The following is a 57,671-nucleotide window of genomic DNA, read 5'->3' on the forward strand; positions in this document are numbered from 1 at the left end:
GTATCATCCCTACGCCGAGCTGCGCAGCCAGGTGATTCGTCCCTACACCGACATGCTGTTGCATGACATGGGAGCGGGGTTGGCGGACAACCTCCCGGAGGAAGGGGCCACGGGAGCGGAGTGGCGCACGCCGCCTCTCTGGGGCATTGGCTTGACGGCTGGCATCAGCGGCGGGGAGGCCTATCTGCATGACGGCCGCGCGCGCAGCCTCTCCGAGGCCATCCTGTGGCACGGTGGGGAGGCCGAGTCCGCCAAGGAGGCCTTCCGCGCGCTGAGCGGCTCCCAGCGGACGGCCTTGCTCGAGTTCTTGAAGTCTCTCTGAGGCGATGAGCTCGGTCGTCCGGCCCGGTCCCGCCCTACACACCCCGCGGGCTCCATCGCAGGGTGTGCAACGCGCCAGTTCCGAGTCGCGCTGCTACGCTCCCTTCACGCCCATGAAGCACAAGCTCCTCGACTACTTCTCCAGGCTGTCCCCGCTTTCGGAAGAGGAGGCCCGGGCGATTCTGGACAGCATGGTGGTGAGGACCTTCAAGAAGGGCGCCGTCCTCCTGGAGCAGGGGCAGGTCTGCACCGAATGCTATTTCGTCCTGGAAGGCTGCGTCCGGCAGTACTCCCTGGTGGACGGTGTAGAGCGCAGCAACGGCTTCTTCTCGGAAGAGCAGTGGGTGCTCTCCCTGCGCAGCTTCATGAACAAGACTCCCGCCGAGCACTTCCTCGCCTGTGCCGAGGACACCACGCTGGTCGTGGGCACCGCGCAGAGGGAGAGCGACCTGTACGCGCGCTTCCCGCGCTTCGAGTCCATCTCCCGGCGCGCCATGGAGCAGGTGCTCGCCGAGCAGCAGGACCGCCTGACTTCGTACGTCAATGACACACCTGAGCAGCACTACCTGCGGCTGCTCGAGACGCGGCCCGACCTCCTCCAGCGCATCCCGCAGTACCAACTGGCCAGCTACGTCGGCGTGAAGCCCGAGTCCTTGAGCCGCATCCGCAAGCGCCTCGCGTCCAGGGGCGGACGTCCTACTCCGCGGCGGAACGGGTGATGGGCCGGAACCCCTTCGCCATAAGCCAGCCGCCCAGGCCAAGCTCGAACAGTCCACCCGGCAGCGAGAGGAAGGTGCCTACGGGGAGCCCGAGGAACTCCAGGACACACCCCAGCGCCAGCAGGGCGTAGCCTGCCACTCCGAGCAGGGCCAGGGAGGGTGGCGCCAGACCGGAGCGGAACAGCAGCACACAGAACGCCACGCTGCCCGCCCCCAGCACGAACATGGCGAGTTGGTAGGCCCAGAAGTTTCCTCTCGCGAGGAGCGTCGTCAGGGTCAGCAGCTCCTGCGCCCTGGAGTCCCCGAGGCCCGGTGCGCCTTCCCAAAGGTGGAGGATGGAAAGCAGGAAGAGGACTCCCACGGTCAGCAGCAGGGCCTCCATCACCCTCGTGCAGATATAGGCCAGGGCGATACCTGGGTGGTGCCTCCTGCCGATGGGGAAGAAGAGGACACCGATGCCCACCACCGTCGCGGAGTTGAGCAGCAGGAGCAGTGCACCGGCGACATACCGGGGGCGGTGCTCGATGACCTGGGACAGCGGGTCTGTGCCCTCCAGCAATGAGCCGATGACGGCGGAGCCGATTCCGTAGGCGAAGAACGGGAGGATGAAGAGGAGACCCAGGACCCTGCCGGGTTTGTGATTGGCGGTGTTCATATCGAGGCGCGGTGCCGTGATGCACCGTTGTGGCCACGAGAGTAGAAGGGGGCCTCAGCCTGGTTCATTGACTCAGGTCAAGAAACGAAGGCCCCGCCGTGGCGGCCGCTACCAGGTCGGGCGGACTTCCGTCACGTGGAGAGGCCCTCATCGGAGGAGGAAGGCTGGACGTGGTTAGACAAAAAGGCACGTTGCTGTTCCTCCCGCTGGACGAGACTCTGCGGCTTGGTGCTTTCGCGGTCGTGGGCATGGAGGTGGACCCTGTGTGCTGAGCGTCTGCAGAGAAGTGGCGTGGGACTGGGTCAAGTCCCGAATCTTGTGTAGTTGGTTCGGAGGGGGTTCGGGGGAGGAATGCTCCTTGGAGGCATCAAGCAGCGGTGGTGTCTGGGGTTGATTTGAGCAGGGACATATCGAGGTAGCGGCGGTCGTCCCAGACTCCGGTGACTTCGAGGGCGACAGCGGTGATGAGGCGCAGCGCGATGGCGCGGTCCGGGAAGGCGCCCACGGAGCGGATGCGGCGCTTGACCTCGCCGTGGAGACGCTCCAGGCCGTTGGTGCTGCGCAGGCGCTTCCAGTGGGCCTTGGGGAAGGAGAAGAAGCAGGTGGCGGCGGCGAAGCCCTGGCGCAGACACTCCATGGCCTCGGGCACCTGGCGCCCCAGGCCCTCCTGGAGGGCCTCCAGTCGCTTCCTGGCGTCCTGGAGGGTGGGGGCCTCGAAGATGGCCGACGTCTCTTTCCCTAACCGCCCGCGCAGGCGCCAGGGCGCCTTGGCGAGCACGTTTCTGGCTACACCGTCGCACTGCTGACGCGCAGCCAGCGCCTCGTAGAGCCGATGTCGCGTCGTGATGCCCGGCGCGACGTCTTCGATCTGGCACTGGCGAAGCAGCCCGCCGATCTCGGTCCCCGTGAGACCGCCGCCCGTGTCACCAAGCACACCGCAGAGGGATTCGAGGGTGGCGCTGTCGAGTCGCTCGATCGCAATCACGTTCCTTTCACGGTGAAGCGGTGGCGAGGGGCACGACGCGCGGGGTCGAAGTCGCGCTGAACGGCATCGCGGTCGTCGCGTCCGAGGCGTGTCCACGTCGTCCGAGCGTTGGGCGCCTTCGTCGTGCCGAACCCGTACGGCATGCTGATGCCGATGAGGTCGGTGATCAGGTAGCGGTCGTGGATGTCATCCCAGAGGAAGACTTCCACCGACATCCCCGCGGTCTTGGCCGCCGTGGTGATGGCTGGCGTCAGCGCCGCGACCACGTCGCTCACCTGAGGGCGCTTGTCGTTACCGGCGCCGTACCGGGCCGCTCGATGGATCTCGACGAGCGGCTTTACCGAACGCGTACGTAGCCCCGCGAGGAGTTTCATCAGGTCGCCATACTGGTGGTGGTCCGTAGGATCGATGAACGGGTCGACGAATATGAGCGAGTTGGCATGCCGCAACACCGGTGCGAGGGCGGCCTCGTAGTCCACGAGCGTCCGCCCGAGGCGCAGCGACGGGCTCCGCGCGGCCCACCAAGGCGCGCTCGACAACTTGCTCATGGAGCTGACGATCGCGTTGCGAGTGTGCGGGATTGCAGTGGCATCGGTCGCGATCACGCCCGCGAGGGGCCGTGCCGAGTGGCTCGCGAGCGCCTCGATGCACCAGTCGGCGTCGGTCTGCGGGTTGGCAGCGCCGGCCGGATCGGCGAAGACGATCCGCTGCTGCGTCCGCAGCTTCTTCAGTAGCTCCTTGCCGCGCTGGTGCCACGGGCGCGACGAGTCGTCGAAAGTCTTGGCCCACTCGCCCGCGCGTAGGTTGCGGACGAGCCCTTCGTGGAGGAGCACGTCCTTGAGGGCTTGCAGATGGAGACCGCAGACCTCCTCGCTGGTGTAGGCCGTCACGTCGAAGACGTCGGGCGTGAGCGCATACTCGGCGAGCAACGCCATCACAGCACCTCTCCAAGGCCTTCTTCGAAGAACCCTCCGGGCCAGGCCTTGACCAGCTCTCCGCGCTCGTTCAGCGGCATCTTGCGGCTGATGCTACGCGAACCGTCCCTCTCGACGAGCACCACGGAGACATCCGCTGGCCGTACGGTACGACCACCTTCCGGCACGGTGCCCTCGTGGGTCTCGCGCATGCGCCGCATGACCCGCAGGAGCAGGTGCTCGCTGTGGGTCTCAACGAAGATGATTCGGCGCTGCCCCTCGCGGCTCGCTGCATCGAGGAGGAGATCGCCAAGCCCCACCTGCACGGCCGGGTGGACATGGATCTCCGGCTGTTCGACCAGCGAGAGACCACCGCGCCCCTCGATGGCGGCAACGACCACGGGAATGAGCTGAGAGATGCCGGAACCCACCTCCGATGGCAGCACGAACGAGCCCGCGCCGGTATCGAGCAAGAGGCGCCGCACCGTCTTGTCGACGTGACCTGCCGCGACGTCCTCAGCGTCGACGTTGCCTTCGAAGAGCTGCTGCACGACCACCCTGCAGCCGACGTTGAGCTTGCGCAGCCACTCGTTCGTCCGCTCGACGAGCGTGAGGCGGTCCGCGAGGAGCAGATCCCACGCGGCGAGGCCGTCGGCCCAGCTCGTGATGCGGCCGGCGCGCTCGTAGAGAAACCCGCGCGGCGGGATCATGCGCAGCGGCCCGATGTACTGGGCGTCACGCAGGAAGCCCGCGAGCTGAGAGGTCGTGCCGAGCACGACCATCTCCAAGAACGTACGGACCTCCCGCGCAGCGCGCTCTCGGAGGGCAATTGACGCATCGAGCGCCTCGATTTGTCGCTTCACCTCATCGGACGCGGGCTTGAGTCGCAGCGAGACGAGCTCCTCTTTGTCGCCCTCGATGTCGCCTGCCGCCACGACCCGTAGGGGCTCGCCCTGCGCAGGCAGGGCTGACGCCCGAGTCCGCGCGAGCGCGAACACCGGCAGCGAGCGGCCGTCGCCGAAGCCGCTGCCGTCGCCGAGCCCGGCGCCTGCGCCGCTTCCCCCACCGGAACCGCCTCCCTCGGCTTCCAACTCCCGGTGCAGTTCCTCCTCAGGGATGGCGATCTGCTCCCACGCTTCGGTGACGTCCGCCGGGGCGTGCTTCGCGGTGAAGGGGCGCCGAGTGCCATCGGCCTCGATGGCGTAGCCACCAGGCAGCTCCCGCGTCTCGGTCGCGAGGAGCGGGTGACCGAGGTTCACCCGCGCGTGGAGCGGCTCCCCCTCACGCATCGTCGCGCCGACCTCGAGCCACATGAGGGGCTCGGAGTCGCCATTCACTCCGATACGCACCCCGCTGACGATCGGCCCTCGGAAGGCGGTCGTGGTGCGGTGCTCGACGGTCAGCTCGAGCCACGCGCTCTCCACATCGTCGTCGAGGTCGGGGAACGGAAAGTCGGTCAGGTCGCGCCCGAAGCGCTCGAGGCCGCCGGGCGTGGCGAACTCGGCGCGCAGCACGATGCCGCGCGCGGTGTCGTGCTGGTGGACAAGCCGCGCGAAGCCGCCGAGCTCGAGCACATGGCCGCCCAGTTCGGTGCGATCGACGTCAGCCGAGCCGCGCTCGATCAGCTCGTGCAGGTAGACGAGCGCCTGCAGGATGCTGCTCTTGCCCGCGCTGTTCGCGCCGAACAGCAGGGTCAGCGGCGCGAAGTCGATACGCTGGCGAGCCCCGATGCCCTTGAAGTTCTCGATCTCAAGCGAGGTCAGCATGCGGTCTCCGCCATGGGCAACCGATGCCCGCCAATTGGTGCAAGCGCCCCTTGCACGACTCCGGTCATCGGCCGCCTCACTTCGGGCCTCCCAGCTTGCCCGGGGCGATTCGGTTGCGAGCGCTCTCGATGGCCTTGTGCAGGCGCTCCTCGAGGAGCTTCCGAGGTGGCAACTCGGTCAGGTATTCCGCCACGTGAATGCCGCGCGCGTCGAGGTCGAGGATCTCGACCGTCTCTCGCTTTTTGCCCGCACACAGGATGATGCCGAGCGGCGGCTGCTCGCTGGGCTGGCGTTCGTGCTTGTCCAGCCAGCGCAGGTACAGCTCCATCTGACCGGAGTCCTGGGCCTTGAAGTCGCCAAGTTTGAGCTCGATCGCTACGAGGCGGCGCAGGCGGCGGTGGAAGAAGAGGAGGTCGAGGTAGTGATCGTCGCCGTCGAGCGTCATGCGCTTCTGGCGCTCGACGAAAGTGAAGCCTACGCCCAGCTCCAGGAGGAAGCGCTCGATCTCGCGGAGAATGGCCGCTTCGAGGTCATTCTCGCTGTAGGTGTCGGCGAGCCCGAGGAAGGGCAGCATGTACGGGTCGCGCATCACCAGGTCGGGGGTCAGCTCGCCGGTCTCACGCAGCGCGGCCAGTTCCTTCTTGATGAGCTCCTTGGGCTTCTTCGAGAGCGCCGTGCGCTCGAAGAGCATGCTCTGGATGCGTTCACCGAGCTCGCGCACCGACCACCGTTCGATGCGGCACATCGCGAAGTAGAAGTCGCGGGCGAGCGGGTCCTTCAGGTAGGTGAGCACCTTGAAGTGGCTCCAGGTCAATTGTCTCCACGCCGTGGAGACAATCTCGCGGTCGGGGAAGGCGGTCGCGAACTGGACCATGTGCCGCAGCGACTTGTCGTTGAAGCCGCGCCCGAAGCGCTCTGCCAATTGTCTCGACACCGTGGAGACAATCTGCCCGCCGTACTCCGCGCGGCGGCCCTCGAGAACATGCGTGCGAACGTGGTGGCCGATCTGCCAGTGGAGCGCGGTGAGCGCCACGTTCGCGACGGTGGCGACCTGCTTCTGGGCCGCCTCGATCATCTCCGAGAGGTCGCGCACCAACTCCGAGGCGAACGCCGCGTCGGACTTTGCGAGCGCGCTCGAGGGTCGCCGCACGGTGGCGACCTTCTTCGAGGCCGACTTCTTGCCGCGCAAGGTGGTCACTACGACGACTCCCTGGTGTCGCGCTCGGTGTCTTGGGCGCCCCAGCGCGGCGCGAGGCGCAGGAGCGCCGCCGTCATCGCGATGGCGAGGTCTGCGTCCTCGCGGCTGAACTCCTCGTCGGGCACGCCATCGTGATGCACGGGCGACAAGAAGAGCTGCATCGCGACCTGCAATGCCGAGAACCGCTCGGCCTGCGAGAGGTTGCGCGCGTTCTTCTGGAGGAACTGCGCGACCTCGTCGGGTGCCCGACCTCCGAAGCGAGCGGTCTTGAGCGCGTCGAGCGCGATGCGGCACTCCTGCACCGTGTTTCGGTAGCGCCCGTCGTTGCGCGCGTTGACCGCGTTCACGACCCTCTGTCGCCCTACGCTGGTGGACTCGGGCCCACTCGTCGGAAGCCGCGCCTCAGTGAGGATCGAGTCGCAGTACCCGACGCTCTTGAGCACCGCGAGCCACTGCTCCTTCGGTACTTCGAACGCCCGTTGTTCGACCGTCGGCACGACCTCGATGCCGGGTGCATACCCTTCGTGTTGCGCAAGCCGTACCGGATGCGCAACCAGCGTCATGAAGAACGCGATCGAGCCTCCATCGCGCGCAGTCTCCAGCGCAACGAGTGCCTGCGTCGACAGCGCCAACGTGAAGTGAACCGAAGCCGTCGAGGAGTGGCTTGGGGGCGAGACCAGACTCGTTGGGTTCGGCAATGCGAAGCCGAGGTTCAGCTCCCCGCGAGCGAAGCGCGCCGCGACCTCGCTTGGCTGAGGCACAAGGGAGATCAGGCCGTTCTCCTTCCAGGGCCACTCGACCAGCCGAAACGCGACGTCGATGTGAAGCTGCGTGCCGCCAGCGATTCTGCTTCCGCGCACGGTGGCCCCCGTCGCATCCGCGACAATGCGCTGTCCGACTTGCCAGCTCACGACGCGAGTTCCCCGGAGAACGCACGCTGGACCGTGGTGTCGAACAGGGTCTGCGCCTCGCTCTGAGCTGCCTCCTGCCGGCGACTGAGACGCAACACGCGGTCGAAGGCCTCACCGAACTGGGCCTGCGCCTTCGGTGGAGGCGCAGGGACCAGCACGTCCTCGAGCTTCCCCTTGCTGACCATGCCCTTCATGCTGTTCGTGGACGCGGCCTGTACGAGTCGCTTTCCGACGAGGAGAAGGACGTAGAGGAATCGATAGTCGACACCATCATGAGGCGTCACGGCGTTGATCTGCTGATTGAAGGCCACCTCTCGGTCCGCGAGGGCGACGTTGCCGATACAGTCCGGGCTGCCGGCGATGCAGGTCATCAGGGTGCTGCCCGCAGGCACGGTTCTTCCGACGGCGCGTCCCTGCGCCGAGAGCCCCTCGGTCGCTCGGGTAAGGTAGTGGCTGGGCGTGTTGATGTTGTCGGACTTGATCCACTCGATGTCGTCGCCGAAGTAGGCGGGAACGCCACGCGATGGTGTGTTGCCGGTGGTCACGCGTCCGAGTTCTGCGAGCGGCTTCGCCGGCCAGCGCTTCGCGTTCGTCACCGGGTCACCGAACATCTCCAGAAATGCTGCGCGCAGCATCTCCTCGGTGAGGGCGATCACCTCCTTGCGCTTGCGGCGGATGGCGTCGGCCCTGTCGAGGATGTCGGCGACTCGGCGCTGCTCAGCAATCGGCGGTACGGGCACGGGTAGGTTCTCAAAGACCTGGCCGGGCAGTCGCTTCGTTCCATGAGACGACTCCTCGGTGCTCGAGAGAACCCTCGGTTGAAGCCAGCGGAGGCACCGCGTTAAGTAGCGCGAGTCGAGATCCGGCGCAGGGATCAGCGCTTTCACGTCCTGATTGAACGTGGCCTCGACGAGCGTGCGGCTGACGCGGAACTCGTTCGCGAGGCTCATGCCTCTCACCACAAAAAGGACGGTGCCGGGCGGCACGAGGTTGCTTCCATTCGCCGCTCCCTCCGCTGACACATGAAGCTCGCTGTCACTCAGCTCGAACGCCTTCAGCTCCTTCGAGCTGTACCAGGGAATGTGACCTTCCCAGTATGCCGCATTCGCTTTGCTGGGCGTGCCCCCGGAAAGCAGCCGACCGCACTCGGTGAGCGGACGTACGGGCCAAGGCGAGGTCGTCACAGCATCGCCTCCAGCTCACTCAGGTCTTTCGCGATCTCGGCTTCGAGCTTGCGCAGCCTGCCGATGATCCTGTTCGGCGGGTCGTACGTGACGACTTCGTGTTTCGCCTCCTTGTAGCGGTTGATAGAGAGGTCGAAGTCCTTGGCCTCGATGTCGGCCACCGGCACCATGAAGTGCGTCGCTGTCCTGTCGGCGTCCCTGTTCGCGCTCCTCTTGCGCCAGTGCTCAAGTGCGTCGGGCAGATCGTTGTCGTTCACCACGTCGCGCTTGTCGTCGAGCGAGAAGCCGTCGGCCCCGACGTCGTAGAAGAAGACGTGGTCCGTCTTGCCGCCCTTGGTGAACACGAGGATGGCCGTCGACACCCCAGCGTAGGGCTTGAACACGCCGCTCGGCAGCGAGATGACCGCTTCGAGTTGGTTGTCCTTTACCAGTATGGTGCGCAGCGCGGTGTGCGCCTTGCTCGACCCGAACAACACACCGTCCGGCACGATGGTCGCGCTCCGTCCGCCCTTCTTGAGCATGCGCAGGATGAGCGCCACGAAGAGCAGCTCGGTCTTCTTGGTCTTCACCGCCTGCGTCAGCGACGGGTGGACGTCACCCTCGTCGAGGCTGCCCTTGAACGGGGGGTTGGCGAGGATGACGTCGAAGCCGCCCGTCGCCTGCTTGGCGAACTTCTCGGGGAAGCTGTTCGACAGCGTGTCCTGGTAGTGGATGTCGGGGTTGTCGACGCCGTGGAGCATCAGGTTCATCGACGCGATGCGGAGCATGGTCGCGTCGAAGTCGAAGCCGTGGAACATGCCGCTCTGGATGTGCGCGCGGTACGGCTCCAGCTTGTCGCCGGTGTAGATGACCTCGCCGTTCTCGCCCTTGAGGCGGCCCTGCGGCGAGGTGTGCTCCTTGAGCAGGTACTGCATCGTCTCGACGAGGAAGCCCGCCGTGCCGCAGGCCGGGTCGCCGATGGTCTCGGTGGGCTTGGGCTCCAAGAGTTCCACCATGAAGCGGATGATGTGGCGGGGCGTGCGGAACTGGCCGTTGATGCCCGCCGTCGTGAGCTTCGAGAGCAGGTACTCGTAGAGATCGCCCTTCGCGTCGCCGTCGGTGATGGGCAGCTTGTCGATCATGTTCACCGCCGAGACCAAGAGGCTCGGCTTCTGGATCATGAGCTGCGCGTCCTGCATGTACTCGGCGAACGTCGTCCCGCCGTTCAGCTTGCGGAAGTGCGAAAACACCTCGTCACGCACCACGCGCAACATCTCGGCGGCGTCCTTCTGCTTGAAGTTCTTCCAGCGGCGCGGGTCGGTCGCACCCTTGAAGCGACCGTGGAACTCCCTCTTGGTGCGCTCGGCCTTGCGCTCGCCGGTGGTCTCCATCACGTCGAGCAGCCGCGCGAACATGAGGAACGAGATCTGTTCGATGACGGTGAGCGGGTTGGTGATGCCGCCGGTCCAGAACTCGGTCCAGAGCTTGTCGATGTCGCTCTTCTGCTGCGTGGTCAGGGTACTCATGCAATCACTCGTTTCGGCTCGAAGACGCTCAAGATGGCCAGCAGCTCATCGACGTCTTCCTTGTCGTTGAAGATGCCGTCCACGCTCTCGGCGTGGAGGGTGGTGAACGGCGGCTCGTAGAGGCGCTCGAGCTCGATGCCGCCGTTCTGGGCGATGTAGTTCCGCAGCACCTGCAGGAAGCGGAGCTGCTGCGACGACAGACGCGGGTGCTTGTGGACGAACTCGGTGAAGGCCTTCTCGACAGCCTCGGCTTCGAGGCCCACGAGCCCACGGAACACCGCGAGCAGCGAGCGCCGCATCGAAGGGTCGTGCCCGGCGAGGTGCGTGACGTTGGCTTTGTCGTCGACCGAAAGGACGAGGCGCGCCAGCTCTTCGAGCTCGGCTTCCTGCACCGTCTGCCCGGCGCGGATGCGCAGCAAGACGGGGTTGTTGGCGAAGTGCGCCTTGAGCACCCTCTCCACGCGCGTGCGGTACTCGACGAGGTCAAGCCCTTCGAGCTTCGGGATGTACGACTGCGCGACATGGCCATCGTCGGTCACGTCGAAGACCTGCGGCGCCACGCGCGTCGTCGTGGGGAGCTGCTGGTACTTCATCACCGAGCGCAGCTCGCTCCGCAGTCCTTCGAGGCGCTGGACCTCGACGGCGCTCCAGAAGCCTTTGTCGCGCACCTGCTTGATGGAGTCGGCCTTGGCCTTCACCGGCTGGAGGTTCTTGCCGAGCAGCTCCACAGCCTCTTCGACGCGGCCCTTCAGATCCTGCACCTTGGGCGCGCTCGGGCCGCCCTTGAGCAGCTCGATCTGCAAGCGGGTCATGAGCAGGTCGAAACGGTACGCGTCTTCGTCGCCTCGGATACTCCGGAGATGCTGCAGAGGGGCGACGATCGACAGCAGATCGGCCTTGGTGGCGGCAGCAAAGTGGTGGACGCGATCGCCGTCCGCAAGCTGTGTCAGCTCCTTCCACTTGTCGCGGGCGTCGATGGCGTTCGTGTCTCGCACCGCACGGATGTCGCCCAGGATCTGCTGCTCTGCGATCCCGATCGCGGCCTCGTCCATCTTGTCGATGGCGACCGAGAGCAGCTCCACGCGTGCCTCGAACAGGTGCTGAAGCAGCGACTTCTGCGGCGCCGGCTGCACCTCTTTGTACTTCTCGTCGAAGAACCAGAAGTTCTGCCAGTGGTCGAAGATGAGGAACTCGGTCTTGTCCTTGCCGGGTCCGAAGAGATCTTTGCGCAGGCGCGTGCCGCGACCGATCATCTGCCAGAACTTCACGTACGACTTCACCGGCCTGGCGAAGACCAGGTTCACCACCTCGGGCACGTCGATGCCGGTGTCGAGCATGTCGACCGAGATGGCGATGGTCAGCTCATTCTCGGGGTTCTTGAAGTCGTCGATGAGTTGGTCCGCCTTCGCTTCCTGATTGTCGATGACGCGACAGAAGGCCGAGCCGTACTGCGGGTAGAGCTGGCTGAAGACCTCGGCGAGATGCACCGCGTGCAGGTGGTTCCGCGCGAAGACGATGGTCTTGCCGACATGCTGCCCCGTCGCCTCGCGGATGCCGCCCTCCATCAGCGAGCGCCAGATGGCGCGTGTGGTGTCCTTGTTGAAGAAGTACTTGTCGAGGTCTTCGCTGTCGTAGTCGACGGCCTGCGCTTGTGGGTCCTGGTCTTCGAGCTGGTCGCGCTGCTCCGCGCTCATCTGCGAATAGCGGAAGCCGTCGCGTGAGAACCTGGTGCTGACCTGCATCACGCGGAACGGCACGAGGTAGGCCGGCTTGGACTCGATGGCCTGCTGGAAGTCGAAGGCCGACGTGGGATCGCCGTTCTCGCAGGCGAACAGCTCGTAGGTGTTGCGCTCGATGAACTTCACCGGCGTCGCGGTGAGGCCGACTTCCAATGCGTCGAAGTACTGGAAGAGCGAGCGGAACTTCTTGAAGATGCTGCGGTGCGACTCGTCGGCAATGATGAGGTCGAAGAAGCCGACGTCGAAGTCCTCGTACGCCTTCATCATCGCCGGGTAGGTGGCGAGGTAGATGCGCTTGTCACGGTCGTTGGCCGTCGAGGCGTCGACGATCACCCGCGGCTCACCGGGCATGAACTCCTTGAAGACGCGGTCGGCCTGGCGGCGCAGCTCCTTGCGGTCGCAGAGGAAGAGAATGCGCTTCACCCAACCCGCGCGCATCAGCACGTCACACAGCGAGATGGCGACGCGCGTCTTGCCGGTGCCGGTGGCTTGCACGACAAGCGCCTTGCGGAAGTTGCCCGTGAAGCGTTCGCACACGCGCTTGACCGCTTCGAGCTGGTACATGCGGTTGGCGATGGCGAGGTTCGGCTCGACGTGGGCAAGTGCCTTCTTTCCGGTGCGCTGGTGGACCAGGTACTCGAGGCTGTCCTTCGAGTAGAAGCCGTAGACCTTGCGGTACGGGTAGCCCTGCGCTTCGTCCCACAAGAAGACGTCGATGCCGTTGGTGAAGAACACGACGGGGCGCACGCCGGTCGCCTTCTCGAGCGCGTCGGCGTACTGGCGCGCCTGCTCGCCTCCTGCGCGCGCATCCTTCGCGGTCTTCTTCGCCTCGATGACCGCCAGCGGCTTGCCGTCGTCGCCGTAGAGCACGTAGTCGGCGAAGCCATCGCCGCTCGGCGTGGGGAGGCCCGCGAGCGTCAGCTCCTGCTTCACCTGTTCGGTGCTCTTGCCATCGACGCCGACGTTCCATCCGGCGGCGAGCAGGGACTGGTCGATGAGGCGACGGCGTGTGGTGGCCTCGTTGAACTCGAGGGCCGAGGCGACCTTCTGGCCCGCATCACGGAGCTTGGTCAGCTCGCTCGCGTTCTCCTCGGCGGTGCGCGTGGCCTCCGTCGCGGCGCGTTCGGCCTCGAGCCGCTTCTTGGTCTCCTCGTCGAGACGTTTGAGGACGGACTCGTACTTGGCTTCAGCGAGGCGCAGCTTCTCGAGGGCGTCCTTCGTCTTCGCAGCGCTCGCCGGCTCGGGCGGTGGCGGCGTGTACTTCGGCGTCGCGTCGAGCTTCCCTCCATCGAGCTGCACGAAGAACCAGCGCGCGATGTCGAAGAGCTGCGCCAAGCACTCGAGCGAGAGCTGGCTCGTAATGGGCCGTCGCGGGTGCGCGGCATGGTTGCCCGCCTTGCGCACGGAATGGAGTTTGTTCTGGACGACCTCGGGCACCGCCTGCCGGAAGGCGGTCTCGTTCATCAGATCGTTCAGGTTGTCGGAGTACGGCGGACGGAGGCGGTAGCTCTCGTAGATGGCCGCGACGGCGTGCTCCACGAAACTGCGCTGCTTGATGAGCGAACTCGCGGGGTCTTCGTGGGCGTAGCGCTCGGCGAAGCCCGCGAGATCGGCCAGCACGGCGCGGCGCGCGCGGAGGAACTCGAAGTTCACTGACTTCATGAACGGGACATCCTCTCCTCGCGCGGCGTTGCTGACCATGCCGGGCCCCTTTTCAATGAACGTGCCATCAGCCCTGCACCTCGTAGGTCTTCAGCCAGTTCGTCAACGTCTGGTAGCTCGGCAGGCCCACCAGCTCCGTTGCCTTCGTCTTGTTTCCCTGCGCCTCGTCCATCGCGCGCTCGAGGTAGTGGCGCGCGACTTCTTTCAACAAGTCTCGCAGGTTGAAGCCGCCGCCGAGGGGCCGCCCGAGCACATCCGGTCGCGCGCTCTTGGCCACGGGAAGCAGCGCTTCGCGCACGTCCTCCGACGAGATGGCGGCACCATCGCTCCAGATGGCGGCGCGGCGCAGGGTGTTGCCCAGCTCGCGCACGTTGCCTGGCCAGGGGTGCGAGAGAAGAAGGTTCCTTGCGCCTGCGGAAATCTTCTTCTCTTTGAAGCCGGGCTCGCTCTGGGCCTCGCGGTTCACCTGGACGAGCAGGTGGTCGATAAGCATGCCCACGTCGCCCTGGCGCTCGCGGAGCGGCGGGAGCTTCAAGACGGCCACGGCGAGCCGGTAGAAGAGGTCTTCGCGGAACCGACCCGAGGCGATCTCCTCGGTCAGCGTGCGGTTGGTGGCGGCGACGATGCGCACGTCGACCTTCACGGGCTTGCTCTCGCCGAGGGGCACGATCTCGCCCTCTTGAATGGCTCGGAGCAGCTTCACCTGCGCGGGCCCAGGCAGTTCGCCCAGCTCGTCGAGGAACAGGGTGCCACCGTCAGCCTCCTTGAAGTGGCCCTTCCGGTCCGAGCTCGCGCCCGTGAAGGAGCCTTTCTTGTGGCCGAACAGCTCCGACTCGACCAGTTCGGGGGGAATGGCGCCGCAGTTGACGGCGATGAAGGTCCTGTCGCGACGGGGGCTGGCCCGGTGGATGGCTCGGGCGAGCAGCTCCTTGCCGGTGCCCGACTCGCCCTCGATGAGCACCGGCACGCTGCGGACGGCGACGCGGCGGGCGCGCTCGATGAGCCGACTCATCACGCGGCTCTTGTGGATGATGTCGGCGAACTCGGGCGCCTCGGGCGGCGCGCCGGTGGCGATGTGCTTCAGGCGCTCGTCCTGCTCTCGGAGGAGATCGGGCAGGAACTCGGCCGAGAGGTCGAAGGGCACCGAGGCAGTGCGGACGCCATGTTCTCGCGACGACTCGATGAGCTCGGCGGGGAAGCGGGTCTTGCCGAGGATGATCCACACCGCCGCCATCGCGGGCGTGCCGGGCGAAAGGTGAAAAGAGAGCTGCGCGTCCTTGGCGTTGCCGAGGGCGTGCTCCACACCGCGCACCGCGGCCTCGTAGATCTCACCGAAGTTGGTAGGGCCCGAGAGCTTGTGCGGCAGGACCTCGACGCGCGTTCTCGTGCGGCCCTTGAGCCACTTGAGGTAGGGCTGGACGAGGTTGTCGTCGTAGTCGGAGAGGAGGAAGGCCTCATCGTAGTCGCGGTTGGCGAGCCCCTGCGCGATCGGCCCCTGGCCCACCGACTCACTCTCGGTGGGCGCTCGGAGGTCGGTCTTGCCAATCCAGGCGACGAGGACGTTTCGCACCTGCGGAGGATATAAGAACGCTTACTGTACAACAAGAGGTCTTGTCCGGCGCAAGAGACGTAAACCATCGAAAAGACGCGACCACGAGGGGCCGGGACGGGGTCCAGCCGCTTGGCGCGGCGGCTGCATTGCGGCCCGGCATCATGACGAACAATCATCGCATCGAGCCCCTCTCTGTCTCCGTTCTCTTCGCCTCCGAGGAGGTGGCCCTCGACCTGCGCGATCGCCGCCCCGACAGCATCGCGCTGTTCGGCGCTCTCGACGAGCCCGCGCGCGACCAGCTCGCACAAGACGCGTGGGCCATCGGCCTGCGCGCCCTCTCCAACGCTCACCAGGCGGCCCAGGAGTCGAAGCTGAAGGACGTCGGGACGGCGCTCCTCGGCGACATCGACAAGCAGCTCAAGGTCTACGTCGAGCAGCAACAGCAGACGATCGGAGCGGTGCTCACGCGCTTCTTCGACCCGAAGGACGGCCAGGTCACGCAGCGCCTCTCGGCGTTCGTGGACGATGAGGGCATCCTGGCGCGGCAGCTCCAGAAGTTCCTCGGCCCGCAGGGCAGCGTGCTCGCCGAGACGCTGGCAAAGCAGGTGGGCGAGACCAGCCCGCTCTTCAAGAAGCTCTCCCCCACCGACAGCACCGGCCTCGTGAAGGTGCTCGAGGCGCAGCTGCGCGCCGTGATGGGCGAGGGCCACGCCGAGTTGGTGCGCGCGCTTGATCCGCTTGCCGAGGACGGCGCCGTGGCGCGCTTCCTCAAGAGCCTGCGCGAAGAGCTGAAGGACGCCGACGAGGATCGCCAGCGACAGCTCTCGGCGGCCCTCGCCGCGCTCGACGCCAACGACGAGCAGTCGCTCCTGAGCCGCCTCGTGCGCGAGACGGAGCGCTCGCGCCGCGCGGTCTTGTCCGCCGTGAATCCCGAAGACCCCGCCTCACCGATGGCGATGCTGAAGGCCAGCCTGTCGAAGTTGTTGCAAGAGCAGTCGGCCTCGCAGCTCGCCCTGGTGAAGCGCCAGGAGGAGCGGCAGGTGCGGTTCGAGAAGGAGGTGCGCGAGGCGTTGGTGCGCATCGAGACCAAGCGCACGCAGGAGATGAAGACCACGCGCGGCGGGCTGGTGTTCGAGGACGCGGTGATCGCCTTCGTGCGGAGCGCGACGCAGGGGGCCCCGTGCGTGTTCGACGCCACCGGTGCCACGGCGGGCATGGGCCGCAGCAAGAAGGGTGACGCCGTGGTGCGCTTCACCCAGGAGAGCGCGTTCGCGGGTACGGGCGTGGTCTTCGAAGCCAAGCGCGACGCGAGCTACTCAGTGCAGAAGGCGCTCGACGAGCTCGACGCCGCCCGCAAGAATCGCGACGCGGCGGCGGGCGTCTTCGTCATGGCGCGGTCGCACGCCAGCGACGTGTTCCCGCGCTTCGCCCGTTACGGCAACAACGTGCTCGTCGTGTGGGATGACCAGGACCCGTTGACGGATGCCTACCTTCACGCGGCGGTGCTGCTCGGCGTCGGGCTCGTCACGCGCACCAAGACCGTCGGCGACGAAGGCGACATCACCGCCCTGCGCGACATCGAGAAGCGCATTGAGGACGAGCTGGCGCGCCTCGAAAAGATGGAGAAGCACAGCGAGAACATCCGCAAGAACGTCGACGGCATCAGCGACGAGATCCGCAAGGCGCAGAAGAAGCTCGACCTGCTCCTGCGGAACGCGCGCAGCACGCTGACGGCGCTGAACATCGAGGTGAGCGACGAGGCCACCGAACTCGAAAGCCCGATCGCCCTGCCGAAGGGCTCGTTCGACGCGGCGGTGTTGGCGCTTCCCAGCGGTGGTGAGGCTGCGTGAGACTGATCGGCTCGTAGGAGACCGCACGAGATGCCCAAGTTCCGCTGCGATGTTCAGCCCTTGCTCGAGAGGTCGATCGATTCTCTCACCCTGGGGATCGAGCTGTTCAACCGCCCCACCGACACGGCGCGGGCGCACGGGGTCCCGATGCTGCCCCGTCAGCGTGCGGGGCGTTCGGCGGAGCGACTCGACGTACGCAGCCATGCGCGCATGACGGCCTCCTTCGCCGTCGAAAGCAAGGCCCGCGAGCGACGAGCAGCGTTCTTCGCGGACCTCACAGATTGGCCTTGATGGTCGCGCGAACCGAAGCCTGTATCGGACACCCGCGGGGCGCTCCCGCACCGGAGGACGAACATGGCGAAGACGAACGGCACACTCACTACCTACGACGGGGACGAGCACTGTACCTCCGCGGGCACAAGGTCCGCATCGTAGCCGTGCTGCCGCGCGCCGCCGCGTCCGACTTCGACTCCGACCGCGATGGCGCCATCCTCCGCGATGACGACGAGGTCGAGCGTGCCGGCAGTGTCACCGCCCACGACCGCATCGAGGTCCAGCACGGGAACGAGCGCGAGCAGCGCTGGAGGTTCGTCACCAGCGACCCGCGCGCGTTCGACCGCGCGTGCTTCCGCCACCTCGACCCATACCCGCCCGGTGACCACGCCGGGCGGTCCGGCGGCGGCACCGGGCACCACCACGAAGGAGCCCAACATGAACGACACCGCCCACCGCACCCTCGAATCCCTCTCCAAGCTGCGCCTCCCGGAGCTGCAGGCGCGCTTCGCCGAGATCGTCGGCGAGCCGACGCGCTCTACTCAGCGACAGCTTCTCGACGTGCATGCTCTCATCTTGGGGCGCGGGGCGTCTGGCGCTGGGGAGCATCGGCGTGTCGAAGTCGCCATCGGAAACCAGCATCACAAGCCCCTGCATCCGCTCAAGAGGCAAGAACTTTCAGCGGAACCTTGAGGCGATGAGCAAGCCATTGCCCCAGGTGGTGGATGTACTGGGCACTGGTGCTGCCACGCTCCAGCCGCACGGCGCCCTTGGACGTGTTCAGGAACAAGGAGAAATACACCCACTCCGGCGTGCCGAGTTCCCCGGTCTCGTCCTGCCGCACCTCCAGCGACTTCACGCGGTGGCTCACGCGCACAGGCCATCCACTGCGGTACCGCAACTTGTCGAGAACACCTGGACGGATCTCCCACTCCCTCCGCGCCTGAAAAGAAGGCCAGGCCTTCAGTCCCACCCAGCCCGCAAGCCCCACCAGGGCCACCGCGAACAGCGGCCCCTCCACGGTGCTTCCATCGATGCCCTGTCTCCACATCACGACGGCCGCCGACGCCAGGAGCAGGAACACCACGCCTCCCAGCGCCCAGGCGCGTTCAATCCCACCATCCCACTCGCGGCGAAGCACCACACCTCCCCCAGGAAGCGCAATCGCTTCGCGGCCCTCGGGGACACAGTCCGTGAGCACCTTGGGCGTGACACCCAGCTCGGAGAGTCCACACAGTCGCTTCCACAGCGCCTCGTGCTCCAACTCCCCCACGCTCGCCAGCTCCACAATCTTCCCAGTGTGCAGCAGCGCCGTCACACTCCCCACCGGTTCAGGAAAAGCCGCCACGTCGGAGTACGGCAGGTGGTGCACCTCACTCCACGGGCCCCTCCACTGTCTCCACGTCACGCCTTTCGAGTCCATCGCGACCTGGTCCTCGCCGATGACCGGGCGCACCAGGAACCTCGCGAAACGGAAGCCCATCCATAGCCACCCCGTCAGCGCGGCGGACACCAGCAATCCCCCGAGCACCAGCCCCAGGGCCGGGACACCCGGCATCGAACTCCGGGCATTCATGTGCACCGGGAGCCGGAGCGCCTGAAGCACCGCGACGAGCACGTCCAGGCCCACCTTCGCTCCCGCGACTCCGATGGCACACCAGATGAGCAGAGCACCGGCGTTGAACTGCTTTCGCTGAGCGGTCGCGCGCAGCCGAAACCGCCAATCGGGCGTCCCCCTTGCGTCAGCCATGACCTGCCCCTTCCCACGCGTGCTCCAGGCCTCACCGACTTGAAAGGCTCGCCCCCCACTCAGGCACGCGGGCCTCGGGCGGAAAGCACGTCACCGCATTGTCACCCAGCCGTCGCCCCGCTGCTATCCTCGCGTCCATGAAGCGCCCCCCAGAGCAGGACGCGCCCGCGATGCCGTCGCTGCTCGTCTTCACCATCGCGGTGCTCCTCTTCGGCTCACCGCTGCGGCGTCTGTGGTTGGCGGAGGACGCGCCCGGGTACATGCCCTTCGTCGTCTGGCTGGGCGTCATCGCCCTCGGCGCCTGGGCCGCGTACCGGAGCGGTGGCCATGACGCTTGAGATTGGCTCACTCGTCGCCGCCTCCGTCGCTTATTTGCTGGTGCTGTTCCTCGTCGCCTACGCGGCCGAGCGCGGCCTCATCTCCTCGCGCATCACCCAGCACCCGCTCGTCTACGCGCTCGCGCTTGGCGTCTACGCGACGTCGTGGTCCTACTTCGGCAGCGTGGGCTACGCGGCCCGACACGGCTTCCGCTACCTGGGCATCTACCTGGGCGTCACGCTGGCGTGTCTGCTCGTGCCCGTGCTGTGGCGCCCGTTGCTGCGCCTCACTCGCGAGCTCCAGCTCACCTCGCTGGCGGACCTGCTCGCCTTCCGCTACCCGGGCCAGAGCACCGGCACCGCAGTGACGCTCTTCATGCTGGCCGGCAGCCTCCCCTACCTCGCGCTCCAGGTGCGCGCCGTCGTCGAGTCCGCCAAGGTCCTGAGCCCGTCCGCCTCGCCCACGCTCGTCGGCATGGGCTTCTGCGCGGTGCTCATCGTCTTCTCCGTCCTCTTCGGGGCGCGCCACCTCACCCCGCGCGAGCGCCACGAAGGGCTGATGCTGGCCATCGCCTTCGAGTCCGCCGTGAAGGTCGTGGCCCTCGTGGCCGTGGGCGCTTGGGCCGTGCACTCGGTCTTCGGTGGCGTGGATGGCCTGTGGAAGTGGCTGGAGGCGAACCCGGAGGCGGTGGAGCAGCTGCGCCGTCCCGCTCGCGAGGCGTCCTGGGCTCCGCTGCTGGTGCTCTCCTGCGCCGCCGCCTTCCTCACCCCGCGCAGCTACCACGTCGCCTTCACCGAGGCCCCCGAGCGGGACGCGCTCGCCACCGCGACGTGGGCCTTCCCGCTCGTCCTGCTGGTGATGAACCTGGCCGTGCCCGTGGTGCTGTGGAGCGGCGAGGCGCTGTCCCTGCCCTGGCCCGCGGACTTCCACCTGCTCTCGGTGCCCGCCTCGCGCGGCGCAACGGGGCTCGCGCTGGTGGCCTTCCTGGGCGGCGTGTCCGCATCCAGCGCCATGGTCATCGTCACCACGCTGGCCCTGGCCCCCATGTGCCTGACGCACCTGGTGCTGCCCCTGGGCTACGCGCGCGGACAGCCCCACCTCTACGGCTGGCTCCTCTGGGCGCGCCGACTGCTCATCGCGCTCATCATCCTCGCGGGCTATGGCTTCTACCGGCTCCTGGACACTCGCGGCCTGGGGCTCGTGGACCTGGGGCTCGTGTCCTTCGTCGCGGTGGCGCAGTTCGCCCCGGGCGTGCTGGGCCTGCTCTTCTGGAAGCGGGCCACTCGCGCGGGACTGCTCTCCGGCCTGGGCGCCGGGGCCGCCATGTGGATGCTCACGCTCGTCGTTCCGCTGTGGGCCTCTCCTGGCCTGGTCGCGTGGACCCACCGCGTCGCCGTGCTGCTCGGCTTCCCGGGGGACGAACCCTGGGGCTTCTCCACCTTCGCGTCGCTCACGCTCAACACGCTGGCCTTCGTCGGCGTGTCCCTGGCCACTCGACAGTCCGCGTCCGAAGCCGAGGCCGCGCGGGCCTGCACACGGGAAGCTCCGGGACTCGTCTCCGGTGGCGTGGAGGCGGGCTCGCCCCGGGAGTTCCGCGAGCGACTCGCGCCCCTGCTCGGTGTCGAGGCCGCGTCGGCGGAGGTCGACCGCGCGCTGGCGGGCCTGGACATGTCTCCTGACGAGCGCCGCCCCTCGGAGCTGCGCCGCCTGCGCGACGGCGTGGAGCGAAACCTGTCCGGACTCCTGGGTCCGGTGCTCGCGCGCCTCACCGTGGAGGAAGCGCTGCGCCTGGGGCCCGGCACCCGCGCCGCGCTGGCCGAGCAGCTCCGCTTCGTGGAGGAGCGCCTGCGCGATGCCCGGGGGATGCAGGGTCCCGTGCACACGGTGGAGGCCGTGCGGCGCTACCTGCGGCGCATCCTGGAGGACCTGCCGCTCGGCGTGTGCGCGGTGGGACCGGATGGCGAGGTGGTCATCTGGAACGCCGCACTGGAGCGCCTGTCCGGCGTGGAGGAGCACGCCGCTCGCGGCCATCCCCTCTCCGCCCTGCCCAGCCCGTGGGGACCGCTCCTCTCCAACTTCGCGGCCGGCGCTGAAGCGGACACCGAGACGCGCGTCACGGTGAACGAAGCCGAGCGCACGCTGCGGCTCCACCGCTCACGACTGACGCCGGATGAAGAAGGCGGCGGCACCTCCGAGGGCATGGCGCTGCTCGTGGAGGACCTGACGGCGCGCAAGGCCGTGGACGCGCGGCTGGCGCACCAGGACCGGCTGGCCTCACTGGGGCGCGTGGCGGCGGGCGTGGCGCACGAGATTGGCAATCCGCTGACGGCCATCGCCAGCCTGACGCAGAACCTCAAGTACGAGCTGGATGACGCGGACGCGGTGAAGGAGCGCACCCAGCTCATCCTCCAGCAGTGCCGCCGCATCGACGCGATTGTGCGCGCGCTGGTGGGCTTCAGCCACGCCGGCACGGTGGGCGGAGAGGCGCGCCCCTTCGCTCACGTGGAGGTGGGCCCCCTGCTGAGCGAGGCCGTGCAGCTCGCCCGCCTGGCGCGCACCGCGACGAAGTCCCGAGGCGTCCGCTTCGAGCACCGCAGCCCGGAGGGGCTCGTCGTCCAGGGCGACTCGCAGCGCCTGGAGCAGGTGCTGGTGAATCTGCTGACCAACGCCATGGACGCCTCACCCGAAGGCGCCAGCGTGGACCTGGAGGCGGAGGCCACGCAGGGCCGCATCCACCTGCGCGTGTTGGACCGGGGGCACGGCATTCCCTCCGAGCTCTCGCAGCGGGTCTTCGAGCCGTTCTTCACCACGAAGCAGCCGGGCGAGGGCACGGGCCTTGGGCTCGCGCTGGTGGCGGGCATCGTCCGGGAACACGGCGGCACCATTCAGGTGGACAGTCGGACGGAGGGAGGGACTAGCGTGACGGTGAGCCTGCCCGATGCGCGCGGCGTGGAGTCGAGCACGCGTCCAGGTCCGGGAGCCACCGCATGAGTCGCATCCTGGTCATCGAGGACGAGCCCATCATCCGCACGGAGCTGCGACGGTTGCTCGTGCGCGCGGGGCATGACGTGTCCGAGGCGGGCTCGGTACAGGAGGCCGCGAGCGACTACGCGCTGGACTCGTTCGACCTGGTGCTCTCAGACCTGCGCCTGCCGGGCGCGCCGGGCACGGACGTCATCGCGCTGTGCCCGGGAGTGCCGGTGCTCATCATGACGAGCTACGCCACGGTGAAGTCCGCCGTGGATGCGATGAAGCTGGGCGCCGTGGACTACATCGCCAAGCCGTTCGACCACGACGAGCTGCTGCTCCAGGTGGAGCGCGTGCTGCGCGAGGGCAAGCTCACCCGGCAGAACGCCGCGCTCAAGCGCGAGGTGGAGCAGGCGTACCCCGTGAGCGGCATGGTGGGGAGCAGCCCGCCCATGCGCGACGTGTTCGAGCGCATCCGCAAGGTGGCCCCCTCCCCCGCCACGGTGCTGGTGCTCGGCGAGTCCGGCACCGGCAAGGAGCTGGTCGCCCGCGCCCTCCATGCGCAGAGCCCTCGCGCGGACGGCCCGCTGATATCGGTGAACTGCGCGGCGATTCCAGAGGGCCTCCTGGAGAGCGAGCTGTTCGGCCACGAGAAGGGCGCCTTCACCGGCGCGCTCACCGCGCACGCGGGCCTGGTGGAGGCCTCGCACGGCGGCACCCTCTTCCTGGACGAAGTGGGCGAACTCCCCGCGCCCGCGCAGGCGCGCCTCCTGCGCATGCTCCAGGACGGCGAGGTGCGGCGCGTGGGCTCCACGCGGCCTCGCAAGGTGGACGTGCGCATCGTCGCCGCCACGCACCGCGACTTGCCTCGCCGCGTGCAGGAGGGCGTCTTCCGCCAGGACCTCTATTTCCGCCTGCGCGTGGTGGAGATTCGCATGCCGCCCCTGCGCGAGCGCGGCGAAGACCTGCCCGTGCTGGCGAAGTACCTGCTGGAGAAGGCCTGCCGGAAGCTCGGCCGCGCCCCCGCCACGCTCTCACCCGAGGCGATGCTGGCCTTGAGCGTCCACCCCTGGCCCGGCAACGTGCGCGAGCTGGAGAACGCCCTGGAGCGCGCCGTCATCCTCTCGGACGGCCCTGTCATCACCCCGGTGCTGCTCGCGCTGGAGCTGCCCGGCGGCGAGGCGAGTCCCCTCTCCCCCGACGCACCCGAGCCCGTCGAGCCGGAGGCCGAGGAGACGGGCGGCTCCATGGAGGAGTACTTCCGCCGCTTCGTGCTGGAGCACCAGGAGCACATGGGCGAGACGGAGCTGGCGAAGCGGCTGGGCATCAGCCGCAAGGCGCTGTGGGAGAAACGCCAGAAACTCGGCCTCCCGCGCACGCGCGCCTGACACACCACCTTCAGGGCAGGGACGGTGTCACCGGCCAACGGCGTTGCTTGCGCGCCATTTGTTACGACGCATTGCACGATTCGTTACCGAGGTAACGCCCACGTCACCTTCCGTAACATCCTGACGCGGCGAGCCAGCCTGCAACGTCTTGAATCTCCGCGCGGAGGCCGCTGGCCGGAGTGTTGCTCTGGGCGACGGGCATGCCCCTCCCCCCCACGCGCCCGTTGCCGCTGCTGCTCACGCTCGCGGTGGCCCTGCTGCCCCTGGGCTCCGCGCTCGCCGGGAAGCTAACCCTCGGCGAAGAGGCACACCTCAACATCAACATGTTGATTCAGCCCCAGGCCCAGTTCATCAAGGACGGGGCGCCCCTCGGAGGCGTGGGCACCGACTTCTTCCTGCGACGCGTGCGCCTGCTTGTCTACGGCAACGTGACGAAGCGCCTGTCCTTCTTCTTCGAGACGGACCAGCCCAACTTCGGCAAGGACGGCAACTACAACATCGACTTCTTCGTCCAGGACGCGTTCATCTCCTACGAGTTCGCCGACAAGTTCTGGGTGGACGCGGGCTTCCTCATCGCCCCTCTGTCGCGCCACAACCTGCAGGGCGCAATCGCTCTCAACACCGTCGACTACCACTCCAACCTCATCCGCTTCACGCCGGGCGTCGGCAAAATCTGGCGCGACATGGGCGTGCAGCTTCGAGGCTTCGTGGGGCCGCTCGGCTTCCGCGCCGCCATCCTCAACGGAGCCGAGGGCACCGTGCGCGAGGACGCGCCCACCATCAACCCGGATGACCTCCCCCGGGGCGTGGCGATGGTGCGGTGGAACTTCCTCACCCGCGAGGAGGACCTCTTCTTCCAGGGCATCTACTTCACCGACAAGCCCCACCTCTCCGTGGGGGCCGGCGTGGACTACCAACATGCGGCCGTCGCGACGGCCAGCGGCGTGCACGACTCGCTGGCGTTGTCCGCGGACGTGTTCCTGGACTGGCCCATGGGCAATGACCAGGAGCTCGTCTTCCAGACGGGCGTGTTCGCCTACCGCCAGGGGATGGACAGCCCACAGAGCGGCACGGGCTTCCTGTCGGAGCTGGGCTACCGCATCGGCCAGGTCGAGCCGCTCGTGTCCTTCGAGTACTTCAACTCGCGCGTCATCGCGCAGGACGCGTTGGTGGTGAGGCCCGGCTTCAACATCTGGTTCCAGAAGCACACCTTCAACCTGAAGACGGAGGTCGCCATCTCCCGCCTGGGCGACCTCTCCGAGGCGGAGACTGGCATCGCCGGCACCGCGCAGCTCCAGTTCTTCTACTGACACCCCCTGCTCTCCCCGAGGTCACTCCCGATGACTGCCGCGAAGGATTCGTTCGTCCCGCCGAAAGAGCACTTCTCCAGGGTCTCCCACGTGAAGACGCTGGAGGAGTACCGCGACCTCTATCAAATGAGCCTGCGAGAGCCCGACGCCTTCTGGGGCGAGCAGGCCCAGCGGCTCACCTGGTTCCATCCACCGGAGGCCATCCGCGAGGTAGACGCGGAGCAGGTGGACTTCTCCTGGTTCAGCGGCGGCAAGCTCAACGCCGCGTACAACTGCGTGGACCGCCACGCCCGCGAGCGCCCTGGCAAGGCCGCCATCATCTGGGCCCGGAACGAGCCGGGCGAATATCAGACCATCACCTTCCGGGAGCTCCAGCACCACGTCGGCCGGGTGGCCAACGTGCTCAAGGCGCACGGCGTCCGCAAGGGCGACCGCGTCTGCATCTACCTGCCGATGATTCCGGAGCTGGCGTACACCATGCTCGCGTGCGCGCGGCTGGGCGCGGTGCACTCGGTGGTGTTCGCGGGCTTCTCCTCGGAGTCGCTGCGCGAGCGCATCCTCGACTGCGGCGCCCGGGTGCTCGTCACCGCGAACGAGGGCCCGCGCGGCCCCAAGAGCGTGCCCACCAAGGCCATCGCCGACGAGGCGGTGGAGGGCCTCACCCAGGTGACGTCCGTGCTGGTGGTGCGGCGCACGTCGCGCGAGGTCCCCATGGTGGAGGGGCGCGATGCGTGGCTGGACGTGGAGATGGCGCGCCACCGGGGCGTGTGCCCCGCCGAGTGGATGGACGCGGAGGACCCGCTCTTCATCCTCTACACCTCCGGCTCCACTGGAAAGCCCAAGGGCGTGCTGCACACCACGGGCGGCTACCTCGTCTACGCGGCGACCACGCACCACTACGTCTTCGACGCGCGGCCGGACGACGTGCACTTCTGCACGGCGGACCTGGGCTGGGTGACGGGCCACAGCTACCTGCTGTACGGCCCGCTCCTCAACGGCACCACCACCGTCCTGTTCGAGTCCACGCCGTCGTACCCCGACGCGGGCCGGCTGTGGCAGGTGGTGGACGACGTGAAGGCCACCATCCTCTACACGGCGCCCACCGCGCTGCGCGCGCTCATCAAGGAGGGCGACGCGTGGGTGAAGAAGTCCTCGCGCAAGTCGCTGCGCCTGTTGGGCAGCGTGGGCGAGCCCATCAACCCGGAGGTCTGGCGCTGGTACCACGACGTGGTGGGCGAGGGCCGCAACCCCATCATCGACACGTGGTGGCAGACGGAGACGGGCGGCATCCTCATCTCCCCGCTGCCGGGCGCGACACCGTGCAAGCCCGGCTCCGCCACCCTGCCCTTCTTCGGCGTGGAGCCGGTGCTGCTGGACGACGAGGGCCGCGTCATCGAGGGCAACGGCGTCAGCGGCAACCTGTGTCTGGCGCGCTCCTGGCCCGGACAGGCGCGCACGCTGTACGGCCACCACCAGCGCTTCGTGGAGACGTACTACTCGCGCTTCCCCAACCTGTACTTCACCGGCGACGGCTGCCGGCGCGACGAGGACGGCTACTACTGGATTACCGGCCGCGTGGATGACGTCCTCAACGTCTCCGGCCACCGCCTGGGCACCGCGGAGGTGGAGAGCGCGCTCGTGGCTCACGAGGCCGTGGCCGAGGCCGCCGTGGTGGGCTTCCCCCACGACATCAAGGGCACGGGCGTGTGCGCCTTCGTCACGGTGAAGCCCGACTGGCAGGAGACGTCCACCGAGCAGATGGTGGGCGCGCTCAAGGAGCAGGTGCGCCACGTCATCGGCCCCATCGCCACGCCGGACCGTGTCGTGGTGGTCAATGGCCTGCCCAAGACGCGCTCCGGCAAGATTCTGCGCCGCATGTTGCGCAAGATTGCCTCCGGCGAGACGGAGAACCTGGGGGACGCCACCACCCTGGCCGACCCCGCCGTGCTGGATGAGCTGCTCACCAAGGGCGCGCCCGTGCGGGCCCAGTCCTGATTCCCCCTGGCCTTCCGACGTCACACTGGAGACAAGCGATGCCCTCGAAATCCCAAGAAGACGCCCTGGAAGCACTCGCCGCGTCGCGCTGGCGCGTGGCCGCCGTGCTGACGGTGGCCACGCTGGTGGCGTACTTCGGCTTCATCCTGCTGGTGGCCTTCAACAAGCCGCTGATGGGCAAGCAGCTCACTCCCGGCCTGTCGGTGGGAATCCTCCTGGGTGCCGTCGTCATCGTCACCGCCTGGGCGCTGACGGGCATCTACATGATTTGGGCGAACGGCAAGTACGACCGCGCCCTGAGCCAGCTGCGTCGCTGAGAGCGAGCCTCGAATGAATCCCACGACAACCCCAGGAACGGGCACGCAGCTGGGCCAGCCCAACAGCACGGCCATCCTCTTCTTCCTCCTCTTCGTCGGCGTCACCCTGGGAATCACGTACTGGGCGGCGCGCAAGACGAAGACGACCTCGGAGTTCTTCGCGGCCGGCGGCGGGGTGAGCGCCCTGCAGAACGGCTTCGCCCTCGCGGGCGACTACATGAGCGCCGCCAGCTTCCTGGGCATCGCCGGCCTCGTCGCCATGTCGGGCTTCGACGGGCTCATCTACTCGGTGGGCTGGCTGGTGGGCTGGCCGGTGGTGACGTTCCTCATCGCGGAGCCCTTGCGCAACCTGGGCAAGTACACCTTCGCGGACGTGGTGGCGTACCGCCTCAAGCAGACGCCGGTGCGACTGGCCGCCGCGCTGGGCACGCTCACGGTGGTGAGCTTCTACCTGATTGCGCAGATGGTGGGCGCCGGCAACCTCATCCACCTGCTCTTCGGCCTGTCCTATGAGCTCGCCGTCGTCATCGTCGGCGCGGTGATGATTCTCTACGTGCTGTTCGGCGGGATGATTGCCACCACGTGGGTGCAAATCGTGAAGGCCGTGCTGCTGCTCGCGGGCGCGTCCGCCCTGGCCGGAGCGGTGCTGTACAAGTTCGGCTTCAACCCGCTGGCGCTCTTCAACGAGGCGGCCACGCAGTATGGAGCGCAGACGCTGGCGCCGGGCGCGCTGGTGAGCAACCCGCTGGAGACGATTTCGCTCGGGCTGGCGCTGATGTTCGGCACGGCGGGCCTGCCGCACATCCTGATGCGCTTCTACACGGTGCCCAACGCGAAGGCGGCGCGCAGCAGCGTGTTCTACGCCACGGGCCTCATCGGCTACTTCTACCTGGTGACGTTCATCCTCGGCTTCGGCGCGTCGGTGCTGGTGGGCCGGCAGGCGATTACGAGCGTGGACAAGGGCGGCAACATGGCGGCGCCCATGCTGGCGGAGGTGGTGGGCGGCACGGGCTTCCTGGGCTTCATCTCCGCGGTGGCCTTCGCCACCATCCTCGCGGTGGTGGCCGGCCTGACGCTGTCCGGCGCGGCGGCGCTGTCCCATGACTTGTGGTCCAGCGTGGTGCGCAAGGGCGAGGCGCCCGAGCACGAGCAGCTCAAGGTGGCGCGGCTCGCCAGCCTCTTCCTCGGCGTGCTGGCCGTGGTGCTGGGCGTGGCATTCAAGGGACAGAACGTGGCCTTCATGGTGGGCCTGGCGTTCGCCATCGCCGCGAGCGCCAACTTCCCCGCGCTGCTCCTGTCCATGGCCTGGAGGAAGTTCACCACCTATGGAGCGGTGGCCAGCATGCTGACGGGCTCCTTCAGCGCGGTGCTGCTCATCTTCCTGTCGCCCACCGTACAAGTGGACCTGTTGAAGAACGCGAGCGCGATGTTCCCGCTGAAGAATCCAGGCATCATCACCATGCCGTTGGCTTTCGTCGTGGGAGTGCTCGTGTCGCTGTTGTTCCCGGAGCGCGAGTCCAGCGAACGCTTCGCGGAGGTGAAGCACCGCATGCACATGGGCGCGGTCCTGCCCCCTGTACCCGCCGCGGCGAAGTCGGCCGCGTCGGACCCCAGCGCGACACCGACTCCCACGCCCAGCAAGGCGTGACGCCACCGAGTAGCCCTCCTCCGTCATTGCTCCTGGGGAGGAGGGCGGGGGTGGGGCCCGGGCCTCCAAGGAGCCCGGGGCCCGCCCCTCTTCAGGACGCTCCGGCGCCCCCGCCAGTCGCTCCCGCGCTCTCATGCGCGCGGTGGAGCCGGCGCTCGTGGGCCCGCCCGCTCCCCAGCACCCGCGCCAGGCGCTGAATCCTTTTCCCGACCAAAACCCTCACCGTCAGCCCATGGCGTGACACCCTCGCACCTCGGACTCTTCTCGATAGGTGTGTCACATGAATCCGGTCCTTCTCCCCCTCCTGGGAGGCATCCTCATCGGCCTGGCCTCGGCCGTGCTGCTGCTCTTCCACGGCCGCATCGCGGGCATCAGCGGCATCACCGGCGGGCTCTTGTCCCCGGCGCCGGCCGACGTGGGCTGGCGCGTGGCCTTCCTCGGAGGACTCGCCGTGGGAGGCGTGCTGCTCGCGGTATTCCGTCCGGAGTCGTTAGGGCCTCCGGTGCTCACCAGCGTGGGCGCCACGCTCGCGGCCGGGCTGCTCGTCGGCTTCGGCACCCGGCTGGGCGGCGGCTGCACCAGCGGCCACGGCGTCTGTGGCCTCGCCCGGGGCTCCAAGCGCTCCCTCGTGGCCACCCTGACGTTCATGGCGACGGCGGCGCTCACCGTCTTCATCTCCCGACATGTGCTGGGAGGTGCTTCATGAAGTCGCTCATCACGCTGAGCGTGGCGGGCCTCGCGGGAGTGCTGTTCGCGCTGGGGCTGGGGCTGGGAGGGATGACGGACCCGGCGAAGGTGGTGGGTTTCCTCGATGTGGCGGGACGTTGGGACCCGAGCCTCGCCTTCGTCATGGCGGGCGCGCTGGGCACCTACGCGCTCTTGCGTCCCCTCATCCTGCGACGCACGCGCCCCGTGCTCGCCGAGCGCTTCCCTCCGCCGCCCCAGGCCGCGGTGGACGGTCGCCTCGTCTCGGGCGCGGCCCTCTTCGGCATCGGGTGGGGAATGTCAGGCTATTGCCCCGGCCCGGCCCTCGTGTCGCTCCCGGTGGGAGGCACCACGGTGCTGCTCTTCGTGGGAGCCATGCTGGTGGGAATGGGCGCGTTCCGCGCGTGGGAAGCAGTCCGCTCGGCCCGGATGATGAGGCAACCTGGGTAGGCCTGTAGCTCGTGGACAACCCACTTGGACGGCGGTGCGGGCTTGCGCCACGCATTGCGGGGCCCCAAATCTCAGACTTCCGGGCATGTGAAATGATTGGGATGTCACATCCGCGCGTTTGAGTGCATTTGCAAAGCTTTGGATGGATCACCCTCGCTTGAAGTGCTGGCTAGGATGAGTCCCCGATGCCACGAGCCGCGAACAGGATTCTGGACGTCGACGAAGAAAAGCTCGTCCACCAGTTCCCCGGGCTGGACCGCAAGGCGGTGGGGGCGTTCTTCACGCCCGCACCCCTGGTGGAACGCACGCTATCGCTCGCGATGGCGCACCTGGGAGCTGGACCCCTCACGGTGGTGGACCCCGCCTGTGGGGCAGGAGCTTTCTTGTCGGCGGCCTCGAAGCTCTGGCCAGGAGCCCGTCTGTGTGGGCTGGAGCTGGACCCCGCCGTAGCCCGACTCTGTCAGGCGCGAGTCCCGGAAGCCGACGTGCGCGAAGGCGACACGCTGCGAGGTGGGATGGAACCCCTGCTCGCGATGACGCCTCCGGAGCACCGCGAGCTGTGGGTGGGAAATCCCCCCTACAACGGCACGTCGCCAGTGCTGAAGGACCCGACGGCCTACGCGAAGCTGCGCGCCCTCTTGCCCCTGGCGCTCCCACCGGGCACCAGCCTCAGGGACGACTTCGCCTTCTTCCTGCTGGTGGCCGCGCACCGGCTCTCCACGCGGCCCGGCGTGCTCGCCTTCATCACCCCCGCGAGCCTCTTGGACGCGTTCCTCTACGCGCCGCTGCGGCAGTCGCTGTTGCGCATGCTGACGCTGCGCGAGGTGGTGGACCTGGGGCCCGGCGCCTTCGCGGGCACGCAGGTGCGCACGTGCATCACCGTGTGGTCCTCGCTCCCGGGCCACGTGGACCCGCCGCGCTTCGAGCGACGCGGCGTCTGGCAGCACTTCACGCCCGAGGCGCCCGAGTGGCGCCTGGCACCCACCACCCCGGAGGCCAGTGCCTTGGATGCACGTTGGAGCGCTGAAGGCGAGCCCCTCACCACGCTGGTGCCGGTGAGCCTGCCGGGGGTGAAGACCCGCTTCGACGAGCTGCTGGTGGACGCGGACCCGGAGCGCCTGCTGGCGCGCATCCGCGCCTTCTCCGCGTCACCCCTGGAGGAGCTGTCGGAGTTCGCTCGGGTGCACGGCCTGTCGGAGGAGCTGCTGCCCAAGCTGCGCGCGCTCAAGATAGGCACGCCGCTGGAGGTGGACGCCAAGCACCTGCGGCCCTTCTATCGCTACGGTGGGGCGCGGCACCGGGGCACGCTGCCGCCGGAGACTCGCGCGTTCTGCTACCTGGACCGGCGCTTGATTCCCCGGGGAGACCACCGGCTGCGCGGCCCGTATGACCCGCACGTGGGCGCGGTGAAGCTGCTCTTCAACGTGCGTGAGCTGCCGCTGTCCGCCGCGCTGCTGGAGGAAGAGGGCTGCGTCCATGACCACCGGCACGCGCGCTTCGCGCCCCTGTATGTCCCCAAGCGGCTGAGGGACGAGGGCCTGCGCGTCACCCGCTCCTCCACGTCGGCGGAGGAGCTGGGCCCGCTGGTGCCCAACCTGTCGCCGCGAGGGTTGGAGTGGGCGGAGACGCTGGGAGGTCCCCTGCCCGCCTTCCAGGCAATCGTACGCTTCCTCAATGGACCCGAAGTGCAACGCGTCTGGGCTCCGGCCTTCGGAGCGTCGCGCGTGGTGCCGGTGCCGTTGGTGGTTCCGCCTCCTGGTCAGGAGTGAGCAGGTGCGAGGCGGGGCGTCTGCCCGCCCGCACGGTTTCCCGGCGGGCTGCGGAAACAACCGCTAGTGTCCACCTTCGCTTCTCTGCTTTCCCTCAGGAGGAAGGACCTACTTCATGAAAATCCGTGCGCTGCTGACCGCCACCGTTCTCACCGCCGCTGCTCCCGTGTTGGCCCAGGCCCCCGCGGCCCCGCCGCCCGCCGAGCCCGCGCAGGCGGCCCCCGCCACGGCGCCCGCGCCCGCGAAGAAGACGATTCCGCCGGGAGAGATGGCCAAGGCCCCGGTGAAGGACGCGCAGGGCAAGGACGTGGGCGAAGTGACCTTCGAGCAGACCAAGAACGGCGTGGTCATCAAGGGCGTGCTGCATGACCTGCCTCCCGGTCAGCATGCGTTCCACATCCACGAGACGGGCAAGTGCGAGGCGCCGGAGTTCAAGACGGCGGGCGGCCACTTCAACCCGTCAAAGAAGGCGCACGGGATGATGTCACCCAAGGGCAAGCACGTGGGTGACCTGCCCAACCTTTATGTGGGCCAGGACGGCAAGGTGCAGTTCGACACGTTCGCCCAGAACGGGCTCACCTTGAAGTCGCTCTTCGACAAGGACGGCTCCGCCATCGTCGTCCACACCAAGGAAGACGACTACCAGACCGACCCCACGGGCGACGCCGGTGGCCGCATCGCGTGCGGTGTCGTCGAGAAGCAGCAGCCGTAAGCGTCCGTCCTCGTGAGCGCCCCGCCTGGAAGCAACGCCAGGCGGGCAGCGCCCGAGTCGCTCGACCGAGCCGAGGTCAGTGCACCGGCTTCGCGACGGCGGCCGGGGTCTCCTTCACGGGTGTGAAGAGCAGGTCCTGGAAGTCGAAGCTGAAGTCGGTGAGCGGCGAGACGGGCTGCATGCGCATCTCCCCCACCGTGCCGTCCGGCTTGAGCGAGAAGGACACGAAGGCATCCGCGTTGAGCGAGCGGTCCTTCCAGCGCGCGACGAAGGTGTCGTATTGCCAGTGCTCCAGTTCGCCGACGAGTCCCGGCGTGCGGCTGAAGCGCAGCACCAGCTTCTCCGCCTCACGCGTGAGCGTCACGTCGCCGTACCACGCGTCGCGGAACTTCCCCACATACGCGTCCAGCGGCAGCGACGGCTTGCTCTCCGTCTTCCGCCCCGCTTGCAGGCCCGCGACCTTCTCCTCCGCCTTGGCCTTCTTCGCGTCGTCGTCGGCCTTGAACGCGGCGACCCAGTCCGTCGCGGGCGCGCCCATGAACGCATCCAGCACCGTCCACACTGGAACCTCGATGGTGCCGCGCTCCTCCTGGTTCGTCAGCACGACGACGCCCAGCCCCAGCTCCGGCACCAGCGCCACCCGCGAGTAGTAGCCCGGCAGCGCGCCGCCGTGCCCCACCACCTTGTAGCCCCGGTAGTCGCGCAGCGACCAGCCCAGCCCATACGCCGCGAAGTTCGCGCGCAGCCCCGCCAGGGGCTTGGAGGGCTCGGTGACGGCCATCACCGTCTGCGCCGCCCACATCTCCTTCGACTGCGCCTCGCTGAACAGGCGCTTCTTGCCGTCCGTGCCGGGAATCACACCCCGGCCGAGCTGCGTCAGCATCCACTTCGACAAATCATTCACGCTGGAGTTGATGGCCGCCGCGGGCGCGTTGTTCTCGAAGCCCATGGGAGCAATCGCCTTGAGCACACCGTCCGCCTTCGCGTGCGGCGTGGCGACGTTGCCGCTCACGCGCAGGGCCTTGAAGAGCGTGCTGCTGTCGCGCATGCCCACCGGCACGAAGATGCGCTCGCGCACGAAGTCGCGCCAGTGCCGGCCGCTCACCTTCTCGATGACCTTGCCGGCCACGAGGTAGAGGATGTTGTCGTAGTTGTAGCGGCTGCGGAAGCTCGTCGCCGGGGGGATGTGGCGCAGCTTCGAGACAATCTCGTCCTCGGTGAAGGTGGACTGGGGGAAGTACAAGAGGTCTCCCGCGCCCAGCCCCAGCCCGCTGCGGTGCACGAGCAAGTCCCGAATCGTCAGCTCGCGCGTGACGTACGGGTCATGCATCTGGAACGACGGCAGGTGGTCCACCACGCGGTCGTCCCACTGGAGCTTGCCCTCCTCGACCAACATCGCCAGCGCCGCAGCCGTGAAGGCCTTGCTGTTGGACGCGATGCCGAACAGCGTGTCCGCCGTCACCGGCGTCTTGTCCCCGAGCTTGCGCACGCCGTAGCCCTTGGACAGCACCACCTTGCCGTCCTTCACCACGGCCACGGCGACGCCCGGCACATCGAAGGTCTTCATCGCCTTCTCGATGGTGGCGTCGAAGTCGGCGGGCAGTGACTGCGCGAAGGCCGGGGACAGCGGCAGGACGACGAGGAGAAGCGCGAGGACGTGACGCACGGGGACTCCAGGTTCCAGGAAGGGACTTTGGAAGCCCCCTCTCTATCGCACCTGGCGAACGCTCCCCAGCAGCCCCTATTCCGAGCTCGCGGGCACGCCCCGCGCGCCTCAGACGTAGCCGAAGCGGCGCCGCGCGAACCACTCCGCGCCGAGCAGGCCGATGAGGGCGACGAGGTAGTACCAGCGGTCCCACAGCGGCTGGTCCTTCGCGCGCCCCACCTCCACCACGGGAGGGTCCAACAGCGGCATGTCCGGCAGCCCGTCCTGGGGCAGCTTGTAGGCCTTGCCGCCCGTCACCTTGGCGATCTGCTCCATCAGCTCCGGCCGCACGGACGCGTCCGACAGCTCCGGCCCCACGGCGCGCACCGCCACCGCGTCCTCGCCCTTGCCCAGGTCCGTCTCGCCTTTCTTCGCCGTCGCGAGCAGCTTGTACGGCCCCGGGTCCGGCGGCGCGAACTCCAGCCGCACCACGCCGTCCGGCCCCGTGGCGCCCGTCTGCACCGCCACCGGCTTCTGCGTCGCCACCGAGAACAGCTCCACCCGCACCTGCGCGTCCTGCGCGGGCTGGTAGTCCGCGCTGCGCGCCTGCACCACCACCGCCACCGGACGCCCCGGCTCCACCGACGGCGGGTCCGCCGTCACCTTCAGCGTCGTCAGGTCCGGGTCTCTCACCAGCCACCGCAGCGCATTGCCCCAGAAGCGGTCATACGCGCGGCTGGGCGAGCCATCCCGGTGCGCGGCGAAGGCCCAGTACCACGACGCATCCGTGGCCATGACCAGCGCCCGGCCCCGGCCGTAGTCCCACACGGCGACGAGCGGCGCGTTCTTCCCGTTCGCCGTGAGATGCGGATGCTCCAGCAACACGGTGGCGCCAGGGCGCGCGTACGTGAGGTTGGCGCCCGGAATCGGAGGCAGCTCGCCCCACGCGGCCTCGGTGCTGGACGCGCCGGAGCCGATGGCGGTCACCGGGTGGCGCAGGCCCTCCGGCGTCAGGCGCGCGGTGAAGGGCTCCACGTTGGCGGGGCCCGCGGCGGCCACGGGCAGGGCCTCCATCAACGTGGGCATGGTGGCGCGGCCTTCACCCAGCACGCTGTCGCCGCCAATCATCACGAAGGCGCCGCCGTTGTGGATGTAGCGCTCCAGGTTTCGCTCGTACTCGGCGATGGAGAGCGAAGGGTCCGCGTGCCCGAAGTTCTGGAAGATGACGACGTCGAAGGTGTCCAGCTTCGTGTCGAAAATCTCCTCCATGGGGAACGGGATGAGGGACAGCTCGCGCTCGTTCACCACGCCCGGGTCATCCGACAGCGTGCGCAGGATGTAGAACGAGATGAGGTCCACGTTGGCGTCCTGCTTCAACAGGCCGCGCAGGTAGCGCTCGTCCCAGGACGGCCGGCCCACCACCAGCAGCACGCGCACCCTGTCTCTGATGACCTTCAGCGTGAAGGAGCGGCTGTTGTTGTCCGTCACCGCCTCGTCCGGGAAGGTGGGCACCGTCACCGTGTAGACGAAGCGGCCCGTCTGGTCCGGCGTGAAGGTGAAGGACACCGGCTTCACGTCGTCGTTCGTCTCCAGGCGCACCGTCTTGCTCGCCACCGTCTTGCCCTCCTGGCTGAGCACGACGGGAATCTCCTTGCCCCGGAAGCCGCGGCCGTGAATCTCCGCCTCCACGGTGAGCGAGTTGCGCACGAAGGCGAAGTCATCCACCTTCAAGCCCTCAATCGCCAGGTCCTTCAGCGCCTCCTGGCCCACGGTGAAGGTGGAGACGGGCACGCCCAGGTCCGCCAGCGCCGCGCGCGCACGGCCCACCACGCCCGACTTCAGCTCCGTGTTGTCAGCGCCATCGCTGAACAGCAGCACGCCGGACAGCTTGCGCGCGCCCTGCCCCGCGCCCGCCGCCGCACGCAGCGCGGCCAGCAAGTCAGTAGAGCCCGCGCGAGGCGGCTCCTTGGCCAGCGACGCGGGAGTCACCGGCGCCAGCTCCGGGTCGAACCCGTACATCTCCACCGTGAAGCGGTCCTGGAGTCCCGCGAGCGCCGGCGCCGCCTTCTCCAGGAACGTGGCCACCTCCGCGGCGCGCGTGGGGCCTCCGGGCTCCGAGGGGAAGCCCATGGACGCGGAGCGGTCCACCAGCACCGCGACGCGGTTCTTCATCCGCGCCACCTGGAGATGCCGGATGCCGGGCTCCAGGAGGAAGAAGAGCGCGGCCACGCCCGCGCCCACGCGCAGCGCCCACAACAGGACGCGACGTCCGCGCGAGGGCTCGCGACGCACGCCCCACGCGGCCAGCGCCACTCCCAGGAGCAGCCCGAGCGCGAGGAACACCAGCGCCCATGAAGGCAGGGGAGAGAGGCTGACGAGCTTCCAGGCGTTGAAGGTGGGGGAATTCATCCAGGCTCTTGGCGTAGGGCCGGTGCTTCAGCGCCGCTTGTTAAGGATGAGCTGCAGGTGGACGGCGTCGTCCTTGTAGTCCAGGCAGAGGGCGTACATGCACACGTTGATGCCCAGCCGCACCGCCAGCTCCCGCTGCGGCTCGCCGCCGGGGCTCACGTCGAACTCGTAGTCCCCGGACTCGTTGCGGCTCCAGGCCCCGGCCACGTCGTTCTGCGAGTAGAGCACCGCCGCGCGCTTGCCCAGGTTGGCCGCCATCATCTGCGGCTTGTTGAGCAGCCGGCCCGGCGCCGCGTCCAAGAGGAAGAAGGACTTGAACACCACGTGTCCGGAGGGCACCTCCGCGAGCGGACTCTGCGGCAGCACGCGCGCCATCTCCCGACGGAAGCTGGCGTCGAAGCCGTCCCCGTCGCTGCCGTCGTTGGCGTCCGCGAGCATGAAGCCGCCGTACGTCAGGTAGCGCCGGAGGTTGGCGACCTCCGCGTCGTTGAGCGGGGGAAAGCCCCCGTCGCCGCCGAAGTAGAGGAAGGGGTACTCGAAGAGGTCGGGGCTGCTCAGCGCGAAGGGCCGTGCGTCCGGCACCACTTCGACGGACGTGCGCCGCTGCAGCTCCCAGGCGATGCGCCGCAGGCCGGACAGCCGCGCGTCCCAGCGGCCGCCGTGCTTCGCCACCGCGGGGATGAAGCGATTCTTCTCGCCGAACGCATGCGCACGCCCCGCCAGCAGCGGAGCAAGCGCGGCGGAGCCGAGCAGGAGGTTTCGACGGGTCAGACGCCGCGCGGACATAGAGCGCATCTATATACCGTCGACGGGTGCTCGCATTCCCCGGTATAGAGCGGGCCCATGGCAAAAGGCGGACAGACGCCCGAGCAGCCCGGCTCCCCCGAGGTCCGGGCGGCCTGGGCTCGCAAGGAGGCGGGAGACGTCGCCGGAGCACGGCGCGACGCCGAGCGTCTGCTGGCGGGCAGTCCCAGCCCCGAGGACCGGGCCGAGGCCGAGGAGCTGCTGCGCCACACCTCCACCCCCAAGGCCCTCTACGGCTTCGCCCTGCTCGCCGCCGCCGTCTTCGTGCTGCTGCTGCTATTGGCCTTGACCCGCTACGCTTAAGCTACATCGTCGGCGCCCGCGTGCCCCTGGGGGCAACATCGGGTCCGCCGCAATGCAAGGAGTTGGAGCCATGGAAGGCCTCCTTCAGGCCCTGAAGGCCTATCAGGAGCTCAACCCGTCGGGCTGGGTCGGCATCTACCGCCTGCTGCCCATGTGGGCGGGCATCGTCTGCTGTGTCGCCGGGGTGACGCTGCTCCTGGTGGGCGGAGGCCCCCGGGTGTTCCGGGTGCTGGCCGGGCCCATCGGCGCGCTCCTGGGGCTGGTGTGGACGGGCGCCATCACCGCGAAGCTGGGCCTGCCGGACCTGGACCCGCGGGCGCCCTCCATCGTCGCGGCGGTGCTCCTGGCGCTAGGCTTCCTCTTCCCGCCCGCAATCACCTTCGTGGGCCTGGGCGTGCCGCTGGGCCTGTTGGCCGGGCAGATCGCCGGGCCACAGGACTTCCTGCTCGGCTTCGCGCCGGGGTTCATCATCGGCGGCCTCGTCGGCGCGCTCCTGCACCGGGTGGTCAGCGCCCTGGTGGCCTCCGCGGTGGGCGGGTGGGTGCTCGTCATCGGCGCGCTGGCGGCGCTGCACCAGTTCGGTGGGCTGGTGGCCGCCGTGGCCAGCAGGCCCTGGGGCGTCATCATCGCCGCGGGCCTGTTCGCCATCGCCGGCGCCGTCTATCAGCTCGCCATGCGGCCCTCGCCCGAAGAGGCCGACAAGCAGCGCGCGGAGAAGGAGCGCCTCAAGCTCCGGCAGGCGGAGCAGCGGGCGCTCGAGAAACGTTGGGGGGTCAAGTAGACGACCTCCTCCGGGAGCCGGCCGCGCTTTACCTCCAGCGTCGTGGCGCGTACATTCCGCCGCCTTTCCCCCCGGAATTCTCCCCCCAAAGGATTGATGGGCCAGGTCAGGCGCAAGGAGTCGGAGAAGAAGCAGGAGTCCCCCTCGGAGCCCGCCCCCCGGCAGGAGCCTGGCGCCAGCAGCGCCTGGGTGAAGCCGGAGGGGATGTCGCGCCGGGGCTGGGCCGTGCTCGCCGCGCTGATTCTGGTCATCCAGTTCCCCCTCATCCACTACGCCCTGTTCCGCGGTGACGCGGACGTGACGGCGACAGTGCCCTACACCCAGGACTTCGCGGACCCGGGCGTGGTGAAGCGGGACTTCTTCTCCACGGGCGGCTACTGGCGGGTGATTCAGGGCGAGCTCTTGGCGCCGGGCGTGAAGAACAACCCGCTGTGGCTCCAGGCGCCGCTGCCGGACGACGTGGCCATCGAGTTCGACGTGCGCTCGGAGCTGCCCGAGGGCGACATCCGGGTGGAGGTCTTCGGCAACGGCGTGGACCCCAGCTCCGGGTACATCCTGGTGCAGGGCGGGTTCAACAACTCCCTGTCCGTGCTGGCCCGGCTCGACATGGGCGCGCCCAACATCGACTCGCTCAAGCGCCGCGCGGCGCGCAAGGCCGGCGCCCAGGGTGAGAAGACGGACGACGGCGCCAAGGTCGAGGCCGCCGACATCGCCTCCGTGTTCAAGGACGACACCCGGGTGCGCGTGGAAGCGCGCGGCACGCCGGTGCAGGCCGGCCGCACGTACCACTGGCGCATCGAGCGCCGCGGCTCGCTGTTGCGCTGGAGCATCGACGGAGAGCCCTTCCTGGAGTTCGACGACCCCCGTCCTCTCAAGGGGAAGGGGAATGACCGGCTGGGCCTGTCCGGCTTCGAGTCCCAGATTTTCTACGACAACCTGCGCGTGGACACGCCGGACCGGCTGCCCGCCCGCGTCGCCCCCGCCGCGCCCGTGATTCCCCCGGGCCCGTACGCGGACGACTTCAACCGCGACACGCTGGGAGACGCGTGGAACGTCACCAACCCCTCGGCCACGAAGCTGGTGGACGGCGCGCTGGTGGTGGAGCTGCTCCACAACCGCCCCGTGTGGCTGAAGCGGCCCATCCCCCGCGACGCGACGATTGAGTTCGACGCGTGGACGGACAGCCCGGACGGCGACATCAAAATCGAGGCGTGGGGTGACGGTCGCTCCTTCTACGCCGGAGACCTGCGCCTGCAGTACACGGCGACGGGCTACGTCTTCATCTTCGGCGGCTGGCGCAACACGCAGTCCGCCATCGCCCGCCGCAGCGAGCACACGCCGGACCGCGTGACGCGCGACGGGGCCTCCGTGGTGCCCGGCAAGCGCCACCACTTCAAGCTCACCCGGCGCGCGGGCACCCTCTCCTGGGAGCTGGACGGGCAGCCCTTCCTCACCCTCCAGGACGCCTCGCCCCTGGAAGGCACGCGCAATCAGTACTTCGGCTTCTCCGGCTGGAAGAGCCGGGTCCACTTCGACAATTTGAAGATCGAGCCGCTCGCCCCCTAGCGGCCAAGGAAAGTCACACCGTGCGCAGAGTTGGCATCTTCGGCTGGGGCGTCGTCGCCCCCCGGTCCAGGAACATCGAAGCGTTCGAGAGGAACCTCACGTCCTCCGAGAGCTGGCTGTCCCCTTTCAACGGCTTCGGGCCGGACAACTTCCTCGTCGGCACGCCGGACTTCAACCTGGCCGACTACAAGCCCTGGATTGACGAGCGCTTCCCGGCCAACCGCTTCTCGCAGCTGGAGCGGAAGATGGGCCAGCCGACGCAGTTCGCCATCGGCGCGTTCATCCAGTCGCTCGCGCAGAACCCCGGCCTGGAGCAGGAGCTGCAGGCGCTGGGGCCCCGCGCGCACGTCTACGTGGGCACCGGCCTGGGCGACCTGCCCACCATCCAGGCCATCTCGTTGGACCTGTACCGCGCCCAGCGCCGGTGGGACCGCTTCTGGGCCGCGCCGGAGCGCAACGCGGTGCTGCGCAAGTGGCTGGAGACGCGCGAGCCCTTGGCGGGCCTGCCGCCGGAGCCGTCTTCGGTGGAAGAGGGGCTCCGCGACGAGGCCGAGGACGCGTGGTGGCACTTCTGGACGGGCCACTCCACGGAGCTGCGCGAGTACCTGGCGGAGCTGCGCGACATCGAAGCCATTGGCGTGCCGGACGGCGCGGACGTGGAGTCCGCGAAGCTGGCCGTCATCAAGGACAAGCGCACCCGCAACGCCCGGCTGCAGAAGAAGTGGAGCGCGCCGGAGCCGCCCTGGAACGCCGTCTCCTCCAACGTGCTGTGGAACATCCACAACACGCCCGCCTCGCAGATTTCGATGCTGGGGCAAATCACTGGCATGACGTTCGCCCCCGTCGCCGCGTGCTCGTCCTTCGGCTACGGGCTGAAGCTGGCCATGAACTCGCTGCAGTTGGGTGAGGCGAAGGCCGTCGTCATGGGCATGACGGACGCGGCGCCCAACCCGCTCGTCGTGGGCGGCTTCTACAACGCCCGCGTCATCTCCGCGGACGCCGCCATCTCCAAGCCCCTCACCGCGCTTCGCGGCACGCACATCGCGGGAGGCGCGGTGGTGTGGGTGCTGGGCGACTACGACTACTTCACGTCCAAGGGCTTCAAGCCGCTGGGCATGGAGCCCGTCTCCGTGGGCGTCACCGCGGACGCGGACCACATCATCACCCCGTCCAAGGAAGGCCCCACCCTGGCCATCCGCGAGGCGCTGGCCGCCGCGGGCTGTGAAGCCTCCGACGTGGGGAGCTGGGACCTGCACGCCACCGCCACGCCGGGTGACTACCTGGAGGTGCAGAACCTGCGGGACGTGCTGCCCGAGTCGGTGCTCATCACCGCGCGCAAGGGAACGTTCGGCCACGGCATGTCCGCGGGCGGCGGCTGGGAGCTGACGGCGCAGTACCTGGGCTTCGGACGCGGGCAGGTGTTCCCCACCCCGCTGAAGAAGAACGAACTCAACCAGCAGATTTCGCGCGTCCACGGCCGCTTCGTGTTCGACGAGGCCGTGGCGGCGCCCGCTGGCTGCGCGGGCAAGCTGTCCATGGGCGTGGGCGGCATCAACGCCTGCGTCATCTCCCGCCCCTGGAAGAAGTAGCGCGCGGGCTTCAGGGGTGGGCGCTCACCGCGTCCGCCTCCAGCTTCGCGGCCGAGGCCGGCTCGATTCGCTGGAGCAGCAGCAGCTCCAGCTCCAAGTCCCGCGCGTAGTTCTGCTGCGTGGGCAGCATGCCGCTGGTGGTGGCGTCCAGGCGGGCCTGGGCCTGCTCCTCCTGGGCGCGCTGGGAGCCGCCGGTGGCGATTCGCTGGTCCACGTTGCCCACGCCAATGGACTGGGACACCCGGTTGCCCCGCATCACCCGGAGGATGGCGCCGCCGTTGGCGAGCGTGAGGCCCTCCACCAGGAAGCGCGAGGACGAGGTGGGCCCCAGCGTGCCGCCGCCGGAGTCGCGCCACTCCGTCTCCAGCACGAAGCGACCCTGCATCTCCTTCCAGGAGTAGCCCTGCTCCTTGAGCAGCGCCTTCACCTCCGGCCAGAGGTCCGGCAGCGGCCGGGCGTAGACGTGGTCCGCCGCCTTGTCGCGCAGGTAGTTCTGCCGGAGCGAACTGGAACAACCGGCGAGCGTCAGCAATGCGGCGACGGCGAGACACACGCCCGAGGCGCGGAAGAAGCGGCCCATGAACAACCCCCAGGAGGTAGCGGTGGCGACAGCGGGCAGCATACCGCTCCCCGCCCCCGCCGCGCGCTCCCGCCCCCGTCAGCCCTTGGGGCTGGCCACCAGGTCGAAGTCGGGGATGTGTTCACGCATGAACTCGCGCATCCGCTGGATGAGCGCCGCCTCGATTTGCCGCGCGCGCTCCCGGCTGACGCCGTACTTGTCGCCGATGTCCTGGAGCGTCAGCGGCTCGTCGGAGGTGAGGCGGTTCTCGAAGATGAAGCGCTCCTTGCCCTCCAGCGTCCGGGAGAACTCGGAGAGCTTCTCTCGGAAGAGGGCCTTGAGCTGCTCGGCGCCCAGCCGCTCGTCGGCGGGGATGGCCCCCGAGGGCAGGTAGCGGTCCGCGCGGGTGCCTCGCGAGCCCTCGTCGTCCCCGCCCAGCGGCGCGTCGATTGACAGCTCGTCATGGCCGAGCCGCTGGTCCATCTCCACCACGTCCTGCTCGGTGACGTTGAGCCGCTCCGCCAAGAGCTTGGGGCTGGCCTCGAAGCCCTGGGCCACGAGCTTGTCCTGCTCCTGGCGCAGCTTGAAGAAGAGCTTCCGCTGGGCTTCCGTCGTCCCCAGCTTCACCATCTTCCAGTTGTCCATGATGTAGCGAAGGATGTACGCCCGAATCCACCAGGCCGCGTAGCTGGAGAGCTTCACGCCCCGCTCCGGGTCGTACTTCTTCACCGCCTGCATCAACCCGATGTTCCCCTCCTGGACCAGGTCCAGCAGGGAAAGTGGGTTGCGGTGGTACTCGTGGGCCAGCTTCACCACCAGCCGCAGGTTGGAGGCCACCAGCCGGTAGGCGGTGCGCACATCGCCCGTGTCGCGGTAGTGGCGCGACAGCTCCAGCTCCTCCTCGCGCGTCAGCAGGGGGTGGCGCTGCACCTCCGTCATGTAGGCCTGGAGGGGGTCCCGGTTGGAGAGCGCTGATTCGCTCGACTTGGCGAGGGCCCGGGTGGGCACGGGCCTGACCACCTCCACCTCGGGCTCCGCGTCCACCAGCTCGGCCAACTCCGGCTCCAAGGAATCCGGGTCTGGCGCTGTCTGAGCGCTGGGGTCCTCCACCTCCGCCTCGACGACCTCCGCCTGGGCGGGCGCGCTGCCCGCCGCCCGCTTCGCACGGGGCCGGGAAGTCGTTCCTTTGGTTCTTTTCCCTCCACTCGCCATGGGCGCTCCATACCCCAAAGTGCCGCGATTGTTGCCAGAGGGTAATGCAGGAGCTATGCCCCTGCTTGATGAGCGACATCCAAGAGCCCACCGAGCCGGGCACCCCGGCCACCGACGAAGCACCGACGCGTCCCTCCGAATACATCGCGGACGTCAGCTTCGACGAAATGAACCTGTCCGAGCCCCTCCGCCGCGCGTTGGCGGAGCGCGGCTACACCCACCCCACCCCTGTCCAGGCCCGGGCGTTCCGGCCGGTGATGGAGGGCAAGGACCTGATTGTCCGCAGCAAGACTGGCACCGGCAAGACGGCCGCGTTCGGCCTGCCGTTGTTGGAGAAGATTCCCGCGGACGAGAAGCGCGTGCGCGCCCTCATCCTCTGCCCCACACGCGAGTTGGCGATGCAGGTGGCGGACGAGCTGCGGTCCCTGGGCAAGCACAAGGGCGTGAAGGTGGCGGCCATCTACGGCGGCGCCTCCATGAAGCAGCAGGAGGACGCCTTCGAGGAGGGCACGCCCATCATCGTCGGCACGCCCGGCCGCGTCTTCGACCACATCAACCGGGGCAACCTGAAGCTGGACGGGTGCGACCACGCGGTGCTGGACGAAGCCGACGAGATGCTCAACCAGGGCTTCTACGAGGAAGTCACCCGCATCCTCGACCGTCTTCCGAAGGCGCGCCAGGTGCTGCTCTTCAGCGCCACCGTCCCCACGGACATCCAGAACCTCATCGCCCGGTACACGACGAACGCGGAGACGCTGCTGTTGTCCGGCGACGTCTTCACGGTGGAGCACATCCACCACGTCCGCTACGACGTGTCGGACGCCTTCCCCAAGCCGCGCAACCTCATCTACATCCTGGAGAAGGAGGAGCCGCCCAACGCCATCATCTTCTGCAATACGCGGGATGACACGTCGCTGGTGACGGCGGTGCTCAACCGCAACGGCTTCGACGCGGAGCTGCTCAACGGGGACCTGCCGCAGAAGGAGCGCGAGCGGGTGATGGGCAAGGTGAAGCGCGGCGAGGTGGCCTTCATGGTCGCCACGGATATCGCGGCGCGCGGCATCGACATCTCCGGCCTCGAGTACGTCATCAACTACTCGCTGCCCGAGGACCCGGCCGTGTACCTGCACCGCGTCGGCCGCACCGGCCGCATCGGCAACAAGGGCACCGCCATCAACCTCTTCTCCGGGCGCGAGCTGGCGACGTACACCGTGCTGGAGAAGAAGTACGGCATCAAGTTCGAGCGGCAGGAGATGCCCGCGCCCGAGGAGGCGATGCGCCTCTGGACGGAGCGCCACGTGCGCGAAATCCAGGAGGCCTCCGGCTCCTCCATCTTCGAGGGCTTCCTGCCCCTGGCCGCGCAGCTGAAGAACAAGCCGAACGCGGACGACCTGGTCGCCTTCCTGCTCAAGTACTTCTTCAGCCGCATGCGCATGGAGAAGGCCCAGCAGGCCCAGGAGACCGAGGGCCGCGAGCCCGTTCCCGCGCGCAAGACCGAGAGCCGGAGCGAGGGACGTGGACGCGGCGGGCGCGACGACAAGCGCGAGCGTGGCGGTGAGCGTCGCGAGCGGGGTGAGGACCGGCGTGAGCGGGCCGAGAAGCCCATCGCCCGGCCGGAGCACCCGGACCGCGAGCGACGTCCGCGTCGTGACGAGCCCCGTCGGGAGCGAGACGCGGGCGCCAGCCGAGGCGCCGCGGCGCTGGAGGCGGGCCCTGGCGAGGTGAAGCTGTGGGTCAACCTGGGCACTGCGGACGGCCTGGGGCCGGGCAGCATCGCCACGGCCCTGGAGGACGCCGGCGCGCCGCTGGGGAAGATGGTGCGCGCGGAGCTGCGCCCCACCTTCGCGTACGTCTTCGTCGCGGAGGATGACTCCCCGGGGTTCGAGGCGCTCAACGGCAAGCAGCACGGCGCCAAGACGCTGCGCGTGGAGAAGAGCAAGCCGCGCACCGAGCGTGAGCCCGGCACCCGCCCGCCCCCGTCTCCTGACGCGGGCCCCGGCGAGGTGAAGCTGTGGACCAACCTGGGCAGCGATGACGGCATGGACGAGGCGAAGCTGCCCGCCGCGCTGGAGGCCGCCGGTGCTCCCGCCGGTAAGGTGCTCAAGGCGCTCCTGCGTCCCACCTACGGCTACGCCTACGTGGCCGAGGCGGATGCTCCGGCCTTCGAGGCGCTCAACGGCAAGCTGCACGGCGACAAGCCGCTGAAGCTGGAGCGGCACCGTCCGCGCGGCTCGCGCGAGGAGCGGCGTCCCCGCATGGAGTCGCTGCCGGACCTGCCGGGCCAGGTGCGCCTGTGGGTGGGCCTGGGCAAGCAGGACGGTCTGGATGAGGCGGGCGTCACCGCCGCGCTCGAGGCCGCTGGGGCTCCCGCTGGCAAGGTGGTGCGGATGGACCTGCGCCCGACCTACGCGTACGTCTTCGTCGCCGACGAGGACGCCGCCGGGTTCGAGACCACGCACGGCAAGCAGCACGGTGAGCGCACGCTGAAGGTCGAGCGCGCTCGCAAGAAGTAGGTCAGGGGGTCCTCCCCGGGAGGCACATGCATCCCGGGGCCGCCGCGACGGCGCACTGACTCAGGTCAGGCGCCCGACTTCTCCGCGGCCTTCCTGCGCCGGGCCCGGTGGTAGTGGGCGGTGCACAGGCCTCGAGCCAGCACCGGTCGCTCGCACGTGGCCTCGCCGCAGCGCGGGGGCTCCGGTCTCTGGGGTCTCGCCGCGAGGGGTCCCGCGCTGAACATCATCTCCGCCACTTCCAGCATCCGGTCCACGTCCTGGCGTGACAGCCGGCGGTTGCGGACGAAGCCCTCCAGCCGGTGGGCGCCCGCGTCGTCCACGTCATCCAGGCGGAGCAGCTCCCACAAGGGCAGCTCCAGTGCGACGGCCACCTGGAGGAGCGTCTCGTAGCTGGGGCCGCGCTCGCCTCGCTCCAGCAGGGACGCGAAGGACACGGAGATGCCACACCGGGCGGCGAAGTCCTCCTGGGTGAGGCCCCGGCGTTCTCGAAGCGCGCGAATCCGACGGGCCAGGCCCTGCAGGTGTCCGTTCACCGTGGAAGCATCCGCAGGGCCGGGAGACATGGCAGTTTCCTATGGTAGCGCACCCCTTCTGTTAAGGTCTTTCGCGCGGGGCGGGACCTCTTGGACCCACCGCAGCCACCAGGAGCACTGCGAAACATGAGCGCCGTCGAGGGTACCAACTACTTCTTCCGCAAGGCCGCGCGGATCATGGACGTGGGCACCCCCATCGAAACGCTGCTCGCCACGCCGCTGCGCGAGGTGAAGGTCCAGGTCTCCATCGAGATGGACTCCGGCGAGATTCGCACCTTCCTCGGGTACCGGATTCAGCACGACAACAGCCGGGGCCCCATGAAGGGCGGCCTGCGCTACCACCCGGGCCTGGACCAGGACGAGGCCGCGTCACTCGCCTCGCTGATGACGTGGAAGACCGCCGTGGTGAACGTCCCCTACGGCGGCGCCAAGGGCGGCATCGCCTGCGACCCGTCCCAGCTCAGCATCAAGGAGCTGGAGCGGCTGACGCGTAAGTTCGTCGACCAGATTCAGGACGTCATCGGCCCCACACGTGACATCCCCGCGCCCGACATCAACACCAATCCCCAGGTGATGGCGTGGATCATGGACCAGTACTCGCGCTACCACGGCCACTCGCCCGCCGTCGTCACGGGCAAGCCGCTGGAGCTGTACGGCTCCAAGGGCCGCGAGGCGGCCACCGGTCGGGGCCTCCTGTACGTGTGCCGTGAAATCCTCCGGGACTTGGGCCTGCCGGTGAAGGGCACCCGCTTCGCGATTCAGGGCTTCGGCAACGTGGGCAGCCACACCGCGCAGCTCCTGTGGGAGGACGGTGGCGTGGTGGTGGCCGTGTCGGACGTGCTGGGCGGCGTGCGCAACCCGCAGGGCCTGGACGTCCCCTCCCTCTTCGAGCACGTCAAGCGCACCGGCACCGTGACGGGCTTCGGCGGCGGCACGGCGTGCACCAACGAGGACGTGCTCGCGGCCGACTGCGAGGTGCTCATCCCCGCGGCGCTCGGCCACGTGCTCACCCGGGACAACGCGAACGCGGTGCGCGCGCGCCTCATCATCGAAGGCGCCAACGGCCCCACCCAGCCGGAGGCGGACGAAATCTTCGAGAAGCGCGGCATCTTCGTGGTGCCGGACGTGCTCGCCAGCTCCGGTGGCGTCACGGTGAGCTACTTCGAGTGGGTGCAGAACCTCCAGCACCTGTCCTGGGAAGAGGACCGCGTCAACGCGGAGCTGGAGAAGACGATGAAGGAGGCCTACGAGCGCGTGGCGCAGATTGCCCGCTCGCGGAAGGTCTCCATGCGGACGGCCGCCTACATCCTGGCCATTGGCCGGGTGGGCAAGGCCACCGTGCTGCGCGGCATCTGACGCGCTCGGGCGTGCCCGTCCGGGCCGCGGCCGGGCAAGCCTGCCGCATCGCGGCAACCCGGGATGGCGGACACCCAGGCGCCGACTGTCCCTTCCGCCCGGGGCGCGCTTCCGCTACACGCGCGCCCATGGTCACCCTCCAGGACATCCTCGCCGCGCGGGAGCGTCTGCGCGACGCCATCCGCCCCACGCCCTGCCCCGCCTCGGACTACTTCACCGAGCGGACGGAGTGCGCGGCGGTGTACTTCAAGCTGGAGAACCTCCAGCGCACGGGCGCCTTCAAGGAGCGCGGCGCGCTCAACAAGCTCTTGACGCTGACGGAGGAGGAGCGAAAGCGCGGGGTCATCGCCGCGTCCGCCGGCAACCACGCGCAGGGCGTCGCGTACCACGCGCGTCGGCTGGGGGTGAAGGCGACCATCGTGATGCCGGAGCGCACGCCGCTCATCAAGGTGTCGCGCACGCGGGATGACTACGGCGCGCGCGTGGTGCTCAAGGGCGCCAACTACGACGAGGCCTACGCGGAGGCGCTGCGAATCCAGCAGGACGAGGGGCTCGTCTTCGTGCACCCGTTCAACGACCCGCATGTCATCGCGGGCCAGGGGACGCTGGGGCTGGAGCTGTTGGAGCAGTGGCCGGACGTGGAGGTGGTGCTGGTGCCCATCGGCGGAGGCGGGCTCATCTCCGGCGTGGCGTGCGCGTTGAAGGAGAGCAAGCCGGGCATCATGGTGGTGGGCGTGCAGACGTCCACCATCGACAGCATGAAGGCGTCCATTGAAGCGGGGAAGCTGGTGGAGCTGCCCGCGGCGGGGACCACCATCGCGGATGGCATCGCCGTGAAGAAGGTGGGGGAGCTCACCTTCCCCATGGTGCGCAAGTACGTGGACGCGGTGGTGTCGGTGGACGAGGAGGAGATCGCCGCCGCCATCCTCACGCTGTTGGAGCAGGAGAAGAGCGTGGTGGAGGGCGCGGGCGCGGTGGGCGTGGCGGCGGTGCTCAACGGCCACGTCCCGCAGGCGAAGGGCAAGCGCACCGCCATCATCCTGAGCGGCGGCAACATCGACATGAACGTCATCAGCCGCATCATCGAGCGCGGCCTGGTGAAGGCGGGCCGCCTGGTCCAGCTCGAAGTGCGGCTGCCGGACCGGCCTGGGATGCTCGCGCGGCTGACGTCGCGCATCGCCGACCTGAGGGCCAACGTGGTGGACCTCCACCACGAGCGCGCCTTCTCCAAGGCGGGCCTGGGCGAGGCCATGGTGGAGGTGACGCTGGAGACGACGGGCCCTGCCCACATCCGCGAGCTGGAGAAAGCCCTGGAGGAGCTTGGCTGGCAGGTGGCCCGCAAGTAGCGGGGGTCTTGCGCGCAAGCGGAGGGGCTCGGCCATACTGGGGGGCATGCGTTCCCTGTTCGTCGCGCTTCTGCTCGCCGCCTCGCCACAAACGCCCGCCCAGAAGGCGAAAGAGCTCTCCGGCCAGAAGTCCTGGGAGGAGCTGTACCTGGCCTTCGCTTCCGGCGACGCGAAGGCCGTTCCGGAGGAGCAGCGGGCCACGGTGTCCGGCGCGCTGGTGAAGGGCTGCCAGGCGCTGATGAAGGACGACACGGTGATGGCGTACTCCATGGGTGAGCGCGCCGTCCTGTTCGAGGAGTCCGCGCCGGCCCTGCGCTGCCTGGCGAGCGCCGCGCGACTGACGGAGCAGCGCGCGGCGGCCGAGTCCGCCCTGGTGAAGGGCGTGACGCGCTTCCCGAAGGACGGCAGCTTCCCGCTGGAGCTCGGCAAGCTGTTGCTGGAGGAGCAGGACTTCGTGGGGGCGCAGGCGGCGCTGGAGAAGGTCCCCCCCCGCGTGAAGGAGTCAGCCGAGGCGAAGAAGCTGCTCCAGCAGACCCGCCAGCAGACCCTGCAGGAAGACGCGGCCCGCTCCGAGGCCGCCCGCATCGAGAAGAGCCTGGGAGGAGGCCCCCGGCGGCGCGGTCAGGCGGTGCTCCCCGCCAACAGCTCGAGTGGAGAAGAAGCTTCCGTGGTGTCCCTGCGGGGTGATTTACAGCCGGGCATGAGCATCCGGACACCGGCCGTCGGCTTCGAGTCCGGGCTGGACAGGTTCGGGCGGCGCACTCGCGCCAACAACCGGTTCGTCGTCAGCTACTTCGCCAACGGGCGCGACTTCGCCCAGCGGACCGACTACGAGGGCAAGGTCGTCGAGATTCTCGACGAGGCCTACCACTTCACCCGGAACTTTCTCGGAGTGGCGCGGGAGACCCCCGTCTCGGTCGTGCTCTACACGGCACCGGAGTTCCGCGCGGAATACGGCGTGATGGCCTCGGAATCGGCGGCGGGCATCTACTTCTCCGATGCCATCCGCATCAACAACGCCGTCGAGCTGACGAAGCAGACCCGGGCGACGCTCGTCCACGAGTACGTCCACGCCACCGTCGCGGACCTCTGCGGAGGAGGCAATCGGGACGCCGAGCTGAAACTCCCGTTCTGGCTGAACGAAGGCCTGGCCGAACACATGGAGGAGCGCTACCTCGGCGTGGAAGGGCCCACCCAGGACATGCGGAGCCACATGAAGGTCGCCTCGGGCCCGAAGAAGATCTCCCTCCGGGACATGATCGACAGGGCACCCATGAGCATGTGGAACCCCTCGCTCGCCTACTCCATCTCCGCCGTGGCCGTCCGGGAGATGCTGCGCCAGGAAGGCACCCACCGTCTGGTCACTCTCATCCGGGAAGTGTGTTCGGCCCCCCCGACCCAGAAGGATCCCTTCACGGAGGCATTGAGGACCCACTACGGGAAAACCATGGAGGACCTCGACGCCGAGGTCGAGAGCGCTTTCAAGAAGAGGTAGCTGCCGGGCAAGCGCGGTCCATTTGGTTTACCCCTCCCCGGGAGTCTCCTACACTCGGAGCCCCCCCATTTGCGCTGCGACGGTAACCGGGCAGTCCGCCGTCCGCAGCAAGGTGACGGATGTCGGACACGCGCGCAGCAATGAGAGAATTTCGCTTCCTCGACGAGAAGCGGAAGCTGGGAAGCCTGTCTCCCGTGGAGGAGGCGCGCTGGGGGGAGCTGCGTGGTCTCCTCGGCGTTCAGGACACCCCTGCGTCCGACGCCTCCACCTGGCAGCAGCCGGAGGCCGCGCCCCAGGGCTACTACGGCGCCGATGGCCAGTGGTACGCCTACCCCGCCGGCTATGAGCAGCAGCCTCAGGGCTACTACGGCGCCGACGGCCAGTGGTACGCCTACCCCACCGGCTATGAGCAGCAGCCCCAGGGCTACTACGGCGCCGACGGCCAGTGGTACGCCTACCCCGCCCAGGGCTACGACCCGAACCAGGGTTATGACCCGAACCAGGCCTACGCCCAGCAGCAGGGCTACGACCCGAATCAGGCCTATGCCCAGCAGGGGTATGATCCGAATCAGGCCTATGCCCAGCAGGGGTATGATCCGAATCAGGCCTACGCGCAGCAGGGCTACGACCCGAACCAGGCCTACGCCCAGCAACAGGGTTACGACCCGAACCAGGCCTACGCCCAGCAGGGGTATGATCCGAATCAGGCCTATGCCCAGCAGCAGGGCCATGACCCGAACCAGGCCTACGCGCAGCAGCAGGGCTACGACCCGAACCAGGGCTGGCCCGCGGCGACTGGGGAGGCTCCGGCCGCCGACCCCGCGCAGCAGGCCTACTACGCGGGCTACGAGCAGCCGGCTCAGGCGCCCTACACGACTCCGACCGCGGAGCCGGAGAACCTGGCCCTCAGCTCGGACGACATCGACATCCCCGCGCTGAGCGAGCCCGCTCCGTGGATGGCACCCAGCCCCACGCCGCCTGGTGGTGCTTCCCCGGTGGCCGCGTCCGAGTCCTCCTCGTTCGAGGACGTGCTGGAGGTTTCGGAAACGGATGTCTCCTCCACGGAGACGTACGAAGACGCCACGGCCTTCCAGGATGAGGGGGCGGCGGCGAGCCACCAGGAAGTCGAACAGGGCGCGGCGCCGTTGAGCGCGGAAGAGGACTTCGGAGGGCTCGCCGAGCAGGTGGAGCCCGAGGCCGCGCGGCATGAGCCGGAGACCTCGCTCGAGTCGTCCTTCGCGGACCTCTCGCTGGAGGTCGAATCGGCCTCCGACACCGCCGTGCTCGAAGCCCAGCCGTCCGAGGAAACCACCCTCACGGCCTCCGAGTCCGAAGTGGAAGTCCCCTCTTCGGAAGTCGAGCTGCTCGACGCGACGGCCGACAGCGAGCCGATGCTGGCCGAGGACCACTCCCCCACGTCGCTCGATGCCGCCTGGGACTCCGCGCCGCTGGCCGTGGACCCGATGGAGTCGTCCGCGACGGACCTCGCTGACGCGAGTGACGTCATCGATGTCGGCGCGACGGAGAGCGCCGAGCCCATGTCGCTCGAAGCGAGCGATGTGACGGAGCTGTCTTCGACGAACGACGGTGCCGCGCTCGACATGGCCGCGGAACCGGACTTCACCGAGGCGGACACCGGTACACCGAGCGACGCGGCTTATGAGTCCTTCGAAGAGCCGGGCACAGGCGACTCCGCCTTCGCGGCCCAGGAGGCTGGCACCGAAGGCTCCACGGCAGCGGAGCATTCCGGGACCATCGGCGCGGAAATCTCGCTCGATGCGTCCGACATGGTCGAGTCCACCTCGGCGGTGGAGTTCTCGGAGTCCGCGCCGGAGTCGCAGTTCGAGGAACTGGCGCTCGACGCCACGGAGACGACCTCCGGTGGTTGGGACTCCGCGGCATCGGCAGAGAGCGCGCATGGGCACTCCGACGTCACCACGTCGCCCGCCGTCGAGGAGATCTCGCTCGACGCCTCCGATGTGAGCGTTGACGCCACGTCCGAGGGTTTCCCCTCCGGCGAGGCGATGAACGCCGAGGCGCAGGTCCCCACGCAGGAGGGCACCGAGAGCGCGGATGCCGGCGGCTGGACTGCGTCAGAGGAAGCGGGAGCCGCGTCGGAGCTGTCGGCTTCGGTCCTGGATACGGAATCCGCTCCCGAGGAGAGTTCGAGCGCCGAACCGTTCGAGGAGACAGCGGGTCAAGGCGAGCCGCCCACCTTCGAGGTGGGGGACCTGGGCGTCGAGGCGGACGCCACGTCTTCGGCGGAGTCGCCTTTCAACACGGAATCGGTGCCTTCACTGGAGCTGCGCTCCGTGCAAGTCGGGCCTGATCTCCGAGCCGACACGATTGAGGTCGACACCCACGGGTCGTCATCCTTCGCGGCGACGTCGCTCCGTGAGTCGGCTTCGGATGGATTCGACCTGAGCGGCAGTCCCGAGGAGGCCGTACCGCTCGCGACCGCGGGCGACTTCCTGGAGCATGGGCAGTACGCGGCCTCGGATGAGCGGGGCCTGGACCTTCCAGCCGACACTTCGGATGGAGAGTGGGCCACGCAGTCGGGTGAGCTGGAGCCCCTCGCGAGCAGCGCGGGCATTGCTTCAGAGCAGGCCGCGCCCGGCGAGCCGCAGCCCGAATGGGCTTCCGCGGAAGTGGCCACGACGGAGGGCACCTCGGAGTGGAACGAAACGGCCGCCGAGTCCCCCGCGCCGGGCGCTGAGGCCATCGAGCTTCAGTCCGAGTGGGCCGCTGCCTCCACCGAGGAAGCGCAAGGCAACGCTGGAGCTGAGTGGGCAGCGACGACGGAGCAAGCGCCCGAGACCGCCCAGTCGGAGTGGGCCACGGCCGAGCCGCAGTCCGAGTGGGCCACGGAGTCCACGGCCAACGCCCCGCAGCCCGCGTGGGACACGTCGACGAGTGACGCGGTCGCCACCGCGCAGCCCGAGTGGGCCGCCGCCGAGGAACTCCCCGCCGACGCCGTCCAGGCTGAATGGTCGGCGGCTTCGGGTGATTCCCCCACCGCCCAGCCCGAATGGACCGCCAGCGCCGAGGAGCTGCCCGCTGACGCCGTCCAGAGTGAATGGTCCGCGTCCACGGCTGACACCGCCGCCACCACGGCACAGCCCGAGTGGGCCGCCGCCGAAGAGCTGCCCGCCGACGCCGTGCAGGGCGAATGGTCCGCGTCCACGGCTGACACCGCCGCCACCACGGCACAGCCCGAGTGGGCCGCCGCCGAAGAGCTGCCCGCCGACGCCGTGCAGGGCGAATGGTCCGCGTCCACGGCTGACACCGCAGCCACCACGGCGCAGCCCGAGTGGGCCGCCACCGAAGAGCTTCCTGCCGACGCCGTCCAGGCCGAGTGGTCCGCCACCTCGGCTGATGCGGCGACCGGCACCGCCACGCAGCCCGAGTGGGCCGCCACCGAAGAACTCCCCGCCGACGCTGTCCAGACCGAGTGGTCGGCAGCCTCGGGTGATGCGGCGACTGGCACTGCGGCGCAGCCCGAATGGGCCGCCACGGAAGAACTCCCCGCCGACGCCGTCCAGTCCGAGTGGTCCACGCCCACGGGCGAAGTAACCACTGCTCAGCCCGAGTGGTCCGGCAGCTCCGAAGAACTCCCCGCTGACGCCGTCCAGGCCGAGTGGTCCACGGCCTCGGCTGATGCGGCGACCGGTACTGCGGCGCAGCCCGAGTGGGCCGCCACCGAAGAACTCCCCGCCGATGCGGTGCAGGCCGAGTGGGCCACGGGCGAAGCCGCCCCCGCGCAGCCCGAGTGGGCCGCCGCCGAAGAACTCCCCGCCGACGCCGTCCAGGCTGAGTGGTCGACGGGCGAAGCCGCCCCCGCCGACGCGCAGCCCGAATGGGCGACAACGGAAGTGGTTGCTCCCGCAGCCGTCCAAACCGAATGGTCGGCGGCATCCACGAGTGACGCCGCCACCGCTGCTCAGCCCGAATGGGCAGCGATGGAGGAGCTAGCGCCAGACGCGGTCCAATCTGAGTGGGCCACGGAGTCCGCGGCCAACGCCCCGCAGCCCGAGTGGGCCACGTCGACCAGTGACGCGGTCGCCACCGCACAGCCCGAATGGGCCGCCGCCGAGGAACTCCCCGCCGACGCAGTCCAGCCCGAGTGGGCGACGACGGAGACTCCCGGCGAGTCCGCCGCCACCACGGCACAGCCCGAATGGGCCGCCACTGAGGAGCTGCCCGCCGACGCCGTGCAGGCCGAGTGGTCCGCGTCCACGACTGACACCGCTGCCACCGCGCAGCCCGAGTGGGCCACTACCGAAGAACTCCCCGCTGACGCCGTCCAGGCCGAATGGTCCGCGTCTACCGCTGACACCGCCGCCCCCACGCAGCAGCCTGAGTGGGCCGCCACCGAGGAGCTGCCCGCGGACGCCGTCCAGAGTGAATGGTCCGCGTCCACGGCTGACACCGCAGCCACCACGGCACAGCCCGAGTGGGCTGCCACCGAAGAACTCCCCGCCGACGCTGTCCAGGCCGAGTGGTCCACGTCCACGGGCGAAGCCGCCACCTCTACCGCGCAGCCCGAGTGGGCCGCCGAAGAACTCCCCGCTGACGCCGTCCAGGCCGAGTGGTCCACAGCCTCGGCTGATGCGGCGACTGGCAATACCGCGCAGCCTGAGTGGGCCTCCACCGAGGAACTCCCCGCCGACGCTGTGCAGGCCGAATGGTCGACGGGCGAAGCCGCCCCCGCCACCGCGCAGCCCGAGTGGGCCGCCACCGAGGAACTCCCCGCCGACGCTGTCCAGGCAGAGTGGTCGACAAGCGAGGCCGCCACCGCGCAGCCCGAATGGGCGACGACGGAAGAGGTTGCTCCCGAAGCTGTCCAGGCCGAGTGGTCGACGAGCGAAGCCACCACCGCTCAGCCCGAGTGGGCCACCACGGAAGAACTCCCCGCCGACGCAGTCCAGGCCGAGTGGTCGACCAGCGAGGCCGCCACCGCGCAGCCCGAATGGTCCGCGACGACGGAAGAGCTCGCTCCTGAAGCCGCGCAGGCCGAGTGGTCCTCCTCCCCCGAGAGCGCCGCCACCGCGCAGCCGGAATGGTCCGCCACCACCGAGGAGCTCCCCGCCGACGCCGTCCAGGCCGAGTGGTCCTCCACGAACGAGCAGACCGCCACTCCCGAGTGGGGCGCACCCGCTCCGCAGGCCGAGTCCCCCTGGAACACGGCCGAAGCCGCTCCCGGCGAGCTGCAACCCGAGTGGGTCTCCGCGGAGCCCGAGCCCACCGCGGAGTGGTCCGAGCAGCAGCCCGTCCCCCAGACCGGGTGGAGCGCGTCATCCGACTCCGCCACATGGATCGCCGAGCCCACGGCCCACACGGACACTCCGCCCCAGCAGTCCGAGTGGAGCGAGGCCCCCGTCGACGTGGAGCCCATGGTCGAGCTGTCCTCCGAGGACTCCCTCGCCGCCGAGCCCGTCCAGGCCGAGGACGTGTCCTGGTCCGAAGAGTCCCCCACCCCGCCGAGCGCCCCCTGGCAGGCCCAGGACAGTCAGCCGTTCGGCGCCCCGGTGACCGACTTCTCCACCGCCGAGCCCGAGTTCGACACCACGCCCGCGCCGCTGGAGACAGAGGAACTCCCTGTCGAGCTCGAACAGGAGCAGGAGCTGGCCGAAATCGAGCTGGTGGAAGAGGCCGTCGAGCCTCCTGAGGCCACGCCTCCACTCGCCGCCACCGCCGTGGCCGCCGCCGCGATGAGCGCCGCGCTCAGGAGCCCCGCTCCAGCGGCCCACTCGAGCGCCTACTCGGCCACCGCGCTCCCCTCGGCACGCGCCCCGCTGGCAGCGCCCTCCCTGGCCGAGCGCCCGCAGTCGCTCGCCGCCTCGCGAGAGCCGCTCTTCGCGGTCGTCCCGCCGATGCACACCGAGTCCATCACCTCGTTCATCGAGGGTGAGCATCGCGTCATCATCCACACCGTCGAAGGCCAGGTGAAGCGCGGCACCATCCGCGACGCGGACCTGCTCGACGAGGTCATCTCCCTGGAGCAGCAGAGCGGCTACGCGCCGGAGCAGATTCCCGGCAAGCGAGTGAAGGCCATCTTCTTCATGCTCGCCGCCGGCGCACGTCAGCCGCAGGCCGAGGGTCAGAAGATTCGCGTCACCTTCAACGACGGACGCCAGGTCGCCGGCTTCTCGCAGGACTTCAAGGGAACGACGCCCGGCTTCTTCGTCATCCCCGCGGACCAGCGCACCAACACCGCCCGCATCTTCATCTACCGCTCCAGCGTGCAGGCCGTCGCCGAAGGCTGAGCAACCCCGGGGCCCGCGGCACACCCTGAAACGAAAGAGGGGCCCCCACCACCGTGGGAGCCCCTTTTTCATTCAGCGTCGATGAGCGAAGCGACGACTACTTCTTCGCCGGGGCCGGAGCCGCGGCGTCCGCCTTCTTCGTCAGGGCCAGGTCCAGGTTCACGGTGACTTCCTCACCGACCGCCACGCCGCCCGTCTCCAGCGCCTGGTTGTACGCGAGGCCGAAGTCCTTGCGGTTCAGCTTCGTCGTGGCCGTCACGCCCGTGCGGATGTTGCCCCAGGGGTCCTTGGCCTCCTTCGCCGGGCCCGTGACGTCCAGGACGACGGGCTTGGTGACGCCGTGCATGGTCAGGTTGCCGGTGACCTTCAGCTTGCCCTCGCCCGCATTCTCCACCTTCGTCGACTTGAAGTTGATGGTGGGGAACTTCGCCGTGTCGAAGAAGTCCGGCGCCTTCAGGTGCTCGTCGCGCTTGGCGTTGTTGGTGTTGATGGTCGTCGCGTCGATGGTCGCCTCGACGGTGGACTTGGTGACGTCCTTGTCGTCCAGGTTGACGGAGCCCTTCACGTTGCCGAAGGAGCCCTTCACGTTCGTCACCATCATGTGCTTCACGGAGAAATCGGCGCCGGAGTGGGCCGAGTCAATCTCCCACGTGGAGGCCATCGCGAGGGACGGCAGGGCCACCAGCAGGGCAATCGCGCTCTTCAGGGTCGTCTTCATAGGGGTGTGCTCC

The 57,671-nt window shown here is 68.7% G+C and carries 43 protein-coding genes and 1 pseudogene (1 of these 44 cut by a window edge); 25 read left to right on the forward strand and 19 right to left on the reverse strand.

The genetic code is table 11. The features are described 5' to 3' along the window. Positions 1–322 carry the 3' end of a di-heme oxidoredictase family protein gene (locus LZ199_RS16680; RefSeq protein ID WP_253994690.1) on the forward strand. Its footprint begins 1,934 nt before the window's first position, so only the last 322 of its 2,256 coding nucleotides appear in the window; the start codon falls outside the window, past its left edge; the stop codon is at positions 320–322. A gap of 112 nt (positions 323–434) precedes the next feature. After that, complete coding sequence (locus tag LZ199_RS16685; protein WP_253994691.1) at positions 435–1,040, forward strand: Crp/Fnr family transcriptional regulator; 606 nt, start codon at positions 435–437, stop codon at positions 1,038–1,040. On the opposite strand, the gene LZ199_RS16690 is transcribed toward LZ199_RS16685, so the two are convergent. The 10 genes and pseudogenes from LZ199_RS16690 to LZ199_RS16735 all read right to left on the reverse strand — a co-directional run bounded on the left by LZ199_RS16690 (position 1,018) and on the right by LZ199_RS16735 (position 15,129). Beyond that, the gene (locus LZ199_RS16690; RefSeq protein WP_253994692.1) at positions 1,018–1,695 is read right to left on the reverse strand and encodes a DUF4386 domain-containing protein; all 678 of its coding nucleotides are present in this window, start codon (positions 1,693–1,695) and stop codon (positions 1,018–1,020) included. The genes LZ199_RS16685 and LZ199_RS16690 overlap by 23 nt on opposite strands. Positions 1,696–2,062: 367 nt before the next feature. Beyond that, positions 2,063–2,572 (reverse strand): annotated as a pseudogene (locus tag LZ199_RS16695) (transposase); the annotation flags it as partial. Positions 2,573–2,676: 104 nt separating this feature from the next. After that, complete coding sequence (locus LZ199_RS16700; RefSeq protein ID WP_253994693.1) at positions 2,677–3,615, reverse strand: hypothetical protein; 939 nt, start codon at positions 3,613–3,615, stop codon at positions 2,677–2,679. Continuing rightward, entirely contained in the window at positions 3,615–5,360 is a 1,746-nt protein-coding gene (locus LZ199_RS16705; RefSeq protein ID WP_253994694.1) for an AAA family ATPase, read from the reverse strand. Before LZ199_RS16705 ends, LZ199_RS16700 begins: the two co-directional genes overlap by 1 nt. A gap of 76 nt (positions 5,361–5,436) precedes the next feature. Beyond that, the gene (locus LZ199_RS16710; protein WP_253994695.1) at positions 5,437–6,558 is read right to left on the reverse strand and encodes a PDDEXK nuclease domain-containing protein; all 1,122 of its coding nucleotides are present in this window, start codon (positions 6,556–6,558) and stop codon (positions 5,437–5,439) included. After that, on the reverse strand, positions 6,558–7,469 hold the full coding sequence (locus LZ199_RS16715; protein WP_253994696.1) for a hypothetical protein: 912 nt from the start codon (positions 7,467–7,469) through the stop codon (positions 6,558–6,560). The genes LZ199_RS16710 and LZ199_RS16715 overlap by 1 nt, the downstream gene beginning before the upstream one ends. After that, positions 7,466–8,653, reverse strand: coding sequence for a restriction endonuclease subunit S (locus LZ199_RS46695; protein ID WP_253994697.1), 1,188 nt, complete (start codon positions 8,651–8,653; stop codon positions 7,466–7,468). Before LZ199_RS46695 ends, LZ199_RS16715 begins: the two co-directional genes overlap by 4 nt. Then, complete coding sequence (locus LZ199_RS16725) at positions 8,650–10,158, reverse strand: type I restriction-modification system subunit M (protein WP_253994698.1); 1,509 nt, start codon at positions 10,156–10,158, stop codon at positions 8,650–8,652. The genes LZ199_RS46695 and LZ199_RS16725 overlap by 4 nt, the downstream gene beginning before the upstream one ends. After that, positions 10,155–13,598 (reverse strand): DEAD/DEAH box helicase family protein, encoded by a 3,444-nt coding sequence (locus LZ199_RS16730; protein ID WP_253994699.1) that lies wholly within the window; start codon positions 13,596–13,598, stop codon positions 10,155–10,157. The genes LZ199_RS16725 and LZ199_RS16730 overlap by 4 nt, the downstream gene beginning before the upstream one ends. 28 nt (positions 13,599–13,626) lie before the next feature. Further along, positions 13,627–15,129, reverse strand: coding sequence for a sigma-54 interaction domain-containing protein (locus LZ199_RS16735; protein ID WP_253994700.1), 1,503 nt, complete (start codon positions 15,127–15,129; stop codon positions 13,627–13,629). Positions 15,130–15,170: 41 nt separating this feature from the next. Between LZ199_RS16735 and LZ199_RS16740 the strand changes: the two genes are divergently transcribed. Beyond that, on the forward strand, positions 15,171–16,961 hold the full coding sequence (locus tag LZ199_RS16740; protein ID WP_253994701.1) for a hypothetical protein: 1,791 nt from the start codon (positions 15,171–15,173) through the stop codon (positions 16,959–16,961). A gap of 30 nt (positions 16,962–16,991) precedes the next feature. Beyond that, complete coding sequence (locus LZ199_RS16745) at positions 16,992–17,252, forward strand: hypothetical protein (RefSeq protein WP_253994702.1); 261 nt, start codon at positions 16,992–16,994, stop codon at positions 17,250–17,252. Between the two features lie 92 nt (positions 17,253–17,344). On the opposite strand, the gene LZ199_RS16750 is transcribed toward LZ199_RS16745, so the two are convergent. Beyond that, complete coding sequence (locus tag LZ199_RS16750; RefSeq protein ID WP_253994703.1) at positions 17,345–17,674, reverse strand: hypothetical protein; 330 nt, start codon at positions 17,672–17,674, stop codon at positions 17,345–17,347. Here LZ199_RS16750 and LZ199_RS16755 point away from each other — a divergent pair. Continuing rightward, positions 17,673–17,927 carry a hypothetical protein gene (locus tag LZ199_RS16755; RefSeq protein WP_253994704.1) on the forward strand — a complete coding sequence of 85 codons (255 nt, stop codon included), beginning with the start codon at positions 17,673–17,675 and terminating at the stop codon, positions 17,925–17,927. The genes LZ199_RS16750 and LZ199_RS16755 overlap by 2 nt on opposite strands. Here LZ199_RS16755 and LZ199_RS16760 read toward each other — a convergent pair. Further along, positions 17,896–18,984: a hypothetical protein gene (locus LZ199_RS16760; RefSeq protein WP_253994705.1), complete on the reverse strand. Its 1,089-nt coding sequence runs from the start codon at positions 18,982–18,984 to the stop codon at positions 17,896–17,898. The genes LZ199_RS16755 and LZ199_RS16760 overlap by 32 nt on opposite strands. Positions 18,985–19,121: 137 nt before the next feature. Between LZ199_RS16760 and LZ199_RS16765 the strand changes: the two genes are divergently transcribed. The 11 genes from LZ199_RS16765 (at position 19,122) to LZ199_RS16815 (ending at position 32,563) form a co-directional block, all read left to right on the forward strand. Next, complete coding sequence (locus LZ199_RS16765; protein WP_141640700.1) at positions 19,122–19,322, forward strand: hypothetical protein; 201 nt, start codon at positions 19,122–19,124, stop codon at positions 19,320–19,322. Then, entirely contained in the window at positions 19,312–22,293 is a 2,982-nt protein-coding gene (locus tag LZ199_RS16770; protein WP_253994706.1) for an ATP-binding protein, read from the forward strand. The genes LZ199_RS16765 and LZ199_RS16770 overlap by 11 nt, the downstream gene beginning before the upstream one ends. Beyond that, a complete protein-coding gene (locus LZ199_RS16775; protein ID WP_253994707.1) occupies positions 22,290–23,657 on the forward strand; it encodes a sigma-54-dependent transcriptional regulator in 1,368 nt (455 codons plus the stop codon). Before LZ199_RS16770 ends, LZ199_RS16775 begins: the two co-directional genes overlap by 4 nt. A 200-nt stretch (positions 23,658–23,857) precedes the next feature. Beyond that, a complete protein-coding gene (locus LZ199_RS16780) occupies positions 23,858–24,967 on the forward strand; it encodes a porin (protein WP_253994708.1) in 1,110 nt (369 codons plus the stop codon). Positions 24,968–24,997: 30 nt separating this feature from the next. Then, on the forward strand, positions 24,998–26,962 hold the full coding sequence (gene acs, locus LZ199_RS16785) for an acetate--CoA ligase (protein ID WP_253994709.1): 1,965 nt from the start codon (positions 24,998–25,000) through the stop codon (positions 26,960–26,962). A gap of 38 nt (positions 26,963–27,000) precedes the next feature. Then, positions 27,001–27,279, forward strand: coding sequence for a DUF485 domain-containing protein (locus LZ199_RS16790; protein ID WP_253994710.1), 279 nt, complete (start codon positions 27,001–27,003; stop codon positions 27,277–27,279). A 13-nt stretch (positions 27,280–27,292) separates the two neighbouring features. Further along, the gene (locus LZ199_RS16795; RefSeq protein WP_253994711.1) at positions 27,293–28,927 is read left to right on the forward strand and encodes a sodium:solute symporter family transporter; all 1,635 of its coding nucleotides are present in this window, start codon (positions 27,293–27,295) and stop codon (positions 28,925–28,927) included. A gap of 280 nt (positions 28,928–29,207) precedes the next feature. Then, on the forward strand, positions 29,208–29,633 hold the full coding sequence (locus tag LZ199_RS16800; RefSeq protein ID WP_253994712.1) for a YeeE/YedE family protein: 426 nt from the start codon (positions 29,208–29,210) through the stop codon (positions 29,631–29,633). Beyond that, positions 29,630–30,082, forward strand: a complete 453-nt coding sequence (locus LZ199_RS16805) for a DUF6691 family protein (protein WP_253994713.1) — start codon at positions 29,630–29,632, stop codon at positions 30,080–30,082. The genes LZ199_RS16800 and LZ199_RS16805 overlap by 4 nt, the downstream gene beginning before the upstream one ends. Positions 30,083–30,267: 185 nt before the next feature. Beyond that, complete coding sequence (locus tag LZ199_RS16810) at positions 30,268–31,851, forward strand: HsdM family class I SAM-dependent methyltransferase (protein ID WP_253994714.1); 1,584 nt, start codon at positions 30,268–30,270, stop codon at positions 31,849–31,851. A 115-nt stretch (positions 31,852–31,966) separates the two neighbouring features. Beyond that, positions 31,967–32,563 (forward strand): superoxide dismutase family protein, encoded by a 597-nt coding sequence (locus LZ199_RS16815; protein WP_253994715.1) that lies wholly within the window; start codon positions 31,967–31,969, stop codon positions 32,561–32,563. Positions 32,564–32,639: 76 nt separating this feature from the next. Here LZ199_RS16815 and LZ199_RS16820 read toward each other — a convergent pair whose 3' ends face one another. The 3 genes from LZ199_RS16820 to LZ199_RS16830 all read right to left on the reverse strand — a co-directional run bounded on the left by LZ199_RS16820 (position 32,640) and on the right by LZ199_RS16830 (position 37,403). Further along, the gene (locus LZ199_RS16820; RefSeq protein ID WP_253994716.1) at positions 32,640–34,229 is read right to left on the reverse strand and encodes a serine hydrolase; all 1,590 of its coding nucleotides are present in this window, start codon (positions 34,227–34,229) and stop codon (positions 32,640–32,642) included. A 108-nt stretch (positions 34,230–34,337) separates the two neighbouring features. Continuing rightward, the gene (locus LZ199_RS16825) at positions 34,338–36,617 is read right to left on the reverse strand and encodes a glutamine amidotransferase (RefSeq protein ID WP_253994717.1); all 2,280 of its coding nucleotides are present in this window, start codon (positions 36,615–36,617) and stop codon (positions 34,338–34,340) included. A gap of 27 nt (positions 36,618–36,644) precedes the next feature. Continuing rightward, positions 36,645–37,403 carry a DUF4159 domain-containing protein gene (locus LZ199_RS16830; protein ID WP_253994718.1) on the reverse strand — a complete coding sequence of 253 codons (759 nt, stop codon included), beginning with the start codon at positions 37,401–37,403 and terminating at the stop codon, positions 36,645–36,647. A 57-nt stretch (positions 37,404–37,460) separates the two neighbouring features. Here LZ199_RS16830 and LZ199_RS16835 point away from each other — a divergent pair, with 57 nt between their 5' ends. The 4 genes from LZ199_RS16835 (at position 37,461) to LZ199_RS16850 (ending at position 41,660) form a co-directional block, all read left to right on the forward strand. Then, positions 37,461–37,724: a molecular chaperone DnaJ gene (locus LZ199_RS16835; protein WP_253994719.1), complete on the forward strand. Its 264-nt coding sequence runs from the start codon at positions 37,461–37,463 to the stop codon at positions 37,722–37,724. 70 nt (positions 37,725–37,794) lie between these two features. Then, complete coding sequence (locus tag LZ199_RS16840) at positions 37,795–38,505, forward strand: hypothetical protein (RefSeq protein WP_253994720.1); 711 nt, start codon at positions 37,795–37,797, stop codon at positions 38,503–38,505. 96 nt (positions 38,506–38,601) lie between these two features. Next, positions 38,602–40,071, forward strand: coding sequence for a DUF6250 domain-containing protein (locus tag LZ199_RS16845; protein WP_253994721.1), 1,470 nt, complete (start codon positions 38,602–38,604; stop codon positions 40,069–40,071). 20 nt (positions 40,072–40,091) lie between these two features. Further along, a complete protein-coding gene (locus tag LZ199_RS16850; protein ID WP_253994722.1) occupies positions 40,092–41,660 on the forward strand; it encodes a beta-ketoacyl synthase N-terminal-like domain-containing protein in 1,569 nt (522 codons plus the stop codon). A 10-nt stretch (positions 41,661–41,670) separates the two neighbouring features. On the opposite strand, the gene LZ199_RS16855 is transcribed toward LZ199_RS16850, so the two are convergent. Further along, entirely contained in the window at positions 41,671–42,282 is a 612-nt protein-coding gene (locus LZ199_RS16855) for a hypothetical protein (protein WP_253994723.1), read from the reverse strand. 36 nt (positions 42,283–42,318) lie between these two features. Then, a complete protein-coding gene (locus tag LZ199_RS16860; protein WP_253994724.1) occupies positions 42,319–43,431 on the reverse strand; it encodes an RNA polymerase factor sigma-32 in 1,113 nt (370 codons plus the stop codon). Between the two features lie 68 nt (positions 43,432–43,499). Between LZ199_RS16860 and LZ199_RS16865 the strand changes: the two genes are divergently transcribed. Next, positions 43,500–45,944, forward strand: a complete 2,445-nt coding sequence (locus LZ199_RS16865; protein WP_253994725.1) for a DEAD/DEAH box helicase — start codon at positions 43,500–43,502, stop codon at positions 45,942–45,944. A 65-nt stretch (positions 45,945–46,009) separates the two neighbouring features. Here LZ199_RS16865 and LZ199_RS16870 read toward each other — a convergent pair whose 3' ends face one another. Then, on the reverse strand, positions 46,010–46,507 hold the full coding sequence (locus tag LZ199_RS16870) for a helix-turn-helix domain-containing protein (protein ID WP_253994726.1): 498 nt from the start codon (positions 46,505–46,507) through the stop codon (positions 46,010–46,012). A gap of 96 nt (positions 46,508–46,603) precedes the next feature. On the opposite strand from LZ199_RS16870, the gene LZ199_RS16875 reads away from it, so the two are divergent. The 4 genes from LZ199_RS16875 (at position 46,604) to LZ199_RS16890 (ending at position 56,940) form a co-directional block, all read left to right on the forward strand. Next, a complete protein-coding gene (locus LZ199_RS16875; RefSeq protein WP_253994727.1) occupies positions 46,604–47,833 on the forward strand; it encodes a Glu/Leu/Phe/Val family dehydrogenase in 1,230 nt (409 codons plus the stop codon). Between the two features lie 11 nt (positions 47,834–47,844). Further along, a complete protein-coding gene (gene ilvA / locus LZ199_RS16880; protein WP_323389741.1) occupies positions 47,845–49,179 on the forward strand; it encodes a threonine ammonia-lyase in 1,335 nt (444 codons plus the stop codon). A gap of 46 nt (positions 49,180–49,225) precedes the next feature. Continuing rightward, entirely contained in the window at positions 49,226–50,674 is a 1,449-nt protein-coding gene (locus tag LZ199_RS16885; RefSeq protein ID WP_253994729.1) for a gluzincin family metallopeptidase, read from the forward strand. A gap of 140 nt (positions 50,675–50,814) precedes the next feature. Next, positions 50,815–56,940 carry a DUF6982 domain-containing protein gene (locus LZ199_RS16890; protein WP_253994949.1) on the forward strand — a complete coding sequence of 2,042 codons (6,126 nt, stop codon included), beginning with the start codon at positions 50,815–50,817 and terminating at the stop codon, positions 56,938–56,940. A gap of 97 nt (positions 56,941–57,037) precedes the next feature. Here LZ199_RS16890 and LZ199_RS16895 read toward each other — a convergent pair whose 3' ends face one another. Further along, positions 57,038–57,658, reverse strand: a complete 621-nt coding sequence (locus LZ199_RS16895) for a YceI family protein (RefSeq protein WP_253994730.1) — start codon at positions 57,656–57,658, stop codon at positions 57,038–57,040. Positions 57,659–57,671: the final 13 nt, after the last annotated feature.

The organism is Myxococcus qinghaiensis, assembly GCF_024198215.1.
Classification (GTDB): Bacteria; Myxococcota; Myxococcia; order Myxococcales; family Myxococcaceae; genus Myxococcus; species Myxococcus qinghaiensis.

What these genes read in the sequence shown, in the direction of transcription:
- LZ199_RS16810 (WP_253994714.1), top strand. Translation starts at nt 30,268, where the DNA reads ATGCCACGAGCCGCGAACAGGATTCTGGACGTCGACGAAGAAAAGCTC.
- LZ199_RS16890 (WP_253994949.1), top strand. Translation starts at nt 50,815, where the DNA reads ATGAGAGAATTTCGCTTCCTCGACGAGAAGCGGAAGCTGGGAAGCCTG.
- LZ199_RS16855 (WP_253994723.1), bottom strand. Translation starts at nt 42,282, where the DNA reads ATGCTGCCCGCTGTCGCCACCGCTACCTCCTGGGGGTTGTTCATGGGC.
- LZ199_RS16800 (WP_253994712.1), top strand. Translation starts at nt 29,208, where the DNA reads ATGAATCCGGTCCTTCTCCCCCTCCTGGGAGGCATCCTCATCGGCCTG.
- LZ199_RS16870 (WP_253994726.1), bottom strand. Translation starts at nt 46,507, where the DNA reads ATGTCTCCCGGCCCTGCGGATGCTTCCACGGTGAACGGACACCTGCAG.
- LZ199_RS16815 (WP_253994715.1), top strand. Translation starts at nt 31,967, where the DNA reads ATGAAAATCCGTGCGCTGCTGACCGCCACCGTTCTCACCGCCGCTGCT.
- LZ199_RS16780 (WP_253994708.1), top strand. Translation starts at nt 23,858, where the DNA reads ATGCCCCTCCCCCCCACGCGCCCGTTGCCGCTGCTGCTCACGCTCGCG.
- LZ199_RS16705 (WP_253994694.1), bottom strand. Translation starts at nt 5,360, where the DNA reads ATGCTGACCTCGCTTGAGATCGAGAACTTCAAGGGCATCGGGGCTCGC.
- LZ199_RS16825 (WP_253994717.1), bottom strand. Translation starts at nt 36,617, where the DNA reads ATGAATTCCCCCACCTTCAACGCCTGGAAGCTCGTCAGCCTCTCTCCC.
- LZ199_RS16755 (WP_253994704.1), top strand. Translation starts at nt 17,673, where the DNA reads ATGAACGACACCGCCCACCGCACCCTCGAATCCCTCTCCAAGCTGCGC.
- LZ199_RS16835 (WP_253994719.1), top strand. Translation starts at nt 37,461, where the DNA reads ATGGCAAAAGGCGGACAGACGCCCGAGCAGCCCGGCTCCCCCGAGGTC.
- acs (WP_253994709.1), top strand. Translation starts at nt 24,998, where the DNA reads ATGACTGCCGCGAAGGATTCGTTCGTCCCGCCGAAAGAGCACTTCTCC.
- LZ199_RS16730 (WP_253994699.1), bottom strand. Translation starts at nt 13,598, where the DNA reads ATGGTCAGCAACGCCGCGCGAGGAGAGGATGTCCCGTTCATGAAGTCA.
- LZ199_RS16700 (WP_253994693.1), bottom strand. Translation starts at nt 3,615, where the DNA reads ATGGCGTTGCTCGCCGAGTATGCGCTCACGCCCGACGTCTTCGACGTG.
- LZ199_RS16745 (WP_253994702.1), top strand. Translation starts at nt 16,992, where the DNA reads ATGCCCAAGTTCCGCTGCGATGTTCAGCCCTTGCTCGAGAGGTCGATC.
- LZ199_RS16790 (WP_253994710.1), top strand. Translation starts at nt 27,001, where the DNA reads ATGCCCTCGAAATCCCAAGAAGACGCCCTGGAAGCACTCGCCGCGTCG.
- LZ199_RS16895 (WP_253994730.1), bottom strand. Translation starts at nt 57,658, where the DNA reads ATGAAGACGACCCTGAAGAGCGCGATTGCCCTGCTGGTGGCCCTGCCG.
- LZ199_RS16765 (WP_141640700.1), top strand. Translation starts at nt 19,122, where the DNA reads ATGAAGCGCCCCCCAGAGCAGGACGCGCCCGCGATGCCGTCGCTGCTC.
- LZ199_RS16725 (WP_253994698.1), bottom strand. Translation starts at nt 10,158, where the DNA reads ATGAGTACCCTGACCACGCAGCAGAAGAGCGACATCGACAAGCTCTGG.
- LZ199_RS16760 (WP_253994705.1), bottom strand. Translation starts at nt 18,984, where the DNA reads ATGGCTGACGCAAGGGGGACGCCCGATTGGCGGTTTCGGCTGCGCGCG.
- LZ199_RS16885 (WP_253994729.1), top strand. Translation starts at nt 49,226, where the DNA reads ATGCGTTCCCTGTTCGTCGCGCTTCTGCTCGCCGCCTCGCCACAAACG.
- LZ199_RS16685 (WP_253994691.1), top strand. Translation starts at nt 435, where the DNA reads ATGAAGCACAAGCTCCTCGACTACTTCTCCAGGCTGTCCCCGCTTTCG.
- LZ199_RS16875 (WP_253994727.1), top strand. Translation starts at nt 46,604, where the DNA reads ATGAGCGCCGTCGAGGGTACCAACTACTTCTTCCGCAAGGCCGCGCGG.
- LZ199_RS16795 (WP_253994711.1), top strand. Translation starts at nt 27,293, where the DNA reads ATGAATCCCACGACAACCCCAGGAACGGGCACGCAGCTGGGCCAGCCC.
- LZ199_RS16805 (WP_253994713.1), top strand. Translation starts at nt 29,630, where the DNA reads ATGAAGTCGCTCATCACGCTGAGCGTGGCGGGCCTCGCGGGAGTGCTG.
- LZ199_RS16770 (WP_253994706.1), top strand. Translation starts at nt 19,312, where the DNA reads ATGACGCTTGAGATTGGCTCACTCGTCGCCGCCTCCGTCGCTTATTTG.
- LZ199_RS16845 (WP_253994721.1), top strand. Translation starts at nt 38,602, where the DNA reads ATGGGCCAGGTCAGGCGCAAGGAGTCGGAGAAGAAGCAGGAGTCCCCC.
- LZ199_RS16840 (WP_253994720.1), top strand. Translation starts at nt 37,795, where the DNA reads ATGGAAGGCCTCCTTCAGGCCCTGAAGGCCTATCAGGAGCTCAACCCG.
- LZ199_RS16775 (WP_253994707.1), top strand. Translation starts at nt 22,290, where the DNA reads ATGAGTCGCATCCTGGTCATCGAGGACGAGCCCATCATCCGCACGGAG.
- LZ199_RS16860 (WP_253994724.1), bottom strand. Translation starts at nt 43,431, where the DNA reads ATGGCGAGTGGAGGGAAAAGAACCAAAGGAACGACTTCCCGGCCCCGT.
- LZ199_RS16690 (WP_253994692.1), bottom strand. Translation starts at nt 1,695, where the DNA reads ATGAACACCGCCAATCACAAACCCGGCAGGGTCCTGGGTCTCCTCTTC.
- LZ199_RS16750 (WP_253994703.1), bottom strand. Translation starts at nt 17,674, where the DNA reads ATGTTGGGCTCCTTCGTGGTGGTGCCCGGTGCCGCCGCCGGACCGCCC.
- LZ199_RS16865 (WP_253994725.1), top strand. Translation starts at nt 43,500, where the DNA reads ATGAGCGACATCCAAGAGCCCACCGAGCCGGGCACCCCGGCCACCGAC.
- LZ199_RS16830 (WP_253994718.1), bottom strand. Translation starts at nt 37,403, where the DNA reads ATGTCCGCGCGGCGTCTGACCCGTCGAAACCTCCTGCTCGGCTCCGCC.